Annotated in this window: 49 protein-coding genes (2 of these 49 running past the window's edge); 22 read left to right on the top strand and 27 right to left on the bottom strand. The window is 72.2% G+C overall.

The genetic code is table 11. From position 1 onward, the window contains the following. The 5 genes from P1V51_06690 to P1V51_06670 form a co-directional block, all read left to right on the top strand. A protein-coding gene (locus tag P1V51_06690; protein MDF1562711.1) for a hypothetical protein crosses the window boundary here: on the top strand, positions 1–480 show its 3' portion. The gene continues 249 nt to the left of window position 1, outside the view; 480 of the gene's 729 nt are visible here — the last part of the coding sequence; the start codon falls outside the window, past its left edge; the stop codon is at positions 478–480. 22 nt (positions 481–502) lie between these two features. Continuing rightward, positions 503–2,176, top strand: coding sequence for a caspase family protein (locus P1V51_06685; protein MDF1562710.1), 1,674 nt, complete (start codon positions 503–505; stop codon positions 2,174–2,176). After that, on the top strand, positions 2,177–3,157 hold the full coding sequence (locus tag P1V51_06680; protein ID MDF1562709.1) for a carboxypeptidase-like regulatory domain-containing protein: 981 nt from the start codon (positions 2,177–2,179) through the stop codon (positions 3,155–3,157). Positions 3,158–3,287: 130 nt separating this feature from the next. After that, positions 3,288–5,438: a hypothetical protein gene (locus P1V51_06675; protein MDF1562708.1), complete on the top strand. Its 2,151-nt coding sequence runs from the start codon at positions 3,288–3,290 to the stop codon at positions 5,436–5,438. Positions 5,439–5,500: 62 nt separating this feature from the next. Next, entirely contained in the window at positions 5,501–6,427 is a 927-nt protein-coding gene (locus tag P1V51_06670; protein ID MDF1562707.1) for a hypothetical protein, read from the top strand. Positions 6,428–6,434: 7 nt separating this feature from the next. Here the strand turns inward: P1V51_06670 and P1V51_06665 are convergent, their stop codons facing one another. From P1V51_06665 to P1V51_06655, 3 genes are read right to left on the bottom strand one after another with little or no spacing between them, the layout of a single operon-like run. After that, complete coding sequence (locus P1V51_06665; GenBank protein MDF1562706.1) at positions 6,435–6,914, bottom strand: EVE domain-containing protein; 480 nt, start codon at positions 6,912–6,914, stop codon at positions 6,435–6,437. Positions 6,915–6,943: 29 nt separating this feature from the next. Next, entirely contained in the window at positions 6,944–8,398 is a 1,455-nt protein-coding gene (locus P1V51_06660) for a DNA polymerase Y family protein (GenBank protein MDF1562705.1), read from the bottom strand. Further along, positions 8,379–9,035, bottom strand: a complete 657-nt coding sequence (locus P1V51_06655; protein ID MDF1562704.1) for a recombinase A — start codon at positions 9,033–9,035, stop codon at positions 8,379–8,381. The genes P1V51_06660 and P1V51_06655 overlap by 20 nt, the downstream gene beginning before the upstream one ends. Before the next feature lie 64 nt (positions 9,036–9,099). Here P1V51_06655 and P1V51_06650 point away from each other — a divergent pair, with 64 nt between their 5' ends. Next, entirely contained in the window at positions 9,100–11,754 is a 2,655-nt protein-coding gene (locus P1V51_06650; protein MDF1562703.1) for a DUF5916 domain-containing protein, read from the top strand. Here the strand turns inward: P1V51_06650 and lexA are convergent. Next, a complete protein-coding gene (gene lexA, locus P1V51_06645) occupies positions 11,751–12,365 on the bottom strand; it encodes a transcriptional repressor LexA (protein ID MDF1562702.1) in 615 nt (204 codons plus the stop codon). The two genes, P1V51_06650 and lexA, sit on opposite strands and share 4 nt — an antisense overlap. A gap of 147 nt (positions 12,366–12,512) precedes the next feature. Between lexA and P1V51_06640 the strand changes: the two genes are divergently transcribed. Continuing rightward, the gene (locus P1V51_06640; GenBank protein ID MDF1562701.1) at positions 12,513–13,382 is read left to right on the top strand and encodes a YceI family protein; all 870 of its coding nucleotides are present in this window, start codon (positions 12,513–12,515) and stop codon (positions 13,380–13,382) included. On the opposite strand, the gene P1V51_06635 is transcribed toward P1V51_06640, so the two are convergent. Together P1V51_06635 and P1V51_06630 are read right to left on the bottom strand one after the other, a co-directional pair. Next, on the bottom strand, positions 13,359–14,399 hold the full coding sequence (locus tag P1V51_06635; protein ID MDF1562700.1) for an alpha/beta hydrolase: 1,041 nt from the start codon (positions 14,397–14,399) through the stop codon (positions 13,359–13,361). The genes P1V51_06640 and P1V51_06635 overlap by 24 nt on opposite strands. Positions 14,400–14,425: 26 nt before the next feature. Further along, positions 14,426–15,010, bottom strand: coding sequence for an MGMT family protein (locus tag P1V51_06630; protein MDF1562699.1), 585 nt, complete (start codon positions 15,008–15,010; stop codon positions 14,426–14,428). An 89-nt stretch (positions 15,011–15,099) separates the two neighbouring features. On the opposite strand from P1V51_06630, the gene P1V51_06625 reads away from it, so the two are divergent. After that, complete coding sequence (locus tag P1V51_06625) at positions 15,100–18,129, top strand: CehA/McbA family metallohydrolase (protein MDF1562698.1); 3,030 nt, start codon at positions 15,100–15,102, stop codon at positions 18,127–18,129. Positions 18,130–18,476: 347 nt separating this feature from the next. Here P1V51_06625 and P1V51_06620 read toward each other — a convergent pair whose 3' ends face one another. The 7 genes from P1V51_06620 to glyQ all read right to left on the bottom strand — a co-directional run bounded on the left by P1V51_06620 (position 18,477) and on the right by glyQ (position 29,360). Next, positions 18,477–19,646, bottom strand: coding sequence for a CaiB/BaiF CoA-transferase family protein (locus P1V51_06620; GenBank protein ID MDF1562697.1), 1,170 nt, complete (start codon positions 19,644–19,646; stop codon positions 18,477–18,479). Positions 19,647–19,683: 37 nt separating this feature from the next. Further along, positions 19,684–20,010, bottom strand: a complete 327-nt coding sequence (locus P1V51_06615; protein MDF1562696.1) for an SCP2 sterol-binding domain-containing protein — start codon at positions 20,008–20,010, stop codon at positions 19,684–19,686. A 99-nt stretch (positions 20,011–20,109) separates the two neighbouring features. After that, positions 20,110–22,116, bottom strand: a complete 2,007-nt coding sequence (locus tag P1V51_06610) for a hypothetical protein (protein ID MDF1562695.1) — start codon at positions 22,114–22,116, stop codon at positions 20,110–20,112. After that, a complete protein-coding gene (locus P1V51_06605; GenBank protein MDF1562694.1) occupies positions 22,116–23,522 on the bottom strand; it encodes a hypothetical protein in 1,407 nt (468 codons plus the stop codon). Before P1V51_06605 ends, P1V51_06610 begins: the two co-directional genes overlap by 1 nt. After that, the gene (gene ppdK, locus P1V51_06600; GenBank protein MDF1562693.1) at positions 23,519–26,305 is read right to left on the bottom strand and encodes a pyruvate, phosphate dikinase; all 2,787 of its coding nucleotides are present in this window, start codon (positions 26,303–26,305) and stop codon (positions 23,519–23,521) included. Before ppdK ends, P1V51_06605 begins: the two co-directional genes overlap by 4 nt. A gap of 69 nt (positions 26,306–26,374) precedes the next feature. Next, positions 26,375–28,462 carry a glycine--tRNA ligase subunit beta gene (gene glyS / locus P1V51_06595; protein ID MDF1562692.1) on the bottom strand — a complete coding sequence of 696 codons (2,088 nt, stop codon included), beginning with the start codon at positions 28,460–28,462 and terminating at the stop codon, positions 26,375–26,377. Continuing rightward, complete coding sequence (glyQ, locus tag P1V51_06590) at positions 28,455–29,360, bottom strand: glycine--tRNA ligase subunit alpha (GenBank protein ID MDF1562691.1); 906 nt, start codon at positions 29,358–29,360, stop codon at positions 28,455–28,457. The genes glyS and glyQ overlap by 8 nt, the downstream gene beginning before the upstream one ends. Positions 29,361–29,549: 189 nt before the next feature. Here glyQ and P1V51_06585 point away from each other — a divergent pair, with 189 nt between their 5' ends. Then, entirely contained in the window at positions 29,550–32,780 is a 3,231-nt protein-coding gene (locus P1V51_06585) for a carboxypeptidase regulatory-like domain-containing protein (GenBank protein MDF1562690.1), read from the top strand. 82 nt (positions 32,781–32,862) lie between these two features. Here P1V51_06585 and recO read toward each other — a convergent pair whose 3' ends face one another. The 6 genes from recO to P1V51_06555 form a co-directional block, all read right to left on the bottom strand. Beyond that, entirely contained in the window at positions 32,863–33,654 is a 792-nt protein-coding gene (gene recO, locus P1V51_06580) for a DNA repair protein RecO (protein ID MDF1562689.1), read from the bottom strand. Between the two features lie 5 nt (positions 33,655–33,659). After that, positions 33,660–34,016: a helix-turn-helix domain-containing protein gene (locus P1V51_06575; GenBank protein MDF1562688.1), complete on the bottom strand. Its 357-nt coding sequence runs from the start codon at positions 34,014–34,016 to the stop codon at positions 33,660–33,662. 2 nt (positions 34,017–34,018) lie between these two features. Continuing rightward, complete coding sequence (locus tag P1V51_06570; GenBank protein ID MDF1562687.1) at positions 34,019–34,795, bottom strand: tetratricopeptide repeat protein; 777 nt, start codon at positions 34,793–34,795, stop codon at positions 34,019–34,021. 36 nt (positions 34,796–34,831) lie between these two features. Further along, the gene (locus P1V51_06565; GenBank protein ID MDF1562686.1) at positions 34,832–35,428 is read right to left on the bottom strand and encodes a hypothetical protein; all 597 of its coding nucleotides are present in this window, start codon (positions 35,426–35,428) and stop codon (positions 34,832–34,834) included. Next, positions 35,429–36,049, bottom strand: coding sequence for a hypothetical protein (locus tag P1V51_06560; GenBank protein ID MDF1562685.1), 621 nt, complete (start codon positions 36,047–36,049; stop codon positions 35,429–35,431). A gap of 211 nt (positions 36,050–36,260) precedes the next feature. After that, positions 36,261–36,749, bottom strand: coding sequence for a hypothetical protein (locus P1V51_06555; protein ID MDF1562684.1), 489 nt, complete (start codon positions 36,747–36,749; stop codon positions 36,261–36,263). Between the two features lie 177 nt (positions 36,750–36,926). Between P1V51_06555 and P1V51_06550 the strand changes: the two genes are divergently transcribed. After that, positions 36,927–39,164 carry a hypothetical protein gene (locus P1V51_06550; protein ID MDF1562683.1) on the top strand — a complete coding sequence of 746 codons (2,238 nt, stop codon included), beginning with the start codon at positions 36,927–36,929 and terminating at the stop codon, positions 39,162–39,164. A gap of 145 nt (positions 39,165–39,309) precedes the next feature. On the opposite strand, the gene P1V51_06545 is transcribed toward P1V51_06550, so the two are convergent. From P1V51_06545 to P1V51_06530, 4 genes are read right to left on the bottom strand one after another with little or no spacing between them, the layout of a single operon-like run. After that, on the bottom strand, positions 39,310–40,242 hold the full coding sequence (locus tag P1V51_06545) for a dihydroorotate dehydrogenase (GenBank protein ID MDF1562682.1): 933 nt from the start codon (positions 40,240–40,242) through the stop codon (positions 39,310–39,312). Next, complete coding sequence (locus P1V51_06540) at positions 40,239–41,033, bottom strand: dihydroorotate dehydrogenase electron transfer subunit (GenBank protein MDF1562681.1); 795 nt, start codon at positions 41,031–41,033, stop codon at positions 40,239–40,241. The genes P1V51_06545 and P1V51_06540 overlap by 4 nt, the downstream gene beginning before the upstream one ends. Continuing rightward, entirely contained in the window at positions 41,030–41,476 is a 447-nt protein-coding gene (gene rimI, locus P1V51_06535; protein MDF1562680.1) for a ribosomal protein S18-alanine N-acetyltransferase, read from the bottom strand. The genes P1V51_06540 and rimI overlap by 4 nt, the downstream gene beginning before the upstream one ends. After that, positions 41,473–42,246, bottom strand: coding sequence for a hypothetical protein (locus P1V51_06530; GenBank protein MDF1562679.1), 774 nt, complete (start codon positions 42,244–42,246; stop codon positions 41,473–41,475). The genes rimI and P1V51_06530 overlap by 4 nt, the downstream gene beginning before the upstream one ends. Positions 42,247–42,342: 96 nt before the next feature. Here P1V51_06530 and P1V51_06525 point away from each other — a divergent pair, with 96 nt between their 5' ends. Further along, complete coding sequence (locus P1V51_06525; GenBank protein ID MDF1562678.1) at positions 42,343–43,383, top strand: J domain-containing protein; 1,041 nt, start codon at positions 42,343–42,345, stop codon at positions 43,381–43,383. A gap of 2 nt (positions 43,384–43,385) precedes the next feature. Here P1V51_06525 and P1V51_06520 read toward each other — a convergent pair whose 3' ends face one another. After that, positions 43,386–44,141, bottom strand: a complete 756-nt coding sequence (locus tag P1V51_06520; GenBank protein ID MDF1562677.1) for a hypothetical protein — start codon at positions 44,139–44,141, stop codon at positions 43,386–43,388. 5 nt (positions 44,142–44,146) lie between these two features. Continuing rightward, complete coding sequence (locus P1V51_06515) at positions 44,147–45,016, bottom strand: HAD family hydrolase (GenBank protein MDF1562676.1); 870 nt, start codon at positions 45,014–45,016, stop codon at positions 44,147–44,149. Between the two features lie 86 nt (positions 45,017–45,102). Between P1V51_06515 and P1V51_06510 the strand changes: the two genes are divergently transcribed. Then, on the top strand, positions 45,103–46,347 hold the full coding sequence (locus P1V51_06510; GenBank protein MDF1562675.1) for a phospholipase D-like domain-containing protein: 1,245 nt from the start codon (positions 45,103–45,105) through the stop codon (positions 46,345–46,347). A 10-nt stretch (positions 46,348–46,357) separates the two neighbouring features. On the opposite strand, the gene P1V51_06505 is transcribed toward P1V51_06510, so the two are convergent. Beyond that, complete coding sequence (locus P1V51_06505; GenBank protein MDF1562674.1) at positions 46,358–47,044, bottom strand: Crp/Fnr family transcriptional regulator; 687 nt, start codon at positions 47,042–47,044, stop codon at positions 46,358–46,360. Between the two features lie 154 nt (positions 47,045–47,198). On the opposite strand from P1V51_06505, the gene P1V51_06500 reads away from it, so the two are divergent. From P1V51_06500 to P1V51_06455, 10 genes are read left to right on the top strand one after another with little or no spacing between them, the layout of a single operon-like run. After that, positions 47,199–48,524 (top strand): aminopeptidase P N-terminal domain-containing protein, encoded by a 1,326-nt coding sequence (locus P1V51_06500; protein ID MDF1562673.1) that lies wholly within the window; start codon positions 47,199–47,201, stop codon positions 48,522–48,524. An 11-nt stretch (positions 48,525–48,535) separates the two neighbouring features. After that, positions 48,536–48,736 (top strand): sulfur carrier protein ThiS, encoded by a 201-nt coding sequence (gene thiS / locus P1V51_06495; protein ID MDF1562672.1) that lies wholly within the window; start codon positions 48,536–48,538, stop codon positions 48,734–48,736. Between the two features lie 5 nt (positions 48,737–48,741). Continuing rightward, positions 48,742–49,512, top strand: a complete 771-nt coding sequence (locus P1V51_06490) for a thiazole synthase (GenBank protein MDF1562671.1) — start codon at positions 48,742–48,744, stop codon at positions 49,510–49,512. Further along, entirely contained in the window at positions 49,509–50,141 is a 633-nt protein-coding gene (locus P1V51_06485; GenBank protein MDF1562670.1) for a thiamine phosphate synthase, read from the top strand. Before P1V51_06490 ends, P1V51_06485 begins: the two co-directional genes overlap by 4 nt. Positions 50,142–50,151: 10 nt before the next feature. Then, positions 50,152–51,228 carry a hypothetical protein gene (locus P1V51_06480; GenBank protein ID MDF1562669.1) on the top strand — a complete coding sequence of 359 codons (1,077 nt, stop codon included), beginning with the start codon at positions 50,152–50,154 and terminating at the stop codon, positions 51,226–51,228. Further along, positions 51,225–51,932, top strand: coding sequence for a DUF4129 domain-containing protein (locus P1V51_06475; GenBank protein MDF1562668.1), 708 nt, complete (start codon positions 51,225–51,227; stop codon positions 51,930–51,932). The genes P1V51_06480 and P1V51_06475 overlap by 4 nt, the downstream gene beginning before the upstream one ends. Continuing rightward, the gene (locus P1V51_06470; protein MDF1562667.1) at positions 51,932–53,110 is read left to right on the top strand and encodes a DUF4350 domain-containing protein; all 1,179 of its coding nucleotides are present in this window, start codon (positions 51,932–51,934) and stop codon (positions 53,108–53,110) included. Before P1V51_06475 ends, P1V51_06470 begins: the two co-directional genes overlap by 1 nt. A 32-nt stretch (positions 53,111–53,142) precedes the next feature. Beyond that, positions 53,143–54,093, top strand: a complete 951-nt coding sequence (locus P1V51_06465; GenBank protein ID MDF1562666.1) for a MoxR family ATPase — start codon at positions 53,143–53,145, stop codon at positions 54,091–54,093. Between the two features lie 21 nt (positions 54,094–54,114). Further along, a complete protein-coding gene (locus P1V51_06460) occupies positions 54,115–55,422 on the top strand; it encodes a DUF58 domain-containing protein (GenBank protein MDF1562665.1) in 1,308 nt (435 codons plus the stop codon). A gap of 37 nt (positions 55,423–55,459) precedes the next feature. Continuing rightward, entirely contained in the window at positions 55,460–57,226 is a 1,767-nt protein-coding gene (locus P1V51_06455; protein ID MDF1562664.1) for an APC family permease, read from the top strand. Positions 57,227–57,241: 15 nt separating this feature from the next. Here P1V51_06455 and P1V51_06450 read toward each other — a convergent pair whose 3' ends face one another. Further along, on the bottom strand, positions 57,242–57,671 hold the end of the coding sequence (locus tag P1V51_06450; protein ID MDF1562663.1) for a diacylglycerol kinase family lipid kinase. Its footprint extends 503 nt past the window's final position; only the last 430 of its 933 coding nucleotides appear in the window; its start codon lies off the right edge, out of view — the gene reads right to left on this strand; its stop codon occupies positions 57,242–57,244.

Genomic DNA, 57,671 nt, shown 5'->3' with positions numbered 1-57,671 from the left:
CTGCGGCGGCCCCCCCGGCGCCTCCTCTGGGTCGCCTCCAGCGCCGTGGCCGCCGCCGCGGCCCTCTTCCTCCTCGTCTCCGGCCCCTCGACGGGGCCCGGGGCGGGCGAGGGGGTGCGCCTGAAGGGCGGCGACGAGCGCGCGCTCCCCCGGCTGGAGCTCGCCCTCGCCGGCGAGGAGGGCGCCCTGCGGGCCCTGGCCGGCGACGCCCTCGTGGCCCGGGAGGGGCACCTGCTGCTGCGCTTCGACGCCCCGGAGGAGGGCCTCTGCGGCGCTCTGCGGGTGGAGAGCGGCGGCGCCCTGCTGCTGGAGAGGGAGGCGCTCTGCCCCGCCAGGGGGAGCTCGACCCTCGCGGACGGGGAGGCCGTCGTGGCCATCGCCCTGGACGATCCCGGGCTGGGCGAGACCATCGAGGTGACCTTCGAGCGGGAGGGGGGAGGCTCGGCCCGGGTTGCGGTGCGCCTGAACGGGACCAGATGATCTAGGCTGAAGACGAGAGGCCTTGAAGCTGCGACCCCAGACGAGCCCCGCGCTCACCCTCGCCGCCCTCCTCGGCGGCGCCCTGCTGCTCCTCTCCTGCGGCCACGCCGGCGTGCGGGAGAAGGGCGGCAAGGGGGCGGTGGTCCACCTGGCCGGCCTCTCCCCCGAGGTCGTGGACCGACAGCTCGCCCCCCGGAAGGTCGCCCTCCTGGTCGGCATCGACACCTACTCCGATCCCTTCTGGACGCCCCTGCGCTACGCCGCGAAGGACGCCCGGGACCTCGGCGCGGTCCTCTCCGATCCCGCCCGGGGAGGCTTCGACGAGGTCCGGGTCCTCACCGGCCCCGAGGAGACGAGCCGCGCCGCCCTGCTCGAGGCCGTGCGCTCGCTGGCCGCGCTCGCCCCCCGCCCGACCGACACGGTGGTGGTCTACCTCTCGGGGCACGGCACGCTGGCCCCCTCCCCCACCGGCGCCCTCGACCGGGTGCTGGTCACCACCACCACCGACCCCCAGGACCTGCGCGGGACGGGGCTGCTGGTGGACGACCTCCTCGCGGCCTACGAGGGGCTGCCCTCCCGGCGCAAGGCGCTGATCCTGGCCACCTGCCACAGCGGCGGCGGAAAGAGCCTGCTCACGCCGCAGATGGAGGCCACCCTGGCCCGCCTCAAGGGCCCCTCCGCCCTCGAGACGGTCAGCCGGGCCTCCCTCGTGCTCTCGGCCGCCGACCTCGGTCAGCCCGCCCGCGAGGACGACGGCCTGCAGCACGACGTCTACACCCACTTCCTGATCGAGGCGCTGACCGCCGGCGCCGACGCCAACGGAGACGGCGCCGTCAGCGCCACCGAGGCCCACGATCACGCTCGCCGCCAGACCTACGACTACACGCAGGGCAAGCAGATCCCCTCGGTGGAGAGCACGATCATCGGCGCCGATCCGGTGCTCCTCGCCGGTCACCTCACGGGCCCCGGCCTGCCGGTGGTCTACTCCTATGCCCCGGGCCTCTCGGGCTACTCGCTCAAGGTGAACGGCCGGACGAAGGGCACCCTGCCCGGCCAGGTCGTCCTCGGCGAGGGCGCCCACGCCCTCGAGCTCACCCGCGAGGGCCAGCCCACCCTCGACCTGGGCAGGGTCCGGCTGGGGCCGGGCGATCGCCTGGCCGCCGATCAGCTCCTCCTGGCCCGCGAGCCCGGCTGGCGCACGGGGCTCGGCGCCGGAGCCACCGCCCTCACCGGGCGGGACCTGGCCCGGGAGACCCTCCGCCCGGTGCCGCGCCTGGGGCTCTTCCTCGAGCGCAGGCGCTTCCTCTCGCCCTCGCTCGCCCTGCGCCTGGACCTCGCGGTCGGCTACACCGAGCAGACCGCCTTCCCGGCGGGGGTCGAGCAGCGCCAGACGGTGCGCTTCCTGACCGCCGGCGGCGCCCTGCTCTGGAGCCTCGAGCGCGGCCCGCTGCGCCTCCAGCTCGGACCGCACCTCAACCTGGCCAGCCTGAGCCGCACCTTCTACCTCTCGGACCTGGTGGAGCGGCAGAGCCTCACCACCCTGCTCCCCGGCGGCCACGCCGGGGTCGTGCTGCGCCTGCGCGGCTGGGAGGTGGGCCTCGAGGGCCAGCTCCACTACCTGCCCTTCGTCCTCGACGGCGAGGTCCACAGCACCTCGATGGGTGTGGCCGCTCTCACTCTCGGGAGGTCCTTCTAGATGAAGATGCGCTGGACGATCCCGACCCTCTGCCTGGCCCTCCTGCTGCCCGCCTGCGGCGAGTGGCGGACCGACCTCTTCGAGGACGGTGAGGCCGACGTTCGCGGCTGGCTGGTCGGCTCCTACCGCGCCGAGTCGGCCTGGGTGGGAGTGATGGGCGCCCCCGAGACCTTCGTCCGGGTCGAGGCGGACGGCTCCTTCGCGCTGGAGGACCTGCCCACCGGCACCTTCGATCTCGTGGCCTCCGATGGCGAGGGCTCTGCGGCGGTGCTCGAGGGCTTCGAGCTCTACAACCGCCGGGACCGCGAGGACGTCGAGGTCCCGATGGAGGCCGGCGTCCGCGTCGACGGCCAGGTGCTGCTCTCGGACGGCAACGTCCTCTGGGCGCAGATCCGCCTCCCGGGCTTCCCCGCGGAGATGATCTTCGGCGAGGCCGAGGTGACCGAGGAGGACGGGCGCTTCGAGCTGCGGGGGCTGCCCTGGCTGCCCCTCGACGTGGAGCTCTCCCACCCGGGCTATGGCAGCAGCCGCCACCGGATCACCGGTGAGGGCCCCGGTGATCGGCTGAGCCTGACGGTCACCCTCGGGCCGGCCCCCACCGGCACGGGCGCCTCCTGCGAGCCCTGCCAGGATGCCTCGGACTGTGCCTCGGGCCTCTGCATCGAGGGGGAGAGCGGTGGTGGCAGCGGCGGTGGTGGCACCTGCGCCCTCCTCTGCTTCGACGACCTCGACTGCCCCGGCGCCTACACCTGCTCGAGCCTCGAGGGGAGCCTGGCCCGGATCTGTCGGCCCAAGGACGCCTCCTGCCCGGCGCTGCGCGCCACCGTCGAGCACCGCAACTGCGGCAGCGACGAGGCCTGCGGTGAGGGCGGCCTCTGCCTCGACGGGTTCTGCACCCTCGAGTGCTCCGACGACCTCGACTGCCCGGGGGGCGGCAGCTGCCGCCCCCACAGCAGCGAGCCCGTCGATATCTGCGAGTAGAGCCCCGTTTTCCCCCGGATCTCCTCCGGGCCGAAAAAAGGTGTGGCCGCTCCGCAGCGACGCCGGGTCCAGAGAGGTACCAGGTCGGCATCGAATGCCCGAGGAACCCGCGCCGGCCGGAGGGAAGACCATGAGAGAGAGCAAGATCGTCCTCTTCACCGCCCTGCTCGCCTTCACCGTCGCCTGCGGCGACAAGGGAGGCGGCGACCTCCAGGATGGAGGCAGCGGCAGCGACGGTGGAGGCGGTGGCCTGATCGAGGTCACCATCGACCGCCCGGCCACGGGAAGCAGCTTCGCGCCCGGCGACACCATCACCTTCATCGGCTCGGGCCTCGACACCCGCACCAGCACGGCGGTCCCCAACGCCAACCTGGTCTGGAGCTCGGACCTCGCCGGCCAGATCGGCATCGGCCCCCAGGTGCGCACCGCGCTGCCCGAGGGCGCCCACGTCATCACCCTGACCGCCAGCGCCGACGACGGCACCAGCGGCTCCGCCACCATCGACGTCTCCGTGGCCGTACCACCCCTCGAGGTGACGATCCGCAACCCCAACGACCGGGACATCTTCCCCTCGGGTCAGACCATCGACTTCGACTGCCGGGTGCGCCTCGGTGGCAACCTCCTGGCCACCGCCGAGGTCACCTGGAGCAGTGACGTGTCCGGGCAGATCGGCATCGGCCCGCAGATCACCACCGCCGTCGTGGACGGTACGCACCTGATCTCCTGCAACGCCACCGACCCCGCCACCGGTGACACCGGCAGCGACTCCATCCGGATCACGGTCGGCGAGCCGGCCATCCGGATCAACAACCCGGGCAACGGCTCGACCCACACCTTCGGCGACACCATCACCTTCGACGCCAACACGATCACCAGCGATCCGGCGGCCACCGTCACCTGGACCAGCGACGTCGACGGCCAGATCGGCGTCGGGCCCACGGTGACCACCCAGCTGGCGACCGCGGGCACCCACGTCATCCGGGCAACCCTGAGCGCCCTGGTGGGCGGCCTCCCGGCGACCGCGACGGACCAGATCACCCTCGACTACGTGCGCGCCAACCAGCCCCCGAACGTGACCATCACCGATCCGGCGGCGGACGGTACGACCATCAGCGCCGGCACCGACCTCACCTTCACCGGCACGGCCATCGATCCCGAGGACGGCGACATCACGGCCACGGCCACCTGGACCGACGTCGCCACCGGCCAGACCGGCAGCGGCGGGTCCTTCACCCTCACCGGGGTCAGCGCCGGCAAGATCGAGGTCGAGCTCGTCGCCTTCGACGCCAACGGCGCCCGGGGACGGGACACGCGGGTCGTCTACGTGGATCCCGCGGGCGGCGGCCCGCTGATCACGACCTCGCAGCCGACCGGCGGCCCGGTGAACGACGCGACCACCGATCCGGCCGGCCGGGGCGACTGGGCGGTGACGGATCAGACCCTCACCTTCACCGCCACCGACGGCACGGTGACCACCTACAACCGCGCCGATCTCGGCCTGGCCACCGGCGGCGGCGGGGGCGGCCCGCTCAACGCCATCGCCACCGCCAGCGGCACCACCAACGGCACCCTCATCGTGATCGGCTCCGACTCCGGGCTCTCCATCTGCTCCGGGCCGGCCGACGCCCTGACCTGCACTGCCTACGACACTCAGATCAGCCAGGACCTCGGCACGAACAACGTCGACGCCGTCGCCATCGAGGGCGACATCGTCGTGGCCGCCACCAACAACGGCATCTTCGTGGTGGACACCGCCACCGGGAACACGAGCACCTTCGACGGCGGGGACTGGAACGGCAGCGACAACGTCAACGACGTCGCGGCCGAGGCCGGCGCCGGCTTCTGGCTGGCCACCGACAGCGGCCTGGTCTTCTATGACCACGTCAACGGCACCTTCGACCGCATCCCCAACGACGGCCTGCCCGAGACCCAGCTCGACGCCGTGACCATCGGCCCCGACGGCTCCCTCTGGGTGGCCTTCGACGGTGGGATCGCCCGCCTCGACGGCAGCCCCGGGACCTACCAGTGGACCGCCTTCGGCGAGGCCGAGGGGCTCACCGAGCCCGCGGTGAACGACATCGTGGTCGACGCCAACGGCGTGGTCTGGGGCGCGACGGATGGCGGCGGCGCGTTCCGCTTCGACCCGGCGGTCGGCACCTTCCTGATGATCACCACCGCCGACGGCCTGCCCTCGAACGTCGTGAACTCCGTGACCATCGCACCCGGCGGAGAGAAGGTGTTCGGCACCGACCAGGGTGTGGCAGTCTGGTACGGCGAGTGATCTTTTCATCGAGGACCGGGCCCGCGAGGGCCCGGTCCCGCACTCGAAGTGAGGGGAATTCCATGCATCGTCTCTACTCGTTTCTGACCATCGTCGCCGGGCTGGCGCTCTTCGGCCTGGCCTCCACCACCAGCGGTTGTTCCTGTTCCGGAAAGGCCGGCGGCCGCCTCGTCGGCTACGGCGCTCAGTGCGACACCGTCACCGACTGCGGCGGCGAGACTCCGATCTGCGGTGATCGCGGCTTCTGCGTCGAGTGCCAGACCGAGGCCGACTGCAACAACCAGCAGGTCTGCTCCCGGGACGGCTTCTGTGGCGAGTGCGCCACGGACGAGGACTGCCCCACCATCGAGCCCTTCTGCGACGCCGAGCGGCGCCGCTGCATGGAGTGCCAGGCCGACCGGGACTGCGGGACGGCGGAGCCGGTCTGCGACCCCCGCGGCGAGTGCGTGCCGGCCTGCGAGGGCAACGCCGTCTGCGAGACCGGCGACATCTGCATCCTCGACCAGGGCTTCTGCGCCGAGTGCGCGCGGGATCCCGACTGCCCGGCCGGCCGGCCCCTCTGCGACCCCGACACCTTCCGCTGCGAGGAGTGCCTGGGCAACGACGACTGCGCCACTGCCTCGCCCTACTGCATCAACGGCCGCTGCGAGGAGTGCATCCAGAACCTCGACTGCGGAGCGGCGGGGGTCTGTGACGCCGACCTCGAGTGCGTCACCGGCTGTCAGACCGACGCCGACTGCACGGACGGTGGGCTGCCCTTCTGCGACACCGACCGGCGGATCTGCGCCGAGTGCATCACCGACCTGAACTGCGGTGGCGGTGATCCGGCCTGCGTGAACTTCCGCTGCGAGGAGTGTGCGGTGGACTCCCACTGCGACTTCGACCCGGCCCTGCCGGTCTGCATCGGGGTGCAGTGTGAGGAGTGCCGCACCGACAGCGACTGCGCCACCGGGCAGACCTGCAACAACAACAACGAGTGCCGCGGGTAGGTGTCCGCTAGAGCCGGGTGCTGGCGCCAGCGAGCTTCAGCACCCGGCGAAAGTGCGGCGCCGTCACGGGCTGGATCGAGAGGCGCTGGCCGCGCTGGACGACCAGCATCTCGGCCAGCTTCGGGTCGTCCTTGAGGGCCTCGAGGGGGAGGACCTCGTCGAAGCGCTCGACGAAGCCCAGGTCGACCTGCACCCAGCGGGGATCGTCCGCGGTGGCCTTCGGATCGAAGTACTCGCTCTTCCGATCGAGGGCCGCCGCGTCGGGGTAGGCCTCCCGCACCACCTTCGCCAGGCCCGCGACGCCGCTGGGCTTGCTGTTGGAGTGGTAGAAGAGGACCAGGTCGCCCAGCTTCATCTCGTCCCGCATGAAGTTGCGGGCCTGGTAGTTGCGCACGCCCTCCCAGCCGGCCTGCCCATCTCTCTCGAGATCGGCGATGCCGTAGACCGAGGGCTCGCTCTTCATCAGCCAGTACTTGCAGGGGCTCATGGGGGGCGAAGGTAGATCCGGCGCGGCCGCTAATCCACCCTCCCCTGCAGACGCCAGCGGCGGCGGATCCCGTCGTAGTAGATCCAGAGCAGCGCCCCCTCGCGGCTCTCGACGAAGTGGTAGTGGCGCTCGACCTCGCGCCGCCACCAGCCCCCCGAGACGAGGTAGGGGCCGCCGGCCAGGCGGACGCCGGGCTGGAGAGGCGCGCAGCGCCCGGGGAGAGGGCGGGACCGGGCGTGGAAGCGCCGCACCAGGCGCGGTCGATCCGGTGGCAGGGGGCGCGCCTCGGGCAGCTCGCCCCCCTCCACCCAGCGCACCTGCCCCTCCGGGAGGTGCGCCGAGGCCAGGGCGGGGAAGACCACCGCCTCGTCCCCCAGCTCGGCCCGCAGGCGGAAGAGGGCCCGGGTGGCGGCCTCCCGGTCGCGCCGCTCCCGGCGCGCGAAGAGCAGGGGCTGGCGGATCGTGGGGCGGACGCTCGCTGCCTCGAGCCGGGCCTCGACGATGGCCGGCGCCAGGCTCGCCCGCTCGAGGCGCAGCCGGAGCAGGTCGGCCAGCTGAGGGCCGTCGAGGGTGGGCGCCGCCGGCCGGATCGTCAGCCGGCTCACCTGCCCGTCCTCGTGTCCGAGCTCGACCCGCAGCAGGACGAGGGCCTCCCGGCGATCGTCGAGCGCCTTCAACAGGAGATCGAGGCGCCCCTTCAGCGCGAAGAGGAGGCGGTGCCGGTCGGCCTCTCCGTGCTCGAGCGCGAGCTCGGCGCGCACCGGCTCCACCGGCCGGTGCGGCGTCAGCGGCAGCTGCAGCTCCTCGCTGGCCAGGCGATGGAGGCGGTGGGCCCGCTCACCGAAGCGCCCCCGCAGGCCGCCCCCCGGCAGCGCCACCAGCTCGCCCAGGGTGGTGACGCCCAGGCGCGCGAGGGCGTCGCGCAGCTTCGGCTCGATCCCCAGGCGGTGGAGGGGCACGGCCTGCATCCGGCGGCGCTCCTCCTCCGGGCCGGAGAGGATCCGCAGGGTGGGCGCCCCCGAGCGCACCAGGGCGTAGCTCCCCATCCGGCCGAAGCCCACCACCACCCGGGCCGAGAAGCCCGCCCGGGCGACGCCGGCGAGGAGGGCCCGGCCCCAGTCCCCCAGGCTCGGGTAGAGGGGCAGGAGGCCGGAGGCGTCCAGCCAGAAGATCCCGGGCTCGTCCCCGGAGGGCTCCACCGAGGGTGAGAGGGCCTGCAGCTGCCCGGCGAGGGCCAGCACCGCCTCGCGCACCCGCGAAGGCGAGACGACCCCGGCCTCGAGGCCGGCGCAGAGGGAGAGGGCCGCGGCGTAGCGCATCCCCGGGAGGACGCCCTTGCGCCGGGCCTCCTCGCTCACGAAGCTCACCTTCGCCGAGGCCCGGTCCGCCTCGAGGACCACCGCCGGCCGCTCTCGCCAGCCGGGGTGCTCGCGGTAGAGCAGCTGCAGGGGAAGCTCGGGGACCTCAACGCAGGCCAGGCGCACCCGTCACCTCGAGCTCCCGGGACCAGCCCGGCCCCAGCCGCTTGTCCTTGAGGGCCTCGGCCCGGCAGAGGAAGCGCCCCCCGTCGCGCCGCCAGCGGCAGGAGAGGCGCAGGGAGAGGAGCGATCCGAGGGACTCGTCCTCGGGGCCGCGATCGGTGAGGAAGATCACGACGCACTCGTGCCTCTGGGCCAGGCCCGAGAGGCGGGTCTGGGCCGCCAGGGGCAGCTCCCCCGGCCCCGCGAGATCGATCACCAGGAGCCCGAAGGCGCCGCTGCGCAGGAGCTTGTCGGCCGCGGCGAAGGGCGCCCCCTTCGCCCGCACCACCGGCAGGGCCGAGAGATCGATCCCCCAGGCCAGGAGATCGGCGGGGAAGAAGATCGAGGGCTCGCCCTCCCCCGCCGCGCCGCCCTGGATCCAGGCCACCGGCTCGCCGGCCCCCTGCGCCTCGCGCAGGTAGGCGGCCGCGAGGGTGAGGGCCGCGCCGGCGCCGACGCCCCCGTCGAGCTGCACCAGCCGCCCCCGCAGGCTCTCCAGGCTGCCCCGGGGGGCCTCGGCCTCCGGAGCCGGGGCCGGGAGGCGGCCTCGCCGCAGGTCGAATCGCCGGGCCCGCAGGGCCTCCTCGAGTGCCAACGCCATGCCTCGACGAAAGCAGACTTTTGTCTCCATTGTCAACCCGAGAGATCTGCTACCTTGCGGCCCGATGCCGCTGGCACGATCCACCCTCCTCGGCCTCGCCCTCCTCCTGCTCGGCGGCCTCCCCTCCCTCCCGGCCCGGGCCGGCGCGGAGCCCGCCCCCCGGGTGCGCAAGCAGCTCCCGGCCCGGCGCCTCGCGCCCGGGGCGCGCAGCAAGATCGACGGCCGCCTCGACGAGGCGCACTGGCAGGCGGCCACCTTCGTCGACGACTTCCTCCAGAAGGAGCCCGAAGAGGGCGCCCCCCCCAGCGATCGCACCGAGGTCGCGCTCCTCTACGACGATCAGGCCCTCTACATCGGCGCCCGCCTCCACGCCTCCGATCCGGCGGCCACCCGCGCCCTCCTCACCCGCCGGGACGACACCAGCGGCGCCGAGCGCTTCATCGTCTCCCTCGACACCTTCCTCAACCGCCGCACCGCCTACAGCTTCGCGGTCACCGCCGCCGGCGTGCGGGCCGACTGGATCCACACCGAGGACAGCGAGTGGGCCCGGGACGCCTCCTACGATCCGGTCTGGGAGGCCGACGCGGTCCTCACCGACTGGGGCTGGAGCTGCGAGATGCGGATCCCCTTCTCGCAGCTGCGCTTCAACCAGAACGGAGGCGGCGAGGCCCTGACCTTCGGGGTGAACTTCAACCGCTACCTCCCCAACACCAACGAGGACGTCTTCTGGATCCCGGTCCCGAAGAAGGCGAAGGGCTGGTCCTCCTACTTCGGCGACCTCACCGGCCTCGCGGAGGTGAAGACCCCGCGGCACATCGAGCTCCTGCCCTATCTCGCCGCCGACCTGCGGCACCTCACCCCCGCGGCCCGCGATCCCCTCGATCCCTTCGGCCAGGCCAACCTCCCCGGCGGCCGGCTGGGCCTCGACGCGAAGATCGGCCTGGGGCCGGATCTGACCCTCGACGCCACGGTGCTCCCCGACTTCGGGCAGGTCGAGGCCGATCCCGCCGAGGTGAACCTCTCGGACTTCGAGACCTTCTTCTCCGAGAAGCGCCCCTTCTTCGTCGAGGGCAACGGCCTGCTCTCGGGCAACGGCCCGCAGTACTTCTACTCCCGCCGCATCGGGGCGCCGCCCTCGGTCTACCCCGACGCCGACTACGTCGACCTGCCCCGGGCCAGCCGGATCCTCGGCGCGGCCAAGGTGACCGGCCGCACCGAGGGTGGCCTCTCGGGGGGCCTCCTCCTGGCCAGCACCGCCCGGGAGCACGCCGACACCCACGACCTCGCCACCGGCCAGGGCGGCCGGGAGGCGGTCGAGCCCTTCACCGGCTTCGGAGTGCTGCGGTTGCAGCAGCAGGTGGGCGAGGACGACTCCACGGTGGGCGTCTCCCTCACCGGCCTGCAGCGCGCCCTGCGGCCGGGCGAGGCGCTGGCCGAGCAGCTCCCCGATCGAGCCTTCACCGGCGGCGGTGACTTCTCCCTGCGCCTCGGCGGGGGCGACTACGAGCTCTCGGGCCACGCCGGCGGCAGCCACGTCCACGGCTCGGAGGCCGCCATCCGGGACCTGCAGCGCTCCAGCGCCCGCTACTACCAGCGCCCGGACCAGGGCCACGTCTCGGTCGATCCCGGCCGGCGCTCCCTCGAGGGCTACGCGCTGGCCTCCTCGCTGGAGAAGGTCGAGGGCGAGCACTGGCTCTGGAGCGCCGATCTCGCCGCCACCTCCCCGGGCTTCGAGCTCAACGACCTGGGCTTCCTCTCCCGGGCGGACGAGGTGCGCGCCAGCGCCTGGGTCCAGCGCCGGGACCTCGAGCCCGGCGGCCCCGTCCACCGCTGGAACCTCAACGCCTGGAGCATGGCCCGCTGGAACTACGGTGGGGTCCTCACCGGCGCCCAGGGGGAGATCTTCGGCAGCCTCACCCTGAAGAGCTACTGGGGCGCGAACTTCTTCGTCTCCGGCTGGCTCCCGGCCCAGGACGACCGGGCCACCCGGGGCGGCCCGCTCCTGCGCACCTCCGAGGGCTTCAGCGCCGGCGGCGGCGTCTACAGCCCGGGCACCCGCAAGCAGACCGCGAACCTCTTCGTCCACACCGGCGCCACCGCGGAGGGCGGCCGCTGGTTCGGCAGCGACCTCTCGCTCTCCGCCCAGCTGGGCAGCCGGGTGCGCCTCTCCTTCACCCCGAGGTTCAACCGCTCCTACGTCACGTGGCAGTACGTCGACACCCTCGACGGCGGGCCCGGGGGCGCGCTGGACACCTACGGCCGGCGCTACTTCTTCGCCCGGGGCCTGCGCTCGACCCTCGCCTTCCCCCTGCGCCTGCAGATCGGCCTGACCCCCGACCTCCACCTCGAGCTCTACGCCGAGCTCTACACGACCAGCGGCCGCTACGACGACTACGGCCGGCTCCTCGACGGCCACACCGGCGAGGTGCGCTGGAGCGGGGGTGAGCAGCTCGCCCGCGAGGACGGCTACGTCGGCCTCGAGGACGAGGGCGAGCGGGTCTGGCTCTCCGACTACGACTTCCACTACAGCTCCCTGCGCTCGAACCTGGTCCTGCGCTGGGAGTTCCTCCCCGGCAGCACCCTCTACCTGGTGTGGCAGCAGGATCGCAGCTGGAGCGACGCCCTGCCCCGGCCCCTCCTCCAGGGCGTCGCCGAGGGCTTCACCGGCGCGGGCCAGCACGTCCTGGCGATGAAGCTCGCCTACTGGTTCGCGCCTTAGAGCTGGCGGCGCAGCTCGACCACGACGCCGAGGATCTCGAGCGCCTCCGGGTCGGGGACGATGTCAGCCACCCTCGGGTTCTCGGCCAGCAGCTCGACCCGGCGGCCGCGGCGGCGCAGGCGCTTCACCGTCGCCTCCTCACCGACCCGGGCGACCACGATGGCGCCGCTGGGCGCCTCGCTCTGGCGGCGCACGATGACCACGTCGCCCGGCAGGATGCCCGCGTCGATCATGCTCTCGCCCTGCACCCGCAGCGCGAAGTGCTCGCCGGCGGCGCCGCTCATCGAGAACGCCACGTAGCCCTCGGGCACCTCGATGGCCGCCTCGAGGGGACCCGCCGCGACCTGGCCGATCAGCGGCACCTGCCGCACCGGGACGGCGTCGTCCCCCTCCTCTCCCGGCGGCAGGCGATAGCCCCGGGCGCGGCCGCTGGCCTTCTCGAGGCGCCCCTCGGCGACCAGGCGCTCCAGCTGCCGGCGGGCGCTCTCCACCGCGGCGAAGCCCATGGCCTGCTGCACCTCTCGCAGGCTGGGTGAGTCGCCGGCCAGCAGCCGCTCCCGCATGAAGCGGTAGACCCTCTCGCGGGTCCGTCCTGGGGGGGTACGCGCCACGATCGCTGGGATCACGAAAGCAGACAGATGTCCCGGATGTCAACGCCGCCGACCTTGCCTCCCGCCGCCGCCGGGCGGACAACAGGTGGCGCTGCGGTCCGGGATCTCCCGGATCGAACGCTCCAACCGGACTCGAGGGAGGCGACCATGACGATCTGGAAGTGGACGACGCTGGCGGGCTCGACCCTGCTGATGGCGGGGCTCATCACCGGCTGCCCCGAGAAGAAGGCTGCGCCGGCCCCCGAGGCGGCGCCCGGGGAGAAGGCCGAGGAGAAGGTCGCGGCCAAGGAGGAGGAGAAGCCGGCCCCGCCCGCCATCCCCGAGGGCGTCGAGCACCTGAAGAACGAGAAGTGGGTGGACGGCCCGGATCCGGAGGGCGTCCCCGCGGTGGATCCGAAGGCCGCCAACGAGGCCTACGGCAAGGTCGCCGGCCCCGGCGAGGCGGCCCTGGCCGCGGCCTGCGCCGCGGACGCCACGAAGGTCTACAAGCTGGACCCCGCGGTCTCGCGGGTGGGCTTCGTCTCCTACAAGAACGAGACGGTGCTGGTGCCCGGCAAGTTCGGCGACATCCATGGCTTCGCCGTGCTCGGGGAGAAGCCCGCGCTCTCCTTCTGGGCCAACGCCCTGACCGTGAACACCGGCAACGAGGGCCGGGACAAGCGCGTCGCCAAGCTCTTCTTCGAGGTCGAGCAGGGTGAGAACGCGGCGATGACCTTCACCGCCAGCGAGATCACCGGCCTGCCCGCCGCGCTCCCCAGCGAGGAGGGCGCCGCGGTCGAGCTCACGGTGAAGGGCGACCTGCTGATGCACGGCAAGACGCAGGGCCTGGAGGTGCCAATGACGCTGAAGCGCGAGGGCGACGCCTGGACGGTGGAGCAGCGGGACCTGACCCTCATCCCCTTCGAGCCCTTCGGCCTGAAGGGTCCGCTGGCCACCCTGATGGAGGCCTGCAACCACAAGTCGATCGGCACCTCGGTGCGCCTGAAGCTGAAGCTACGGGTCGTTCCGGGCTGCTGAGCTGCCGCCGCCCTCCTCCTGGAGGGCGGGCACCGAGTCCAGGAAGCGGAAGGTCCGCCGCCAGGCCTCCCGGGCGGCGCGCCGCCACAGGAAGGTGTGGAAGACGTGCGCCTCGCCGGGGTAGACGGCGAGCTCCGAGCGGACCCGCCGCCTCTCGAGCGCGGCGTGCAGCCGCCGGCTGTCGTCGAGGAGCGGGTCCCGGGTGCCGCAGAGGGTGAAGAAGGGAGGCAGCCGCCGATCGAGGGCCACGCCCGACTCGAGGACGCAGAGCGGATCGGCGAGCTCGAGCCCCCCGGCGCGCTCCTCGTCGACGTCCCGCAGGTAGCAGTCGCGGACCTCCTCCAGGCGATCCAGGAGCAGGCGCGGGATCGGGCGGCGCCGGCCGAAGCGCTCGGGGTCGCTGACCTGCAGCATCCCGCAGGCCGGCAGCGTCGCCTGGATCCGGGGGGCGTGCTCGAAGACCCCCCGGGCGAAGAACTCGGGACGCCGCTGGGTCGCGGCGAGGGTCAGGGCCAGGGCGAGGTTGCCGCCCGCCGACTCCCCGGCGACGACCACCCGCCCCGGATCGCCGCCCCAGGCCTCGAGGTTCCGGCCCACCCACTGGTAGGCGAGGCAGACGTCCTCGATGGCCGCCGGGAAGGGGTGCGCTGGCGCCAGCCGGTAGCTCACGTTGAAGGTGAGGTAGCCGCGGCGCGCGAAGAGCAGCCCCATCAGCCAGTGGCTGTCCTTGGAGAGCATCCGGAAGCCGCCGCCGTGGACGTAGAAGACGACCGGGTGTGGGCCCGCGACCCGCGGGCGGTAGATGTCGAGCCGGAACTCGGGCCGGTTCTCCTGGCGATAGGCCACGTCCGTGACCCGGCCGAGCCCGTGCCACTCGGGGCGCGCCATGGGCAGGCGCCCGGAGAGGTGGGCCAGGGAGCGGAAGCCGCTGTCGGCGACGAAGGCGCCGAGGTTGCGGCGCCAGCGCTCGGCGCGCGGGCGGTCCTCGGGGTGGTGATAGGGGAAGAGCGCCTTCACGAGGGCTTCGAGCCTAGCAGACTCGACTAGCCGAGGAGATCGACCCCCTCGATCTCCAGGAGCGCCAGCTTGCGGCTCACCCCTCCCGGGCCGGTCCACCCCCCGGGCCGCCGCCCGGCGCCGATCACCCGGTGGGCCGGCACGAGCAGGGGGAAGGGGGTCTCCTTCATGGCCGTGCCCACGGCCCGGGCTGCCCCCGGCCGCCCCACCTCCTCGGCCAGCTCCCCGTAGGAGAGCACGAGCCCGGGGGGGACCCGCCGGGCCGCCTCCCAGACCGCCAGGCGGAAGCGCGTGGCCTTCTCCGGGTAGATCAGCTCGAGGTCGAGGAAGTCGTCCAGCTCGCCCTCGAGGTGGCCGGCGATCCGATCGGCGATCGCGCGGGCGATCGCCCCGGCCCGCCGGCGGCTGACGATCGGCGGCCGGTGGCGGGCGCCGGCCTCGTCGGCGATCGTCCGGGGCTGCCTCGCCGGTGCCTGCCGCCGCCGCCGCGAGGCGAGCGGATCGGGCAGGTAGAGCTCGTGGATCCCCGCCGGGCTCCACACCAGGAGGGCTTCCCCCCAGCGGCAGTCGAAGGGCAGGGCCAGGGGGCCCTCTGGGACGGCGGCGGGCATCGTTTCGAAGAGGCTTAGCACGGGTGGAACTTCGATCTCTGCCCCGATAGAGTGACGCACCGAATTTTGCGCGCCCCGGAGGGAAACAAATGCGCCGCCACCTTCAGCTCCTGATCGCCGCAATCGTCATCACCCCGCTCGCCCTCGTCGCGAGCTGCCCCAAGAAGGGCGGCGGCGGCGGTGACGATCCCTGCGAGAACTTCACCGGCGTCTGCCTCGACATCACCGCCCACGTCACCGAGGCCGGCACCGGCGCCTCGGCGAAGCAGGCCACCGAGGCCGACCTCATCGGCGGCGTCGCCGCCCAGGGTCGGGCCGGTGACTACATCCTCCAGAACGACAAGATCCGGGTCGTGGTCCAGGGCGCCAACCGCTCGGCCGGCATCTCCCCCTGGGGCGGGAACATCCTCGACGCCGACATCGTCCGGGGCGCCGGAGAAGAGGACGCCGACGGCTTCGACGAGCTCTTCTTCCTCATCAACTTCGGGCGGACCCTGAAGGTCAACGAGGTGAAGGTCTTCCGCGACGGCAGCGAGGGCGGCAGCGCCGTGCTCGCCGTGGCCGGCACCGACACCCTCAACGACATCCTCAACGTCCCCTACCTGCTCGAGAACGCGCTGGGGGCCCTGGGCAAGGTCTGGGTCGATCCCGACCTCGACATGGACCTGAACATCACCACCTTCTACATCCTCGATCCCGGGGCCACGAAGGTGCGGATGGTCACGGTCTTCCGCAACGACAGCGCGGCGGCCTACCCCCTCTTCGTCGTCGAGCAGTTCGCGCGGGGCGGCTACGCCACCCTCTTCAACCCCGCCCGCAACAGCGGCGGCCGCTTCGGCTACCCGGACCTGGTCCCCGAGGCCGCCGACCTCTACCTGGCCCACGTCACCCCCGAGACGGCCTACGGCTGGCTCCCGGTCGATGTCTTCGGTGAGCGCGGCCTGCCCAACATGGCGATGACCATCTCGGGCACGACCAGCGTGCTCCTCGGCGGCGAGAGCCTCTTCGACTTCACCGGCACCGAGCGCCCGGCCACCCTCCCCTCCGGCGCCGTCGAGCTCCAGCCGGGTGAGCAGGACGTGATCATCCGCGACTTCGTCGTCGCCCGCGACCTCGCCGGCGTCACCGCCGAGTACGAGGCGAACCTCGGCTCGAGCCTGGGCCAGGTGAACGGCACCGTCACCATCCCCGGCGGCATCCCCGCCAACACCCGGGTCTCCGTCCTGGACGGCAGCCTCCCGGTCTCCGGCTTCATGGTCGAGAGCGACGGCACATTCTCGGGCCGGCTCGCCGCGGGCAGCTACACCCTGCAGGTCGACGCCCCGGGCTTCCCCTACTCCAACACCGTCGATCTCACGGTGGCCGGCGGTGACACCCTCACGCCCGCCCTCACCGTCGCCGAGACCGCGACGGTCACCGTCAACGCGAGGGATCGGGCCGGCAACCTCATGCCCGGCAAGGTGACCCTCATTTGCCCCGCCGCCTGCCCCAAGCCCCTGCGCTCCACCGGGCGCCGCTTCCGGGACGTCGACTACGACGGCTGGCCCCTGAACGTGCAGCACATCGGCTGGATCCCCGCCACCGGCACCCTCACCTTCCAGGTGCCTCCGGGTGACTACCAGGTGGTGGTCAGCCGCGGCATCGAGTACTCGACCTTCCCGGCCGACTGGCCCACCGGCCAGCACACCATCACCGCCGCGGTCGGCACCCCGGTCACCGTCGAGGCCGAGCTCGACCGGGTCATCGACACCACCGGCTGGATCAGCTCCGATCTCCACGTCCACGGCGTGAACAGCCCCGACGCCCCCATCCTCCACCTCGACCGCGTCGCCTCGATGGTCGCCGAGAACGTCGAGATCATGGTCGCCACCGACCACGACTTCATCACCGACTGGGCGCCCTACGTCACCCAGGCCGGCGCCGACGGCGTGATGAAGACGATCGTCGGCCAGGAGATGACCACCTTCGACTGGGGTCACGTGAACGCCTTCCCCCTCTTCGAGGATCCCGCCGAGGTGCAGGGCGGCGCCCTCGACTGGGGCAACGGCGAGGCCGAGACCCACTCGCCGGGCACCGTCTTCCAGCTCCTCAAGGACATGCCCGGCCCCACCGAGAAGGTCGTCCAGCTCAACCACCCCCGCGGCGGCCTGGGCTACTTCACCTCCATCGGCATGGACTTCGCCACCGGCAAGACCGCCACCGATCCGGCCTACCTCCACATGTCCACGAGCATCGTGAACGGGGACGACACCGGCCTCTTCGACGACGGCTTCACCGCCATGGAGATCCTCAACGGCCGCAGCTTCGGCGACTTCGCGCCGCGCTTCGCCGACTGGATCGCGCTGCACCAGCGGGGCCTCGCCCGCACCGCCACCGCCGTGAGCGACACCCACAAGGCCTACGCCGGCGACATGGGCAACCCCCTGACCTACGTCGCCGTGACGCCCGCCACCGAGACCCCGCAGACCTTCGACGAGGCCGAGTTCATCGCGAACCTCAACGCCGGCCGGGCCATCGGCACCACCGGCCCCTTCGTCGGCCTCACGGCCAGCAACCCCGCGGGCGACACCACCGGCGTCGGCGGCACCCTCACCCTGGCCGCCCCCGGTGACGCGGTGACCCTGAGCGTCGAGGTGCAGATCCCGACCTGGATGACCTTCGACGCCATCGAGGTCTACTCCAACATCGACGGCTTCGACGCGGTGCCCTACGCCCAGATGGCCGACCTGCCCACCCCGACCTTCACCGCCACCGTCGATCTCTCGACGGAGACCCCGGTCCTCGGCGCGGGCATCAGTGATCCGGCCGCGCCCCACCGGCGCTACGTGATCAGCCGGACCTTCACCGCGAACCCCACCGCCGACGCCTGGTACGTGGTCGTGGTCCGCGGCGCCGCCGCCACCGGCTTCCCGGTCATCCTCGACGAGAGCCCGCCCATCGCCTTCACCAACGCCCTCTTCGTCGACGCCGACGGCGGCGGCTACACCGCCCCGAAGACCTTCGAGAGCGGCCCCCGGCGCCCCGGCGCGCGCCACCTGCCCCCCTGGCAGCTCACGGGCAAGGAGCCCAGCGAGGCCGAGAAGATCGAGCGGCTGCGCCACTTCGCCCACACCCACTGACACCCACCCACATATCGGGCGAAGGGTAAAAAAAGTGACAGGCGCCGTTACGGCGGTAGGCTTCGGATCGGGAAGGAAGCCCACCGCCCCGGCACGATGCCTGAACCCGCGTCGTCCGGGGTGACTTCCTTTAAAAGGGGGGAGCGTCTCGCTCCCCCCGCGCCCCCCTGCTCGAGCCCGAGGGACCCCTCCCCGCTGCCCGCCGCCAGCGCCCGGCCAGCTGGCCGGGATAGCGCTGCCGGCGGTCGACTCCTTCCGCGGGATTCCGGGTCTCGATCTCGGAGCTCCCGCTAGCATCGGGGTGCCTGCACGTCCACGTGCACGTGCACGGCTTCTCCCGCGATTCCCTAGGCGCCCCCGATGACCCCTTCGGTCGCCAGAGCTTCGATTCGGTCCGCATCGTAGCCAAGGGATCGCAAGACCTCCCCGGTGTGCTCCCCCAACCCCGGCACCTCGGTCGGCGCCGTGGCCGGATCGGCCAGCGGCGTGGGGAGCACCTCCAGCGCCTCCTCCTCCCCCGGCAGGCGGGCGGAGACCATCCGCTCGCGCAACCCCAGATACGGATCGTCCAGCGCCTCCAACCCCTCCCGCACCGGCTCGACACAGCAGTCGTGCTCCCGGAAGAAGGCCTCCCACTCGGCCTGGGGCTTCGTGGCGAAGCGGGCCTCCAGGGTCGCGCGGACCTCGGCCCCGGCCTCCCCCCGATCGAGGCCGCGCCCCGAGAGCTCGGGCAGCTCCAGCGCGGCGCAGAAGCGCTCCCAGAACTGGGGCTCGAGGGCGGCCACGGCCAGCTGCTTGCCGTCCGCGCAGGCGTAGAAGCCATAGCAGGGCGCCCCACCCCCCAGGACCAGTTCCCCCCGGGCCAGGGGCTCTCCCCCGCCGGTGGCGCCGGCGAAGCCCGCGGTGAGCAGCGAGGCGGCGGCGTGGGTCATGGAGATCTGGAGGTGCGCCCCCTCCCCCGTCTGCTCCCGCTGCAGCGCGGCGGCGAGGATGCCACACGCCGCCGGGTAGGCGCCGCCGGCCAGATCGGCGATCTGCACGCCGGGGACCACGGGGGCCTCACCGGCGCGGCCCAGGAGGTGCGCGACGCCCGCCCGGGAGATGTAGCCCAGATCGTGGCCCGCCCGCGGCGCGTCCTCGCCCTCGGCGCCGAAGCCGCTGATCGAGCAGAGGATGAGCCCGGGCGCGGCTGCGCGCAGCAGGGCCTCGGAGAGGCCGAGGCGGTCCATCACCCCGGGCCGGAAGGACTCGAGGACGATGTCCCAGCCCTGGCGCAGCAGGTCGAGGAAGACCTCCCTTCCCGCCTCGCTCTTCAACGAGAGGGCCAGGGAGCGCTTCCCGCGGTTCAGCGCCGCGAAGAGCACCGAGGTCGAGCCCTTCAGGGGTGGCATCCACCGCAGGTAGTCACCGCCGAGGGGGTCCTCGACCTTGAGGACCTCGGCCCCCAGATCCGCGAGGATCTGGGAGGCGAAGGGACCCGGCAGCAGGCGCGAGAGGTCCAGCACCTTGAGCTTCATGGTCGGACCTCCCGGCGTGCTCACCGAGAAAACGGACTCAGGCCTTGAGGACCTCGCCGAGCTTCATGGCCAGGGAGAGGTCCCCGCCGATCTTCAGCTTGCCGCTCATGAAGGCCATCTGGGCGTTGAGGGATCCATCGATCACCTTGAGGAAGTCGGCGTCGGCCACGGTCACCGTGCACTTGGCGTCGGCGTCGTCACCCTCGCGCACCTCGTTCTTGACGAGGTCCACGGTCCAGTCGCCGCCACCCTCACCGGTGATCTTGAACTGGTAGATCGCGCCGACCTTCTCGGCCAGCTCGGGGTGGGCGGAGAGCTTCGCGGGGAGAATCTCGTCGAAGTACTGCTTGCAGGAGTCGGCCATGGTTGGCTCCTCTTTTCAGCCGGTTAGGAAATGATTGATTGCTCAATCAAGATTGCGGCCGAACGATAGATCCACCCTCCGGGGCTGTCAACGAGGCTCCTAGCGGATGGCGGTCTTGCCGGCCCCGGTGAAGAGGTCGAAGGCGAAGACGGCGTGGCTGCCCGGGAAGGGCAGGTAGGCCCGGGCCGACTCCGGCGCCCCCTCTCGGCCGGCGAAGACCGCCGGCGTTCCGGGGAAGCGCGCCGTGGAGCCCAGGATGTTCCCGGGGTCGATCCGCCAGGGATCGGCGCCGCCGAGCACCTCGATGAGGCGGGTGGCCCCGTCCTCGAGGTCGCTCTGCCCCGCCTCGAGCTCGACCGCGAAGGCTGGCCCGGCCGGGGCCGTGGCCAGGTAGGGCTCGCCGGCGTAGGTGAAGGTCTCGCCGGGCGAGGCGCGGAAGGTCTCGGAGAGGCCCGAGGCGGTGATCAGGAACTCGGCGCTCCGGATCCGGTAGCGCAGGGGGCTCAAAACGCAGGCGGCGTCCGGCAGCGAGGCGCTCCCCTTGGGGCGGAGGCCCAGGGCGTCGGCCGCGACGGTGTCCACCAGGAAGAGCCGCCCGGTCAGGGAGGTGCAGCCCTCGGGCACCTCGAGCTGGGTGAGGATCTCGACCTGGTCTCCCACCCGCGCGTCGGCGAGGAGATCGACCGAGGGGTCGGTGGGCACGAGCTCGACGGCCGCGCCGCTCTCCCGCAGGAGGCCCAGGAGCCCGTTCTGGGCCGGCACCAGGCCCCGCCAGGCGAGGGTCCAGTTGCGCGAGCGGGTCACGCCCGCCGTGAGCGTGATGTTCGGGATCCGGGCGGCGGAGGAGGGATTGGCCGGGTCGTGGTCCGGGTTGTCGATCTCCACGATCCGGGGCGCGGAAGAGTCGTCGGCCCCGGGACGCAGGGCCTGGACCACGGGGGTCACGCTCTGGTCGCCATCGGCGTCGATGGTGCGCCCGGAGAGGCCGTCGACCAGGAGGGCGTCGCCGTTGACCATCGAGAGGACCAGGAGCCAGGGCAGCTCGACGACCTCACCCTCCTCCTCCGCCGTCTTCCGGGGCAGGGTCAGGCTGACGTCGGCCGCGACGGTGAGATCCGAGACGGTCCCCGCGATGGGCACCGGGAAGACCTGACCGCCGCTCGAGAGCTCGGCCACCACCGCGCCGCTGCCGCCCTCGAAGAAGAGGAGCGAGCGGCCGTCGGCCGTGAGGCCGAAGAGACGCTCCCCCGCGGTGGCGAAGCCCGGATCGAAGCTGGCCGGGGGCGAGGCCCGCAGGAGCGCGAGCTCGCCGGGGATGGAGAGGCGCTGCTGCCGGCCGTCGGCCGGGAAGAGCTGGACGAGCTCGGCACCTTCCGCGCTGGCCCCCCAGAGGGTGGTCTCGCCGCCGGCCTCGCTCACCGCCAGGTCGAGGCCCCGCAGGGGCAGGGGCCAGAGGTCGGCGACCACCGCCGGTGCCCGGCCGAAGGTCTCGCCGGGGGTGCGGAGGCCCGCCTCGGGTGCGAGGCGCGCCACCGCCGAGGGGGCGGTCACGCCGCCGCCCAGCTCGGGCCCGTCGAGGAGGGCATAGATCTCCCCGGTGACCTCGGAGGAGGCCAGGGCCACGGCCCGGCCCGCCAGCGGCACCGGCAGGCCCAGGGGCAGGAGGGCCTCGACGTCCGCGTCGATGAAGCGCAGCTGGGCGTCGGTCTCGCTGCTCACCACGAGGAGGGAGCGCTCGCCCGCCGCGCCGGGCAGGGAGAGGAGCCGCCCGGGCGCCCGCAGGGCGGGGATGATGAGGGAGAAGAGAGGATCCGGCGCGCGCAGGACCTCCTCCACGGCGCGGATGCACTGGTTCGCCTCGCAGTACTGCCCTCCCCCGCAGTCGGAGTCCTCGCTGCAGCCCTCGGAGGCCACCGAGCCGGCGGCCATCATCACCCGCAGCCCGTCGTCCACCGGCGAGGTGACGAAGACGCGGTCTCCGACGGCGGCCACGGCGGTGGGGCCGGCGAGGTCCCCGGGAGGCGGAGGCGGCTCCTCCTTCTTGCAGGCGCCGGTGAGGAGCAGCAGCGGGAGGAGCAGGACGAGGGCCTTCTTCCGGGCGGGCATCACTCTGCCTCCTCCACGGGGGTGGCGATCTCGGCCACCACGGTCAGCTCCCACGGCCGGGCCGGGTCGCGAAGATCGATGGCCAGCAGGCCTCCGGCCTCGGTCGAGGCCAGCCCGAAGGTCGAGACCCAGAGGCGGTAGCCGGAAGCCTGAGGGACGGCCAGCACCCCGAAGGGCCGCTCGCCGGGATCCCGTACGGCGGCCCGCTCCCCTGCCCTGCGGCTGCCCTGCGGGCAGACCCCGGAGGCGTCGCAGTGGGTGCCGTCGAGGAGGCCGACGATCTCCTGGAGCTGGGGATCGATGACGACCAGGGCGTCGGGGTCGTTGCCGGTGACGACCACCAGGTCCCCGAGGGGCGCGGGGCGCGAGAGGCGCTCGAGGGCGGCCGGCGAGCTCGGCAGCGAGACCGAGCCGCGCAGGGTCAGGGACTCCGTGCCGAAGGAGCCGCTCCGGCCGAAGATCAGCAGGCGGTCCGGCCGCCGGGTGATGACGTAGAGGAACTCGCCGTCGGTGGAGAAGCGCAGGCCGCGGGCCTCCCCTCCGCCGGCCGCGCCGGCGATGGAGAAGTTCCTCGCGCCCTCCAGCCCCAGCGCGAAGCTCGCCGGGTCGTAGACCCGCAGCTCGGCCATGGCGGAGCTCCCGGAGACGGCCTGACCGACGGCCCAGATCCGGCCGTACTGATCGAGGCGCAGCTCGCGAGGCATCATCCGGTTGGCGGAGAGGATCGTCGGCTCCACCGGGGCGTCCACCCCGAGGCGCGCGAAGTAGGAGGCCACCTCCCCCTCCGGATCCTCGGGATCGACGAACTGCGAGGTGAGGCTGCTCACCCAGAGGTGCTCACCGGCGGCGACCGCCCCGTAGGGATCGTCGACGAGGTTCCCGTTCGGGAGCTCGAGGGCGACCTCGACGCGGTCGCAGGCCGCGCCGATCTCGCCGGCGCTGGTCCCCTCGGGGAGGACGCAGCGCAGGGCGCCGGTGGTGGCGTCGACGTCCACCGCCGCGACCGTGCCCGTCCCCCGCAGGGGGACGAAGAGGCGCTCACCGCCGCTGGCGTTCGTGCCCCGGGCCAGCTGGCCCCCGAAGGAGCCGATCTGGACCTCGCCGACGATCGCGTCGGCGGGATCGATGGAGACCGGCCAGATCGCGGCGCCGTTGATCGCGGTGTCGCAGAACTCCAGGTCGTAGGCCTGGAGGGCGCCGGTGCCGTACTGGGCGTCGAAGTTGGTCCCCACCACGTAGAGCAGGCGCCCGTCGCCGGAGGTCCCCAGCGCACCCGGGAGCCGCAGCGTCCCGTCGGGTTGAGGGTCCCGGGGGCGGTCGAAGGCGCAGCCGCTCGCCCCTCCGGAGATCAGGATCCCCAGGAGGAGGAGCAGCAGTCCACCGGCGACAGAGCGCGGCTTCTTCACGCACGGGCCTCCGCACGCTTGCCGTTGCCGGCCTTCTTGGCCTTGCCCTTCTTCACGCCGTTCCTGGCCGCGGCCTTCTCGGCGAGGTTGGCCTGCGCCGCCGCCAGCCGCGCCACCGGGATCCGGAAGGGCGAGCAGGAGACGTAGTTCAGGCCGATGGAGTGGCAGAAGGCGACGCTGCGCGGCTCACCGCCGTGCTCGCCGCAGATGCCGCACTTCATGTTGGGGCGGGTGCCGCGGCCCTTGGCCACGGCCATCTTCATGAGCTGGCCCACGCCCTCGACGTCCACCGAGACGAAGGGGTCGCGCGGCAGGATGCCCTTCTCCACGTAGGCGGAGAGGAACTTGCCGGCGTCGTCGCGGCTGAAGCCGAAGGTCATCTGGGTCAGGTCGTTGGTCCCGAAGCTGAAGAACTCGGCCTCCTTGGCGACCTCGTCCGCCAGCAGGGCGCCGCGGGGCACCTCGATCATGGTCCCGACCTGGTAGGCGAGCTTCACCTTCTTCTTGGCCAGCACCTCCTGGGCGACCCGGACGACGATGGCCCGCTGGTGGGCGAGCTCGCGGGCCTCACCGACGAGGGGGATCATCACCTCGGGCTTCACGTCGATGCCCTTCTGCTTCACCTGCACCGCGGCCTCGAAGATGGCCCGCGCCTGCATCTCGATGATCTCGGGCACCAGCAGGCCGAGGCGGCAGCCGCGCCAGCCCAGCATGGGGTTGAACTCGGAGAGCTCCTCGACCCGCTCGAGCAGGGCCTCGAGCTCGGCCAGGGGCACGCCGTCCTTGTTCTTCTTCTTCTTGGTCGCCTTCATCACGGCGATCTCGACCTTCAGCTCGTCGTGCCGGGGCAGGAACTCGTGCAGCGGCGGGTCGAGGAGGCGGATGGTCACCGGACGCCCGCCCATCTCCTTGAAGATGGCCGTGAAGTCCTTGCGCTGCATCGGCAGGATCTTCTTGAGGCAGGCGGCCCGCTCCTTGTCCGACTCGGAGAGGATCATCTTCTTCATCCAAGGGAGGCGGTCCTCCTCGAAGAACATGTGCTCCGTGCGGCAGAGGCCGATGCCCTCGGCGCCGAAGCCCACGGCCCGCCGCGCGTCGACGCCGCTGTCGGCGTTCGCCCGGACCTTCAGCTTGCGGTACTCGTCCGCCCAGCTCATCAGCTTGTCGTAGACCTTGAAGAGGGGCTTCTTCCGGGCGGCCTTGTTGCCCTGGATGGCCTGCACCACCTCGGAGGGCGTGGTGGGCAGCGCGGCGCAGATCACCTCGCCGGTGGTGCCGTCGATGGAGATGGGGTCGCCCTGGCGCAGGGTCTTGCCGCCGATGCGCAGGGTGCCCTTCGCCATGTCGATCCGGAGGGCGTCGCAGCCCACGACCGAGGGCTTGCCCATCTGGCGGCCGACGACGGCGGCGTGGGAGGTCATGCCGCCGGCGGCGGTGAGCACGCCCTTGGCGACGGCCATGCCGTGGATGTCCTCGGGGCTGGTCTCCTGGCGCACCAGGACGACGGCCTTGCCCTTCTCGGTGCGGGCCACGGCCTCGTCGGCGGTGAAGACCACCTCACCGGAGGCGGCGCCGGGAGAGGCGTTCAGCCCCTTGGCGTCGACGCCGTACTTCTTGCGGGCGGCCGGATCGAAGACCGGGTGGAGGAGCTGGAGGAGCTGAGTCGGCTCGACCCGCTGCACCGCCATCTTCTTGGTGATCAGGCCCTCGTCCACCATCTCGGTGGCGATGCGCACCGAGGCGAGGCCGGTGCGCTTGCCCGAGCGGGTCTGCAGCATGAAGAGCTCACCGTCCTCGATGGTGAACTCGAAGTCCTGCATGTCCTTGTAGTAGCGCTCGAGGTTCTCGGCGATCTCGGCCAGCTGCTTGAAGGCCTTGGGCATCACCTGCTTGAGGTGGAGCAGGGGCTGCGGGGTGCGGATGCCCGCGACCACGTCCTCGCCCTGGGCGTTCATCAGGAACTCGCCGTAGAGGTAGCGCTCACCGGTGGCCGGGTCGCGGGTGAAGCCCACGCCGGTGCCCGAGGTGTCGCCCCGGTTCCCGAAGACCATCGCCTGCACGTTGCAGGCGGTGCCGATGTCGTGCGGGATCTCGTTGAGCCGCCGGTAGGTGATGGCCCGCGGGTTGCTCCAGCTGCCGAAGACGGCCTCGATGGACTGGAAGAGCTGGGTCTTGGGGTCCTGCGAGAAGCTCTTGCCGGTCGTCTTCCAGATGAGCTTCTTGTAGGTCTCGACCAGCTCCCGCAGCGCCTTCTCGGAGAGGTCCGCGTCGGTCTTGGCCTTGTACTTCTTCCGGGACTTGGCCAGCTCGTGCTCGAAGTCGTGGTGCTCCACGCCGAGGACCACGTCACCGAACATCTGCAGGAAGCGGCGGTAGGAGTCGTAGGCGAAGCGCGGGTTGTTGGTCTTCGCGGCGAGGGCCTCGACGGTCTCGTCGGTGAGGCCGAGGTTCAGGATGGTGTCCATCATGCCCGGCATGGAGACCTTCGCGCCGGAGCGAACGGAGACCAGCAGCGGGTTCTTGCCGCCGCCGAACTCCTTGCCGGTGCGCTTCTCCAGCGAGGCCACCGCCTCGAGGATCTCCTTCTTCACGGCCGGCGAGAGGGTCTTGGTCCGGTCGAACTCGAGGCAGGTGCCGGTGGTGATGGTGAAGCCCGGCGGGACCGGGATCTTCGCCTTGGCCATCTCGGCCAGGCCGGCGCCCTTGCCACCGAGGATGTCCTTCATCGTGCCGTTGCCCTCGGTCTTACCGCCACCGAACGAATAGACGTGCTTCTGAGCCATGAGTTGCCTCTGCAGGTTGTGCCGGCCAGCAAGACATGCGAGCGGCCAGCTTGGAGATGGTGTGGGAGATCAGGAGTTGGTCTGGATCTGGGAGAAGTCGGCCACGCCGTCGAAGAGCAGCGCGATGCCGGTGAGGAGGAGGAGGCGGTTGTCTCGCACCCGGGCGTCCTCCGCCATGACGAGCACCTTCTCGAAGAAGGCGTCGACGGGATCCCGCAGGGTGACCATCTCCTGGAAGGCCGACCGGTAGTCGTGGCGGGCGTAGGCCGCCTCCACCTTCTCGCGGACGGCCATGCCCTGCTTCCAGAGCCGGGCCTCGGAGTCGTCCTCGAAGAGGCTGGTGTCCACCTCGGGGGCGTCGATGGTCGGCGCCTTCGCGACGATGTTGGCGGCCCGGGTGAAGGCGACGGCCAGGGCGTCGAACTCCGGGCGCTCCTTGATGCCGGTGAGGGCCTCGACCCGCTCCCGGGCGGAGAGGATGTCGCCGAAGCCGGCCGAGAGCACGGCCTCGACCACGTCCACCGGATACTCCTGGGCCCAGGCGTGGCGCAGCCGGCCGCGGAAGAAGTCGAGGATCCCCGCCTTCAGCTCGTCGAGGGGCACCGTGAGGGTGTCCTTGTGCAGCTTGGCCGCCTCCTCGATGCAGGCCCCGAGATCGATCCGGTAGCCCCGGTCGAGGACCACGTTGACGATGGCCAGGCAGGCGCGGCGCAGGCCGAAGGGATCGGCGGTGCCGGTGGGCGGCTTGCCGATCCCGAAGAGCCCGACCAGGCTGTCGAAGCGGTCGGCGAGGCCGACCAGGGCGCCCGCCGACTCGGTGGGCAGGCGGTCGCCCGCGTGCCGGGGCAGGTAGTGCTCCTCGATCGCGAGGGCCACGGCCTCGCTCTCACCGCCGAGGGTCGCGTAGTGGCGGCCCATGATGCCCTGCAGCTCGGGGAACTCGCCCACCATGCCGGTGACGAGGTCCACCTTGGCCAGGGTCGCGGCGCGGTCCACCACCGGCTGGACCGACTCGAGGCCGAGCTTGGAGGCGAGCCAGACCGCCAGGGCGCGGATCCGCTCGGCCTTCTGGGCCACGGTCCCCAGCTTCTTCTGGAAGACGACCCGCTCCAGGGAGGACATCCTCGACTCGAGGGTGTTCTTGCGGTCGGTGTCGAAGAAGTGCCGCGCGTCGGCGAGGCGGGCGGAGAGCACCCGCTCGTAGCCCTTGCGCGCCACCGCGGGATCCCGCACCTCGGTGTTGGAGACCGCCACGAAGGAGGGGACGAGGGCGCCGTCGCTCACGCGCTCGACGGCGAAGTACTTCTGGTGCTCGCGCATCTCCGAGATCAGCACCTCGCGGGGCAGATCGAGGTGCGCCTCGTCGAAGTGCCCGACGATGGCCACCGGCCACTCCACCAGGTGGGTGACCTCCCGGCGCAGCGCCGCGTCCTCCCGGACCCGGTGCGCGGGGTCGGCCGCCTTCACCGCTGCCTCGACCGCGGCCTGCACGGCCGCCTCGCGCTCGTCGGGATCGGCGAGGACCTTCGCCTCCCGAAGCTTGTCGAGGTAGCCCTTCGCGGAGCGCAGGGTGATGGCCGCGGGCGCATGGAAGCGGTGACCGTAGGTCTTCGAGCCGCTCTCCACGTCGGCGAAGGAGAACTTCACGTTCTTCCCGCCGAAGCGGGCGCAGATCCAGTGCACCGGCCGGGCGAAGCTCTGCTCGCCCTCGCCCCAGCGCATGGACTTCTTGAAGGGCAGGCCCGCGACGACGCCCTGGAGGAGGCCGGGCAGCACCTCGTCGGCGGCGACGCCGACGGACTCGACCTTGGCGGCGACGTAGCGCCCCTTCGGCGTGTCGACGATCTCGAGGCTCTCGACCTCGACGCCCTGCCCCTTGGCGAAGCCGACGGCGGCCTTCGTGGGCTTGCCCTCGGCGTCGAAGGAGGCCCGCTCCGGCGGCCCGGTCACGACCTTGGACTCGTCGGGCTGCCGGTCGGCGACCTCGGCGACGATCGCGGTCAGGCGCCGGGGCGTGCCGTGGACGACCACCTCGGAGTGGGCGAGGCGCGCCTCGTCGAGGGCGCGATCGATGGAAGCGCGGAGGGCCTCGAGGGCCGGATCGACGAAGGCGGCGGGGAGCTCCTCGCTCCCGATCTCCAGCAGCAGGCTAGGCATGGTCGGCCTCCTCGCTCCCGGCGGCGGCGCCGGCGTGCAGCAGCGGGAAGCCGAGTGACTCGCGCACCTCGAGCCAGACCTTGGCCGAGCCGCGCGCCACGCCGCGCACGCGCTGGATGTAGCCCGCGCGCTCGGTCACCGAGATGGCGCCGCGCGCGTCGAGCATGTTGAAGAGGTGCGAGCACTTCAGCGCGTGGTCGTAGGCCGGGATGGGCAGCTCGACCTCGAGCAGCCGCCGGGCCTCCTTCTCGCTGGCCTCGAAGCTCTGGAAGAGCAGGTCGGTGTCCGCCTCGTCGAAGGCGTAGCGGGTCTGCTCCACCTCGTTGCGGTGGAAGATCTCCCCGTAGGTCACGCCCTTCGCGTACTCGATGTCGAAGACGTTCTTCTTCTCCTGCAGGTACATGCAGATCCGCTCGAGGCCGTAGGTCAGCTCCACGGCCACCGGCTTGCAGTCGTAGCCGCCGGCCTGCTGGAAGTAGGTGAACTGCGTGATCTCCATCCCGTCGCACCAGACCTCCCAGCCGAGGCCCCAGGCGCCGAGGGTGGGCGACTCCCAGTCGTCGTGGACGAAGCGCAGGTCGTGCTCCTCGGGGACGATGCCGATCGCCGCCAGCGAGTCGAGGTAGAGCTGCTGGACGTTCTTGGGGCTCGGCTTGAGGATCACCTGGAGCTGGTGGTGCTGGTAGAGCCGGTTGGGGTTCTCGCCGTAGCGGCCGTCGGCGGGCCGGCGGGAGGGCTCGACGTAGACCACGTTCCAGGGCTCGGGACCGAGGACCCGGAGGAAGGTCGCGGGGTTCATCGTCCCGGCGCCGACCTCCACGTCATAGGGCTGCATCAGGAGGCAGCCGTGGTCCAGCCAGGCGCGGGTCAGAGAAGTGATAAGGTCTTGAAAATACATGGATTCCCTCGGGCGCCGGAACCTACCCTCGGCCCGAGGGATCGTCAAGCGACTCACGGCGGTCCGCCGCGAAACACGGACTCGCCCCGGAGAGCCCGATCCTGGCCTCTGCGGGGCCCTTCCCGGCGCCCGGCGCCGGTCCACTCCCGACCTCCCGATTGGGGTAGAGTCAGCCCTGCGATGACGAGCGTGAGAAGGGGGATCCACCTGCACCGAAGTCTCCTGCCGGCCCTGGGCCTGCTCTGCCTGCTGCCCGGCCCCCTGCTGGCCCAGGATCACCGCCTGATCGGGGACACCCCGGAGCTCGGAGCCTGGGTCGAGGCCGCGGCGATCCCCCTGGTGGACGACGGCACCGGCGCCGACGCGGTGGCGGGGGACGGCGTCTTCACCGCCTCGGTCTCCTTCGCGGCCGCGGCCCTGCCCGGCCCCCGCACCCTGCGCTGGCTGGTGCTCCCCGAGGGCGCCACCCTCGCCGCGGGCGCCGTGGGCCAGGCCGACGGCTCGCCGATGCGCGTCGACCTGCCCGACGAGCAGGCCCGCACCCTCGAGTTCCGCTTCACCCCGACCGCGCCCGCGGGCTTCGGGCCGGAGCCCGGGCTGGCCGACTCCTTCACCAGCGGGCTGGCCACCGACCCCACCCTGCGCCGCCCCGTCGCCTTCCTCGCCCAGGGTGGCTTCCAGCGGCACCTCGGCGGGATCCCCTGGAACCCGGCCGGCCCCGGGACCCGCCTGCTCGACGACGGCCAGGCCCCCGACGCCCTGGCGGGGGATGGGCTGGACACCACCAGCATCACCCTCCCCCTCCCCCTCGATCCCACCGACGAGCTGGAGTGGAGCGTCGGCGCGGCGGGCAGCAACGCCATCGACCGGAGCCTGGAGCTGGGCGCGGATGGCTGGGGTTTCGCCGCCGACGGCGTCTCCCCCGCCCCCTTCACCCTCACCCTGGAGCCCTGGCAGCCCGGGCGCTTCGAGCTCGACCGGCTCCGGGGCATGGCCCGGGTGGTCGTCGACGAGGCCGCCTTCGAGGCTCCCCAGCTCTCCGAGGTCGCGGACGCCGCGGTGAGCCTCTCCTGGGTGGAGCTCCACAACCCCGGCACCTCGACCCTCGCCCTCGACGGACTCTTCCTCACCGACGATCCGCTCTTCGCCCTGCTCCCCTCCGGCGCGCCGCCCGCGGCCGGGGCCGGTGACGCCACCGCCGCCTTCCCGCCGGGCGCCCACCTGCCGGCGGGCGGCTACCTGGTGATCGCCTGGCCCTCGCCCGGCGACTTCCACACCACCTTCGGGCGCTTCCCCGACCTCGAGCTCCTGCCCGACGTGCCCGCGGTGCCCGAGATGGTGCCCACCCACGCCGGCGCCATCGACGCGGCGGCCTCCCTCGATCCCGCCGGCGAGTTCCTGCTCCTCGGACGCCACGCCGCCACCGACGCCCTGGTCGAGGACGTGGACCTCGTGACCTGGGGAGCCCCGGCGGCCGGCGAGCTCTTCGACGACCGGGTCGACACCACGCCCAGCGGTGCGGCGCCCGCCTACGGGCTCGAGGCCGGCACCTTCCGCGGCGAGGCCGCCCCCGGGGTCGGGCTCCACGCCCGCAAGGAGCTCGGCGAGGGCGCCGAGGCCCGGACCCCCTGCGTCCGGCCCTGCCCGGTCGACGGCAGCGCGGCGGCGAGGCCCAGCGGGCTCTACGACGGCGCGGCCGGAGCGCGCCACGACGAGACCAGCGAGCCGCTGGCCACCACCTGGGCCCTCGCCCGGCGAGCCACCCCGGGCGAGGCGAACGCGGTGGCGCGCTTCGTCAGCGGCCGGGTGGAGGACGGCGCGGGCGGCGGCGTGCTCCACGCCGACGTCGAGGCGGTCCGCGGCGCCGCGCGGGTGGCCGCCCTGAGCGACGCCGCGGGTGACTTCCGCCTCGGCCCCCTCGAGCAGGGGACCTGGAGCGTCCAGGCCCGCCAGGCGGCCGGCGGCGTCTCCCAGGTGGAGACGATCCGGGTGGAGGGCGACCTCGCCCTCCCCTCCCCCCTGGTCCTCGACGGGAGCCCCCTCTTCTTCACCCTCGACGGCGTCGTCCTCGACGCGGGCAGCGGCGCCGGCCTGGCCGGCGCGACCCTCACCGCCGTGCCCGGGCAGGGGAGCGCGATCGCCGGCGCCGGGGGCAGCTACAGCCTCGGGCTCCCGGCCGGCGCCTACACCCTCGTCGCCTCGGCCCCCGGCTACGCGGCGGCGGACCTCGGCCTGATCCTCGGCAGCGACCAGACCCGCAACTTCTCCCTCTCGCCGGGATCCCCGGCGGTGCAGGTCGCCGGCGTCGTGAGCGAGAGCGGCGGCCCGGCTCTCGCCGGAGCCCGCCTGAGCCTCCAGGCCAGCGGCCGCGCCACCCAGGTCGTGGCCAGCGCCGGCGACGGCAGCTTCCTCTTCCCGGCGGTGCTGCCCGCCACCACCTACCGCCTCCAGGCCAGCGCGCCCGGCCACCGCCCGCTGGGGATGGACCTGATCGTCGCCGACCTGGACCTCGGAGGCCTCGCCCTCGAGCTCGAGGCGCTGCCGGCCACCCGGACGATCTCCGGGACCGTCCTCGACGCCCGGGACGACACGCCCCTCGAGGGCGCGACCGTGATCCTCGAGGGCGCCGGCGGCACCCTCACCGACGCCGCCGGCGTCTTCGCCCTCGACGGGCTGGTGGACGGCCCGGTGATCCTCCTCGCCAGCCTGGAGGGCTTCCTCACGACCCGCCAGCCCCTCACCCTGGCCGGCGCGGATCTCCCGGACCAGACCCTGCGGCTGATGACCGACCACCGCCTGCTGCTCGAGGGCCGGGTGATCGACGCGAGCGACGGCACGCCGCTGGCCGGCGCCACCCTCGAGCTGACCCCCGCCGCCGGCGGCGCCACGCAGAGCGTGATCACCGACGACGCCGGCCGCTTCTCCTGGGTCCAGCTGCGGGAGGGCGACTACACGCTGACGACCTCGGCCACCGACCACCTGCCCGACACCCGCACCCTCTCCCTGGCGGCCGACACGCTGCTCGAGATCCCCCTCTCCCCCGATCCCGATCGCCGGATCTCCCTGGCGGGCGTCGTCGCCCTGGAGGGGCAGCTCGTCGGCGGCTGGGAGGACACCGCCCTCTCCCTGGCGGGCCCGACCCCCGGCACGGCGACGACCGCGGTCGATGGCACCTACCGCTTCGAGGACCTCGTCCCCGGCAGCTACGTCCTCACCGCCAGCCACGCGGGCTTCCTCGAGGTCCAGCTCCCGCTGGAGCTCTCGTGGAGCAGCGAGCAGGATCTCGTGCTCGCCCTCGACGAGCCGGCGAGCTCGCCCGAGCCGGGCTGCAGCTGCAGCAGCCCGCGGGGCGAGCCCGCCAGCCTCTTCGCCCTGGTGCTTCTGGGCTGCATCGGGCTGATCGCCCGGCGTCGTCGCTGAGCGGCCGGGGCCCGTACACGTACACGTCCACGGACGCGTCCCCTGGCACGCCCCCCAGCACGCCCCCCACCCCGCCGCTCCCTCAGCGCAGGGTGGCGTCCAGCAACGCCCGGCTCTTCGGCGCCCTCCCCAGCAAGGCCTCCAGGGTGTCCTCCAGGGCCCTCCTCGCCTCCTCGATCGCCTCGAGGTCGTCGGCCGGCAACCCGGCGGCGCGCGCCAGCAGCTCCGCCGAGACCCCCGCCCCCGCCAGCGCCAGGAGCGCCTGCCGCGTCCGGCGCAGCAGGGTCCGATCGTCCGGGAGCCAGTGGGGCTGGCACTGCTGGCAGCACAGCCCTCCCTCCCGCACCGAGTAGCGGGAGCGCTCGGCCTCGGGCGTCCGCCCGCAGGAGGCGCAGGCCGCCAGGTGGGGCGCGGCCCCGTAGGACTCGAGGATGGCGTGATCCATCGCGATCCGCCCCCAGGGGGAGAGGATCCCCTCCCGCCCCTCCTCCTTCCCGTCGAGGCCGTCGAGGGCGGCCACCAGCAGATCGAAGAGGGCGGCCTGGGGCTGGTCCTCGCGCAGGATCATCCCGGTGAGCTCGACCAGGTAGGTGCCCAGGAAGATCCGCTCGAGGTGCTCGCGCAGCGTCAGGCGCAGGTGGAGGACCCGGGCCTCGTCGAGGGAGGGGAGGTCCCGGCCGGGGCGGCGAGTGAGGACCACCTCGAGGTGGGCCATGGGCTCGAGCGTCCCGCCGTAGCGCTTGCGCGACTTGCGGGCCGCCGGCGCGAAGGCCTTCACCAGGCCCGTCTCCCGGTCGAAGAGGCGCACCAGCCGGTGCCCCTCTCCGTAGTCGGAGAGCCCGAGCACCAGCGCCTCTGACCGGCTGGTGATCATCTCCGTCAGGAGCCGAGGAAGCGCAGGGCGAGGTAGAGCACGCCCCCGGCGACGACCAGCGCCGCCACGACCGGTGCGTGGCCCTTCCAGGCCGGGGCCGGCGGCCGCTCGGAGGGCGCCATCGCCGGGGTCTCGCCGGTCTGCTCCTGGTAGCGCAGGAGGAGCTCCTCGGGATCGAGGCCCACCGCCGAGGCGTAGGCGCGCAGGTAGCCTACGATGTAGGCCCGTCCGGGCAGGCGCACGAGCTCGTCCGCCTCGAGGAGATCGAGGGTCGAGCGGGGGATCCGCGTCACCCGGGAGACCTCCTCCAGCGGCACGCGCCGGAGCTCGCGCTCCTGGCGCAGGTAGGGGCCGAGCGCCAAGGCTACTCTCCGATGAGCCCGGCCGCGCCCGCCGACTCTAGGGCCGCGCGCGAGCGCCGGCACTGCTCCCCGAGGTTGCTCGAGAGCCCCGTGTCGGCCAGGGCCGAGCAGCGCTCGAAGGCCGCCTTGGCGCCGGAGACGTCGCCCGTGCGCAGGCGGGCCTCGCCCAGGAGGTGCTGGGCCGTCGCGTTCTCCGGGCAGTGCTCGGCGAACTTCTCGTAGGCCCCGAGCGCCGCGCCGGCCTGATCGATCTCCTGGTAGATGTTGCCCAGGTTGCGATAGCCCGCGCAGAACTTCGGCTGGGTGATCAGCGCCGCCTTCAGCTCGGTGATGGCGTCCTCCACCCTGCCCTGGTGGAACATCGCCATGGCGAGGTTGCCGCGGGCGAGGTGCGGCGTCGGATAGAGCACGTTCGCGAGCGCCTGGCGGCAGAGGGTCTCGGCCTCACCGTAGCGCTTCAGGTCGAGGAGGAGCGCGCAGTAGTTGTTCGCGGCCTCCGAGTACTCGGGCTTCAGGTCGAGGGCCTTCTGGTACTCCGGCTCGGCCAGATCCGGCCGCGCCAGGGAGACGTGGTAGAGCAGACCGAGCGCGTTGCGCGCGTCGGGGAAGTTGGGATCCTTCTCCACCGACTCCCGCAGCGACTTCACGGCGTCCTGGATCCGGCCCTCGCTGCTGGCCTGGATGCCCAGATCGTAGTGGATCCGCGCTCCAGCGGGGTCTCGCGGACAGCCGGTCAGGAGCAGCGGAAGGGTGAGGAGGACGAACGGGTTGCGCAGCATGATCACTCGCCTTCGATCGGAAGGAAGGTGGGCAATCTAGAACGAAGCGAGCAGACGGGCCATCCTGGCGACCTCGTCGGGCTCGAGCGCCGGGATGTGCTCCTCGGCGACCCCCTCGATCACCAGCTCTCCGACCACGGCTGCCTCGGAGAGATCGAGGATGTCGTCGTCGGGCTCGTCCTCGTCCATCGCCGGTGCGGCGGCGGGCGCGGGCTCGGCGATGAGCCCGTGGCGGGTGGCCCAGGCGCGGGTGTCGGCGTGGAAGCAGGGCAGCCGATCGATCAGCTCGAGTTGCTGCTCTCCGCTCAGATTGCGGTAGTTCGCGTTGTCGACCATGAAGCCCATGCTCTCCATGAACATCAGGGCCTCGGCCTCCACCTCGGGGTAGGCCTGGACGTCGAAGCGCTGCTGGTCGTTCACGTAGATGACGTTGGCGACGGCCGTCTCGAGGTAGAGGGCGATGTAGATCGAGAAGGAGTTGTCGGGGTTGCGGAGCCCGACGACGGTGGCCCGGGTGGCCTGGGGCTCGTGCCCCGGCACGCCGATGTGGGGGTGGTTGATCGACTCGATGATCGAGACGATCGCCTCGCGGCGCACGTCGAGGAAGCCGATGCGGGGGTCGGTCTGGAACATCTAGTTCACCGTCACGGTGTATTCGCGCGAGATGTCCTCCATCTGCGCGGCGTTGACGCTGAAGTCGACCAGGGTGCGCTCGATCATCACGTTGTTGCCCCCCTCTGCACCCTCACCGAGGACGACGCGGAAGGTGTGGCCCGGCGAGCGGCTCTTGAGGCCCTTGGCCAGGTTCTTCTTCGCCATGATCAGGATCTTGTTCTGACCGGGGCGCAGGAAGCGGGTGACGTCGGCCACGACCTGCGACTCCTCGCCCCGCAGCTTCCGGATCCACTTCGCGTTGATGTAGAGGTCGATGTCGTAGCTGGTCGCGCCGACCTCGTTCTGGGAGGAGACGAGGTAGTAGCGCCCACTCATCGCCCGGGAGGTGGTGACCGGCGCGGTGGCGGTCGCGCCGCCGTCGGCCGGCGCGGCGCCCGCCTTGGCGCCGGCGACCGCGTAGCCGGGCGCGTCGATGTGGACGTTGCCGTTGGCGTCGATCCGGACGGTCGCCTTCTCGAAGGTCTGCCCGGTAACGCCGGTGATGTTGACCCCGTTGAGGAAGGTGTCTGCCCGGGCGGGTGAGGCCACCGCCGCCAGCAGGACCAGCGCTCCCCAGACCCTCGTCCTAGCTCTCGTCATCGTGCACGACCTTTCGGATCACTACTTCCAACACTGCGGATTCTTTGTGGGTTTCTCGGGGCCTGTCAAGAACGGGGCCCACTCTCCCCCAGACGAAGAAGGGCCCCTCGATCTTCATCGAGGAGCCCTTGCGGTCCACTCCCCGGGTGCGCGGAGAGTGGCACCTGCGCTCCACCGGGCGAACCGGTGGAGCGCAGGTGGAGACCTGGACCTAGCGGGTGGCCTTCTTGGCCGCCTTCTTGGTCGACTTCCGGGTGGTGGTCTTCTTGGTGCTGGTCGACCGGGTCTTGGTCTCGGGACCCTTGAGCTGCTTGGCGAGGGCGTTCACCTTGCGGGTGAGGCGGTCGATCTCCTTGGAGAGGCGGGTCACCTCGTCGCGGGAGGCCAGGCCGACCAAGCCCAGCGCCTTGTCCTGCAGGTCGTGCAGGCGCTCCTCGAAGTCGTCGGCGATCTCGGTGGCGCGGTCGCGGGTGCGGGTCTCGATGTCGCGCGCCCGATCGACCATGTCGTCGAGGTGGAGCCGGTCACGGACGCTCTCGAGCTCGGTGTTGCCGCGCTCGTAGAACTCCTTGATCAGGCTCTCGGCCTGGCTGCCGAGGTCCTGGACCCGGGCCTTGCCGTTCTCGATGCCGCTGGACACGAACTCGGGCACCGGGATCTGAAGGTTCTGGTTCTTCTGCTGCTTCTGGGTCCTTGCCATCTCACACCTCCAAAAGGTTGGGCATTGGGACGGGTATCTCTTGCTTGACGCACTGCGCAATCTAACGCTCTGCGTCAAAGCGTCAAGTGCCCCCAGGGACTTTTTTTTCGGGTTTTTTTCCTGAATGATGGCAGTAGCTTGGGAGTCGACCCCTCCCCTCGCCCGAAAGGCGCCCTCATGAACCGCACCTCGCTCGCCTCCCTGGCCCTGGCCCCCCTCGCCGCCCTCCTCCTCCTGGGCGGCTGCCCCGGGGGCGCCCCCGAGCCCCAGTGCCGGGTGGACGACGACTGCAGCGGCACCCTACGCTGCGTGAGCGGGAGCTGCGAGGACCTCGGGCCCACCCCCTGCACCTCCGACGGGGAGTGCCCGACCGGCCAGACCTGCCAGGCCGGCTTCTGCGAGGCCGGCTCCAGCCTCTGCGCCTCGGACCTCGACTGCGACGCCGGCCAGACCTGCGACCTCTTCACCGGAGCCTGCGTGGGCAGCGGCGGCTGCCAGAGCGACGCCCAGTGCGCCCCCCCCGGGACCATCTGTCAGGCCAACGCCTGCGTGCCGGGCTGCCAGACCGTCCCCTGCTCCGGGGTGGAGATCTGCAACCAGACCACCGGACGCTGCGAGGCCGATCCCGGCTGCAGCTCGGACAGCCAGTGCGGCGTGCCGGCCATGGTCTGCGAGGGCGGCGCCTGCGTCGCCGGCTGCGGCACCGCGGGCTGCCCGACCGACGCCTACTGCGACTCCACCACCGGCCGCTGCGTCTCCGGCTGCCGCAACGACGGTGACTGCAACCCCCCCGCCCGGGTCTGCCTCTTCGGCGCCTGCGCCGACGGCTGCGGCAGCGCGGGCTGTGGCGGCGTTGAGGTCTGCAACACCGCCACCGGCCGCTGCGAGATCGACACCTCCTGCGCCACCGACGGTGACTGCGCGCCCCCCGACTCGATCTGCGAGGGCACCACCTGCGTCTCGGGCTGCACCCTCGCCGGTGGCTGCGCCCTCGAGACCTACTGCGACTCCGGCAGGGGCCGCTGCGCCCCCGGCTGCCTCACCGACGGCGACTGCGGCGCCCCCGGCCGGGTCTGCGACACCACCGCCGGCTCCTGCGAGGACGGCTGCGCGACCCTCGGCTGCGCCGTGGGCAACACCTGCAACCAGGCCACCGGCCACTGCCAGCCCGGCTGCGCCACCGACGCCGACTGCGCCGTGCCCGACGACGTCTGCGAGGGCAACAGCTGCGTACCGGGCTGCCTCACGGCCGGCTGCACCCTCGGCAACCTCTGCGACGCGACCACCGGCCGCTGCTTCCCCGGCTGCAACGTGGACGTCGACTGCGCCGTGCCCTCCCAGGTCTGCGACACCTCCACCAGCCCGGGCAGCTGCGTGGCCGGCTGCGTCACCGTCGGCTGCAGTGTGGGCAACTACTGCGACACCACGACCGGCCGCTGCGCGGCCGGATGCCTCGCCGACACCGACTGCGACCTGCCGGCGGAGGTCTGCGACGGCTCGACCACCCCGGGCGCCTGCGCGGCGGGCTGCTCGGTGACCGGCTGCCTGGCCGGCGAGCTCTGCGCCGGCGCCACCACCGGCCGTTGCGAGACCCCGGGCTCCCTCTCCCTGGGCCAGCCCTGTACCGAGCACGTGCAGTGCCAGAGCGACTTCTGCCTCGTGCTCACCGCCGGCGGGCTCTGCAGTCAGCCTTGCTCCGACTCGGCCCAGTGCCCGGCCGACTTCTGGTGCCTGGACGGACTGACCGCGCCGGGCTCCTACCTCTGCTGGCACGAGAGCCAGTTCGCGACCGACTTCGGCAACGACCTCGCCGGCGCGGTCTGCAGCAGTACCGTCAACAACTGCAAGAGCGGCTGGTGCAACAACGTCGCCGGCCAGTGCACCGACACCTGCCAGCGCGACGCGGACTGCGCGGCGACCGGCCCGGGCACGACCTGCACCCACCTCACCTACAACAACGACACCATCAGCGATCTCGTCTGCAACACGGCCTACAGCGGCGGCGGCACCGGGGCGATCTGCAACTCGAGCGCCACGCCCGCGAACTCCGGCTGCGCCCGGGGGGCCTGCCTGAGCTACGGCGTGACCTCCATGTGCGCCGATCCCTGCTGCACCAGCAACGACTGCCCCTCGGGCTTCGTCTGCGGCAACGTCGGGGGCCTCGGCGGCACCATCTTCCGGATGTGCGTGCAGGAGCCCACCGCCACCAACACCGGCGCCATCGGCAGCGACTGTGATCCCGCCACCGGCGCGCCCTGCCGCAGCGGTCTCTGCCTCACCGACGCCCTGGGCAACTTCTGCTCGGATACCTGCTGTACCCACGCCGACTGTGGGGCGGACATGAGGTGTGAGGAGATCCCGCTGCCGGACGAGAACAATCCGACGGAGTTGATCCCGTTGTGTATGCGGCGGTGATCTTCACCCGCCCTCGAGGCCGTCCCCGTACACGTACACGTCCACGTACACGGGTTCTTCCGGGGACCCCTCGACGGCGAACTCGATCACGGGAGAGACCGTGAACGTGTACGTGTACGTGTACGTCGACGGGCTACGAGCCCGTTCAGCTCTGCAGCGCCCCCGTCAGCTCCTCCACCCGCCCGATCCCATGCCGCGCGCAGTACTCCCGCAGCCCGGCATTGATCTTCTCCGGCACGGTCGGATCCGCGAAGACCGCCGTCCCCACCTGCACCGCGCTCGCCCCCGCCAGGAGGAAGGCGATCGCGTCCTCGGCGGTGGCGATCCCTCCGATGCCCACCAGGGGAGCGTCGACGGCTTGGTGGACCCGGTGGACCAGGCGCAGGGCGAGGGGCTTGATGGCGGGGCCGGAGAGGCCACCGGTGACGTTGGTCAGGACCGGGCGGCGGCGCTCGACGTCGATGGCCATGCCCGAGATGGTGTTGATGAGGGTCAGGGCGTCAGCCCCTGCCTCGACCACGGCGGCGGCCACCTCGACGATCCGGTCGCCGGCGTTGGGGGAGAGCTTCACCCAGACCGGCTTGCGGGTGGCGGCCCGCACGCCGGCGGTGACCTCGGCGGCGATGCGCGGATCGAGGCCGAGCTCCACCCCACCCGCCTTCACGTTCGGGCAGGAGATGTTCAGCTCGACGGCGTCGATGCGCGCGTGGGGCTCGCAGGCCTCGGCGAGGGCGGCGTAGTGGTCCGGCTCGGTGCCGAAGAGGTTCGCGATCACCCGCGGCGCGATGCCCTCCAGGCCCGGCAGCTTCTCGGCCAGGAAGGCCTCGATGCCGATGTTCTCCAGGCCGATGGCGTTGAGCATCCCGGCCGCGGTCTCGGTGATCCGGGGCGGCGGGTTGCCCGGCCGGGGCGCGAGGGAGAGGCCCTTGGTGCACAGGCCCCCGAGCTGCGAGTAGTCGAGGAGGTCGGCGTACTCCAGGCCGTAGCCGAAGCAGCCGCTGGCGGTGAGCACGGGGCTCGTCAGCGGGAGCGCCCCGACCTTCACCGAGAGATCGACCTGCTCGGGCGCGAGGCTCACGGGCGCACCTCGCCGGCGAAGAAGACCGGACCGTCCTGGCAGACCATCGCGTAGCCCTCGCCCTCGCTCCGGGCGACCGCGCAGCCCCGGCAGATGCCGATGCCGCAGGCCATGTTCGCCTCGAGGGAGAACTGCAGGGGCAGCCCGGCCCCCTCGCAGAGCTCCGCCGCCGCGCGCATCATGGGGGTCGGGCCGCAGGCGTAGACCGCGGGGCCCTCGCCGCCGCCCTGGCCGAGCCAGGCCCGGAAGGCGTCCACGTTGGTGCCCGAGACGCCCGCCGAGCCGTCGTCGGTGCAGGTCACCAGCTCGATCCCGGCGGCCGCGAAGCGCTCGAGGAAGTGCAGGTCGGCCTCGCTGCGGCCGCCGTAGTAGCAGGTCACGGCGTGGTCCCGGGCCAGCTCGGTGCCCAGGTCCAGCAGGGGGGGCATCCCCACGCCGCCCGCGAGGAGGACGACCCGCCTCCGCCCGGGGGGCCGGAAGCCGTGCCCCAGGGGGCCGAGGGTCTGGACCCGGGTGCCGGGGGTCCAGCGGGCCATCTCCCGGGTCCCCCGCCCGACCTCCTTGAAGAAGATCTCCACCTCTCCCCGCCCCGGATCGCGGGAGAGGAAGGAGAAGGGGCGCGGCAGGAGGGGATCCACCGCGGCGGCGTCCACCGCCCGCACCGAGAGCAGCGCGAAGCTGCCGACCTCGCCGGCGGCCAGGTGCGGGGCCTCGAGGATCAGGTGGTGGTAGCCCCCGCCCAGGGCGCGCAGGGCGCTCACCCGGGCCGGCTGGTAGCGCCGCTGGCTCAAAGCTGCCACTCCAGCAGGACCGCGTCCTCGTGATCGGAGTCGTAGTAGCGTGGCCGCTCCCCGACCATGCGAAAGCCCAGGTCACGGTAGAGGCTGCGCGCGCCCTCGTTCGAGCGCCGGACCTCCAGGGTGATCGTCTCCGAGCCCGCGGCCCGGGCGATCTCGGCGCAGTCCTCCAGGAGTGCCCGCCCCACCCCCTTGCGGCGCGCGTCGGGATCGACGGCCACGTCGAGGACGTTGCACTCGTCGGCGACCAGCCAGCAGATCAGGTAGCCCAGGATCACGCCCGCCTCGTCGCGGGCGGCCCGCTGCCGCGACCAGGGGTGCTCGAACTCCTTGGCCAGCATCCGGCGGGACCAGGGGTGCGCGAAGGAGCGCACCTCGATCGCGTGGAGGGCATCGAGGTCCTCCAGGCTCGCGTCGCCGATCGTCACGTTGCTCATCCTGGATCCTCCACCCCGTCCTCGCTCGCGGCCTCCGGGGGCCGCTCCACCGCCGCGAAGCGGGCGGGGGTCTCCAGCTGCTGGACCTCGCCGTGCTTGCGCAGCCGCTCCATCAGGGCCTGTACCGCATCCTTGTAGCGCTGTTCGAAGAGATAGCCACGGATCACCTCGCGGACCCGCTCCAGGGGCTGGCCCCGGAAGCGGGTGGGCTCCTGCTCGTAGAAGGCCCGCACGTCCACGTCGGTGACGTTCACGCTCATCTTCACCCTCGTGTCCAGGTAGCGCTTCACCCGCAGGTTGCGCTCGAGGATCGCCCGCACCCGGTCGAGGCTCACGTCCTGCGACTGCAGGAAGACCTCGAAGCTCTGGCGGGAGGGGAAGCGCTGCCGCAGGAGCTCCAGCTCCCGGGAGACCTCGTCGGGCTCCACCTCGAAGACCCCGAGGCGCTCGACCTCCTGGAGGATGAGCAGCTGGTTGATCAGGTAGGCCTGCACCGAGGCGATCGTCTGGGCGTCCAGCTCGGCGAAGGCCGCGTTCACCCCGCCGCTCGCCACCAGGACCAGCCGGGCCTCGAACTCGAGCTCGGTCCGGGTCACCACCCGCTCCCCCACCGCCAGGACCACCGACTCCGCCAGCTCGCCGAGGCCCTCGACCACCCCCTCCGGGGCCCGGGGCTGGGCGTGGCCGGCCGCCGGGAGGGCCAGGGCCAGCCCGAGGATCAGCCCGGTCCCGGGGAGGCGGGGGGTCGGGTTCCTTCGGGCGCGCGGCATGACGGCCGCATGGTACTCGCGAACGCCGGGGGGCGCACCACCCGGCGCGCACCGGCCGGGCGTTGCCTGGCGCCACAACGTGATTAGATGGTGAGCGTGAGCCCGCGAGATCTCTACGCCGTCCTCGGTGTCCCCCGGACCGCCTCCGCCGACGAGGTGAAGAAGGCCTACCGCAAGCTGGCGAAGGCCAACCACCCCGATCGGAACCCCGGAGACGCGAAGGCCGAGGAGCGCTTCAAGCAGGCCTCGGCGGCCTTCGACGTGCTCGGCGACGCCGAGAAGCGCAAGCTCTACGACGAGTTCGGCGAGGACTCCCTGCGCTCCGGCTTCGATCCCGCGCAGGCCCGCAAGTACCGGGGCTGGCAGCAGGACGCGGCGCGGGCGGCCCGCGCCAGCTACCAGGCCCGGGGCGGCGGCACCGGCCCCGGGGGCATCGACCTCGACGAGCTGCTGCGCAGCTCCGGGCGCGGCGCCGACACCGGGGGCTTCTCCTTCTCCGACCTCGGCGACGCCCTCGGTGACCTCTTCGGCATGGGCGGCGGCGGGCGTGAGCGGAAGCGGCCCGCGGGCCCGACCCGGGGCGAGGACGTCGACACCCAGATCCAGATCGACCTCGAGCGCGCGGTCCTGGGCGGCAAGACCAAGATCCGGGTCGCCCGCCCCGACCGCCCCCGCCCCCAGCAGCTCACCGTCACCATCCCCAGCGGGATCGAGGACGGGAAGAAGATCCGCCTCTCCGGCCAGGGCCAGGCCAGCCCCGACGGCGGCAAGCCCGGCGACCTGCTGATCACGGTGCGGATCCGCCCCCACGAGCACTTCCGGCGCGAGGGGGACGACCTCCTCCTCTCGCTGCCGGTGACCGTGGGGGAGGCCATGCGGGGCGCCACCGTCGAGGTGCCCACCCTCGAGGGCTCGGTGAAGCTCAAGATCCCGGCCGGCTCCCAGAGCGGCAGCCGCCTGCGCCTCAAGGGCAAGGGCGTCCCGACCCGGAAGGATCGGCCCGCCGGCAACCTCACCGTCGAGCTCGTGATCGAGGTGCCCCGGCCGGGGAAGCTCGGCGAGGAGCTCGAGGCCGCCCTCGACACGCTCGAGGCCGCCTACACCCACCGGCCCCGGGCGGGCCTGAAGAAGTCCTGAGGCTAGGAGGCCGCAGCGCCCCGCAGCTTCACCACGCCGTCCGAGGTCAGATAGAAGGGCTCCTCGATCCGCTCCTCGAAGGTGGGGCGGAAGCCCTTCACGTCCCAGGCGCGCCGGGCGAAGACCTCGAGGATCAGCTTCTCGATCCGGGGCTTGTCGGCGGCGTGCTCCTTGAAGAGCTCGAGGAGGCGATCCCGGAACCCGCCCTCGTCGTCCAGGACCTCCAGGGTCTCGATGGCGGCCACCATGGTGTCCTGATCGGGCTCGTCATCGAGGAAGAGCATCAGGGTCTGCTGGATCCGCTCCGACTTCCGGCCGAGCTCGGCCAGGTGCTTGATGAGGGTGACCTTCTTGGTGTGCTCGCGCTGGTACTCTTGGGAGAGCTTGGTCAGCTCGTCGCAGACCATCTCCTCGACCATCGCCGTGCCGGCGATCTCCTGCACCGCCTTCAAGGGCCAGCTCACCGCGGTCTGCCGGCGGAGGAAGTCGCGGATGGGACCGAGGCTGCGCTTGCCGAAGTCGACCAGGATCTCCTTCACCCACTCCTTCTCCTCCTGATCGGTGATGCCCGGCTGGCTGCTCACCGTGAAGCGCATCAGCAGGCCCGCGAGGGCCTCTTCGCTGCCCTCGTCCCGGAGCGTGGCGATGGCCTTCTGGCGGCCCTCCGGCTGACCGTAGACCTCCTTCAGCCGCTTCACGTTCTTGGCGATGGAGGCCTCGCGGCGCTTGTCCTTGTCGAAGATGTCGAGGAGTCCCATGTGCGTCACGCTCCGCGCTCGAGGAGTTCGAGAACCTGCCGGAAGTTACTCAGGGTCGCCCCCGGGCGGTAGGTCTCGTGATCGGTCTCGGCGGCGACGTTCTTCGCCGTCACCGCCGCGGCCGAGAAGGTGTCGAGGCGCTCGCGGTACTCCGGGGAGATGTAGGTGCCGTACTCGGCCCAGGCGGCCTGCACCCCGGCGGCGGCCGCCGCAGCGACGTCCTTCTTCAGGTTGTCGCCGACCATCAGCACTTCCTCCGGCGCCAGGTCGAAGTCCGAGAGGATCCGCTGGATGCCCAGGGGCGAGGGCTTCTCGTGGGTGCGGGGCAGCTCGACCACCAGCCCGAGCGCCGAGCGGTAGTAGCCCTCCTGCTCGCGGATCTTCACCGCCGGATCCACCAGGTCGGGGACGGCGAAGCCCTCCAGGGAGTAGAGGGCGTCGACCAGGCCGTCGAGCTCGAGCTGCTTGAGGCGCCGCTCGGCGGGCGAGCGCGGGGCGTCGGTCAGCGCCACGATCCTCACGCCCCGGGCCCGCAGGGTCCGCAGGGTCGGCAGCACCCCCCGGTAGGGGCGCAGGAAGCGGCGGCGGCAGTCCGAGAAGGCCTTGCGGGCGGGGGTGATCACCAGCGAGTTGAAGGAGTCGAAGTCCTGGGCGTACTCTCGGAAGATCGACGACTCCTGGATCGCGAAGGCGTACTCGTTGGTGTCGTAGCGCTCGTAGACCTCCTTGAGCGACTGCACGATCCGGATCCGCGGCAGGCCGGTGGTCTGCTGCAGGGAGGTCACCATCGCCTCCAGGGCGGGCACGATGTAGTCCACCCAGGAGTAGAGCGTGCCGTCCATGTCCGTGATGACGGCCCGGTAGGACGCCTTCACGTCGCGACCGCTGCTGCTCGTTGGCGTCCCATCTTCGAGTCGGGACTGTAGCGGAACAGCCCCGGAGGGGGCTACCTTGGCCCTCGATGGGTCCTCCCACCACTCCGCCGCCCCGGACGAGGGCGCGCGGCGCCGAGCTGCTCACCCGGCTTCCCCGTCCGAAGCTCCTCGGTCCCGCCCTGCGGGGCCGGGCGCTCCGGGAGAGCCACGCTCAGGACTGGCCCTTCCCCGAGACCTACGTGGCCGGGAACCTGACTCAGGTCTACTTCGAGGGGGGCGCCTGCTTCGACGCCATGGCCGAGGCCATCGCGGCGGCCCGGGAGTACGTCTACCTCGAGACCTACATCCTCCGGGCCGACACCACCGGCTGGCGCATCGCGGACGCGCTCGCCGAGCGGGCCCGGGAGGGCCTGAAGGTCGCCCTCCTCTACGACGCCTTCGGCTCCCTGGGCCTCGACGACGCGCTGCTCGCGGAGCTGCGCGGCGCGGGCGTGGAGGTGAAGGCCTACCACCCCCTCTGGCCCTGGAAGCAGCGCTGGGCCCTCAACCAGCGGGACCACCGCAAGATCCTGGTCTGCGACGGCAGCGTCGGCTTCGTCGGAGGGATGAACCTCTCCGACGCCCACCTCTCGGTGGAGCGTGGGGGCGAGGGCTGGCGCGACACCCACGTCCGCCTGGAGGGCCCGGTGGTGGTGCAGCTCCAGCGCCTCTTCGTCGAGGAGTGGATCCGCCAGGGCGGCGAGGTCCTCCCCGAGGCGCCGATGGCCGCCGCGCGGCCCGCCGGTCTCCACGCCCGGATCGTCGAGAACCGGCAGCGGGCCCGGCGCTCGCTGGTGCGGGGCAGCTACTTCGACGCGCTCTACCACGCCCGGCGGCGGGTCTGGATCACCAACTCCTACTTCGCCCCCGATCGGCGCTTCCTGCGGGCGATGCTCCGGGCGGCCAGCCGGGGGGTCGACGTGCGGGTCATCCTGGCCGGCCAGAGCGACGTCCCACCGGTGACCTGGGCCGGGGAGCACCTCTACGATCGCCTGCTGCGCGGCGGCGTGCGGATCTTCCGCTGGACCCGCACCGTCCTCCACGCCAAGACCGCGCTGGTCGACGAGCGCTGGTGCACCATCGGCACCTACAACCTCGACCAGCGCTCCTACCGCTACAACCTCGAGGTCAACGCCACCCTCCTCGGAGAGGAGGTGGTGGGGCTGCTGGCCCGCGCCTTCCGCCTCGACACGGCGGTCTGCGAGGAGGTGGAGCTGGAGCACTGGCGCAAGCGCGGCCTGTGGCGGCGGCTGCGGGCCTTCATCGCGTACCGGCTGCGGCGGTGGCTCTGAAGCGAGCTCCCTAGCGGCTGATCTGGCCGCCGTGGAGGAAGTGGGCCCGCAAGAGGATGCTCTTGCCGCTCATCTCCACGAAGCCGCGCTTGGCGAAGTCCGAGAGGGCGCGGGAGACGGTCTCCCGGCTGGTCCCGATCATCGCCGCGATGTCCTGCTGGGTCGGGCGCTCGGCGATCATCATCCCCTCGTCGACCTCCTCGCCGTCGCGATCGGCCAGCTCGCGCAGGAGGCGGGCGACCCGGCCGTAGACGTCGAGGAGGGCCAGGGAGCCGATGATCTCGTCGGCCCGGCGCAGGCGGGCGCTCATCTCCCGCAGGATGGAGAGCGCGGTCTTCGGGTACTTCTCGATGTGCCGGTGGAAGGCGTCCCGGCGCAGGGCCAGCACGGTGGTCTCCTCGGAGGCCTGCACCGTGGCCGAGCGCGGCTCGTTGTCGAGGAGCGACATCTCTCCGAAGAAGTCTCCGGGGCGGAAGACGTAGAGGATCATCTCCCGGCCGGACTCACCGAGGAGCATCGCCTTGGCGCGGCCCTCGACGATGATGAAGAGGGAGTCGCCCTCCTCGTCGTGGCCGACGATCAGGGCGTCCTTCCCGTAGGTCTTGGAGACGAAGAGCCCCTCGAGATCGTCCAGCCCGGCCTCGTCCAGGTCGGAGAAGATCGTGACCTTCCTCAGCAGCTCTCGGTATCGGCCCATCCCTTGGTCCTCCTGGCCCTCTGACCTTTCCTGCCGGCCCTCCCACCGGATCCGGCGATCCGGGTCGAGAGGCTATCGGTGGCCTCTACCCCGGTCAAGCGAGGGGCGCAGCCATCCTTGCCCGGTCGAGGCGAGCGGTCTAGCGTGGCGCCGCATGAAGCCCGAGGTCTATCGCAAGAGGCGCGAAGCTCTGATGGCGCAGGTCGGTGAGGATGGCATCGCCCTCCTCCCCTCCAGCCGGGAGTTTCGCAGGAATGGTGACGTCGACTTTCCCTTCCGGCAGGAGTCGCATCTGCTCTACCTGACCGGCTTCGGCGAGCCCCAGTCGATCGCCGTGCTCCGGCCGGGCGACGAGGCCCCCTTCCGGCTCTTCGTCCGCGAGCGCGATCCGGCGCAGGAGCTCTGGCTCGGCACGCGGGCGGGCCTCGAGGGCGCCAAGAGCGACTTCGGCGCCGACGACTCGGCGGCGATCACCGCCTTCGAGGAGAAGCTCCCCGAGCTGCTGCGGGGCCGCAAGCGCCTCTTCCACCGCCCGGGCATCGATCCCGCCTTCGACGCCGTCGTGGAGCGGGTCCTCGGCGAGCTCCGCGCGAAGACCCGGGACGGCGTGCAGGTCCCGGCCCTCACCGAGGATCTCGGCGCGACCGTCGCCGAGATGCGCCTCTTCAAGGACGAGCACGAGCTCGAGGTGATGCGGCGCTCGGCGCAGATCACCGCCGAGGCCCACTGCGCGGCCATGCGCTGCGCCCGGCCGGGCCTCAACGAGGGCGAGCTGCAAGCGGTGGTGGAGTACGTCTTCCGCCGCCGGGGCGCCCAGTCGGTGGGCTACGGCTCCATCGTCGCCGGCGGCAACAACGCCTGCGTCCTGCACTACGTGACCAACGATCAGGTCATCGACGACGGAGCGCTGATCCTCATCGACGCCGGCTGCGAGCTCGACGGCTACAGCGCCGACATCACCCGGACCTTCCCGGCCAGCGGCAAGTTCAGCCCGGAGCAGCGGGATCTCTACCAGGCCGTCCTCGACGCCCAGCTCGCCTCCATCGAGAAGAGCCGGGCGGGCGTCCGCTTCTCGGAGGTCCACGACGTCTCGGTCCGGATCCTCACCGAGCGCCTGATCGAGCTGGGCCTGCTGAAGGGCTCGGTCGACGAGGCCATCGAGACCGAGAGCTACAAGCGCTACTACCCCCACAAGACCGGCCACTGGCTGGGCATGGACGTGCACGACTGCGGGCAGTACTTCGAGTCCGAGGGCGTGACCCGCAAGCTCAGGGCCGGGATGGTCATGACCATCGAGCCCGGCCTCTACGTGCGCGCCGACGACGAGGAGGCGCCCGAGCGCTTCCGGGGCATCGGCATCCGCATCGAGGACGACGTCGTGATCACCGCTGGCGAGCCCGAGATCCTCACCGCGGACGCCCCCAAGGAGATCGCGGCGATCGAGGCCCTCATGGCCGAGGCGGCCGAGCTGCCCCTCTAGGAAGCACTGGCATGAAGCTCCGAGTGAACGGCGAAGAGCGAGAGGTCCCGGAGGACCTCACGATCGAGACCCTCCTGACGCACCTCGAGGTGCGCACGAGCCGGGTCGCCGTCGAGAAGAACCGAACCATCGTCCCCAAGAGCGAGTACGCGGGGACCACGCTTCGCGAGGGCGACGAGCTCGAGATCGTCTCCTTCGTCGGAGGAGGCTGACGACCATGAGCGACACCTTCAAGGTGGGCGAGCACACCCTCAAGAGCCGGCTGATCGTCGGCACCGGCAAGTACGCCGACTTCCCCACCACCAAGGCCGCGATCACCGAGTCGGGCGCCGACGTCGTCACCGTCGCGGTCCGGAGGATCGACCTCTCGGCCACCGGCGAGGAGAGCCTCCTCAACTGGCTGCCCGAGGGCACCGTGCTGCTGCCGAACACCGCCGGCTGCTACACCGCCGAGGACGCCATCCGCACCGCGCGGCTGGCCCGCGAGGCCTCCATGGGCGACCTGCTCAAGCTGGAGGTGATCGGTGACGAGAAGACCCTCTTCCCCGACAACCGGGCGACGATCGAGGCGGCGAAGGTCCTCCTCGACGAGGGCTTCACCATCCTGCCCTACTGCACCGACGACCCGATCGTCTGCAAGGAGCTGCAGGCGATGGGCTGCCACGCCGTGATGCCCCTGGCCGCCCCCATCGGCTCGGGCCTCGGCATCCGCAACCCCTACAACCTGCGGATCATCCTCGAGCAGGCCACCGTGCCCGTGATCGTCGACGCCGGCGTGGGCACGGCCTCGGACGCGGCGCTCGCCATGGAGCTGGGCGTGGACGGCGTGCTGATGAACACTGCCATCGCCGGGGCGAAGGATCCGGTGGGCATGGCCCGGGCGATGCGCCTCGGCGTCGAGGCCGGCCGCGCCGCCTTCCTCGCCGGCCGCATCCCGCGCAAGCTCTACGCCACCGCCTCGAGCCCCCTCGAGGGGATGGTGGATTGAGCCGCGGCCTCCCCTTCCGGCTGCTGATCATCACCGACCGCGGGGCCTGCGGCGACCTCGTCGCGACCCTCGAGCGCGCCCTCCGCGGGGTGCCCGAGGGCGCCGTGGCCCTCATGCTCCGGGAGAAGGACCTGCCCGGGGGGGAGCTCCTCGCCCTGGCCCGCCGCCTGCGCGCCCTCACCCGGGAGCGCGGCAGCCTGCTCCTCGTCAACGAGCGCCTCGACGTCGCGCTGGCCTGCGAGGCCGACGGCCTGCACCTGCCGGCCGCGGGGCTGCCGATCGCGAAGGCCCGCGCGGCCGCGCCCTCCCTGCTCCTCGGTCGCTCGACCCACGCCCCGGAGGAGGCGGCCGCGGCCGAGGCGGCCGGCGCCGACTACCTCACCTTCGGGCCGGTCCACCCCACCCCCTCCAAGGCCGCCTACGGCGCGCCGCCGGGCCTCGCGGGCCTGGCCGCCGCCCGTCGCGCCTGCGCCCTCCCCCTCTACGGCCTCGGGGGGATCGACCTCTCGCGGGCCCCCGGGGTGATCGCCGCCGGCGCCGACGGCGTCGCCGGGATCCGGGTGGTCCTGGAGGCCCCGGATCCCGCCGCCGCCGTGGCCGGGCTGCTCGCAGCCACCGCTTCGCGCTAAGCTCTCGCCCGTGAACGAGGCGACACAGGCCGAGACCGCGCTGCCTCCGGTGCCGCCGGCGGAGCACCTGACGAAGGCCAGCGTGGGCGATCTCATCGATCGGGCGCTGCGCCTCTACCGGGCCAACTTCCGGACCTTCTTCCTGGTGATGCTGGTGGCCCAGCTGCCCATCTACCTGCTGCAGAAGATCTACGAGACGGTCCTGCGCTCGGCGATGCCGGTCGGAGGGCTGCGGCCCGAGCTGGTCACGCCCGAGATCGCCCTCGAGGTCCTCGCGACCCTCGGCGTCGCCTTCCCCCTGACCTTCCTGGGCATGATGTTCCTCCTGGCGGTGGCCTACGGCGCCATCATCCACGGGGGCGACCAGGCCTGGCGCGGCGGGGTGCCCCTCACCTCGGACGTCGCCCGGGGGATCCAGGCGCGCCTGGGGGCGGTGGTCCTCACCTACCTCCTGGTGCAGGTCTTCTTCTTCATCGGGGGGGTGGCGGGGATGGTGCCGGGCCTGGGCCTGGTGGTCGCCGGGGCGCTCTCCGCCTCCTCGGCGATGGCCATCCTCGGTCTGCTGGTCGCCCTCCTCGGGGCCTTCGTGGTCGTCCTGGTCCTCTACCTGCGCTGGTACCTGATCCTGCCGGTGGTGGTCCTCGAGGGCGGCTCGGGCCTCGCGGCCCTCAGGCGCTCCACCGGGCTGATGGCCGGCCGGGTGGACTCGGGGATCCTGGGGCTGGTGAAGATGCGGGCGAGCCTGCTCCTGCTCGTGCTCTTCCTCCTGCTGGCCATCCCGGGGCTGCTCATCGGGGTCCCCCAGTACCTGGTGGCCGCGGCCTACACCCCCGCGGGGATGCCGCCGGACGTCTTCTCGATCCCCTTCGTCGTCCGGCTGCCCTTCGACATCGCCCAGATTTTCCTCTCCTCGGTGCTCACCCCGCTGGGGATCCTGGCCATGGTCTTCTTCTACTTCGACCTGCGGATCCGCCGGGAAGGACTCGACCTGGAGCTGCAGGCCTCCCGCCTCGCGGAGGCGGGCCAGCCCCTGGCGGCCGTGCCGGTCGAACCGGCGGCGCTCACCCCGGAGACCCCCCGAGGGTGAGCCCGCTCCTCGCCGCCGCCAGCGAGGCCGCCCTGCAGGCCGCCGAGCCGGACCGGGAGCTGCTCACGCGGATCCTGGAGGAGCCCGAGCTCTCGGGCGCCAGCCAGGCCGGCTCGGCCATCGCCTCGATCATCGAGGCCCTCCAGACCCTCCTGGGCACCCTCCTGGGCAGCGAGGGCGCGGTGGGGGCCGCCGAGGTGACCCGGCTGATCTTCTTCGTCCTCACCGCGATCGTCGTCGTCTGGTTGATCCGGAAGCTCCTCCAGCGCCTCTCCCCGCCCCCCGCGCGCGCGCAGCTCGACCCCCTCTCCCCCTTGCGCCTCGAGTCGCCCGAGCACCACGAGGCGCTGGCGGAGGCCGCGGTGGCGGCGGGCCGGCCGCGGGAGGCGCTGCGCCACCTGCTGCTCTCCGCCCTCGCGGCGCTCGAGCGCAGCCGCTGGGCCTCCTACGGCCGGCACAAGACGAACCGCGAGTACCTTCGCTCGATCGAGCGCCGGGGCGCGCCCGCCGCGCTCTGCGAGGCCTTCGGCGAGCTGGTGCGCACCTACGACCCCCTCTGGTACGGCCAGGAGGAGGTCGGCCCGCCCCAGCTGGAGGCCATCGGCCGGCTGGCGGCCGCCGCTCGCGATGCCGCCGCGCGGAGCCCCCGGGAGGGCGCCGCCTCGCCGGCGCCTGCCCTCTCCTCCGCGGGGGAGGCCGGTTGATGGCCTCCCGCGTCTCCACCGGGTTGATGATCGGCGCGGTGATCGCCACCGCGGCCGCCGCGGCCCTGATCGAGCGCGCGGGCGGCCAGACCGAGCGAGAGCAGCGCCCGCTGGCCTCCAGCGGCGACGCCCGGGGGGTGCTGGCGGCCCGCCGCTACCTGGAGGAGCGGGGCACGAGCGTGGAGGTCCTCCTCGCGGACTCGGCGCGCCGGGCCCGCGACGCCGGGGTCACCCTGATCCTGGGACCCGAGCAGCGGGTCCTCTCGCGGGCCGAGGTCGGCCGGCTGATGCAGGCCGCGCGGCGCGGGGCATCGGTGGTGGTCTTCGCCCCGGACACCGAGCCCCTGGAGCAGCTCCAGCCCGCCCTCGCCCGCAAGTGGAAGGTGGAGACCGTCCGCCGCCGGGGGGAGGTGCCGGTGGAGGTCGTCCCGGGCCGCGACCCCTCGGAGCTGGTCGTCCCCTGGCTGGCCGATCCCCTCTTCGGCGGGGGGCAGCGCTTCCACGCCCGGGTGCGGCGCGGGATCGCCGCCGAGGCCTTCCAGCCCATCGCCGGCACCGGGGAGACCCCGGTCGTGCTGCGCCGGCCCTACCACGAGGGCTGGCTCTACCTCGTCTCCACCCCGAGCCTGCTCGAGAACCACCGCATCGATCTGGGCGACAACCTCCACCTGCTGGAGGGGTTGGCTGCCATCGCCGGCGGCCGCCCGGTCCACTTCGACGACGAGCACCACCAGCCCCCGGTGATCACGACCGGCTCCCTCCTGCGCCACCCGGCGGTCCTGGGCGCCGCGCTCCAGGGGCTCACGGCGGTGATCCTCCTCCTCCTGGCCCTGGGCCGGCGCTTCGGTCCGGTGCGCCCCCTGGTGGCCGACGCCCGCCGCAGCGCGCTGGAGTACGTGGAGAGCCTGGCCGCGCTCTACCGGCGCTCGCACCAGGAGCAGGCGCTCTGCGAGGCGACCTACCGCGAGCTGCGGCAGACCCTCTGGCGGCGCCACGGGATCAGCGCCGGCCTGCCCCTGGCCGAGGCTGCCGAGCGCTTCCAGCAGCGCACCGGCCTGCCGCCCGAGGTCTTCCTCGAGGCCGCCGGCGCCTGCCTGCACCCGCGGCCCGATCTCCTGCAGGCGGTGCGGGCCGTGGCGACGCTCGAGGCTCGCCTCCATACCCGATCGATGGCATGACGAACTCGAGGACTCGAGGGGAGGAGACCGCGGTGACAGCGAAGAACGCAGCAGGGCTGCACGAGGATCTGGCGGGGGCGCTCGCGCCCATCATCGTCGGCCAGGCCGAGGCCCTCGAGGAGCTGACGGTGGCCCTGCTGGCCGGCGGCCACGTCCTCTTCGAGGGGGTGCCGGGGGTGGCCAAGACCCTCCTGGCCAAGAGCTTCGCGAAGGCCCTGGCCCTCGACTACGGCCGGGTGCAGTTCACCCCGGACCTGATGCCCTCGGACATCACCGGCACGCCGGTCTACCTGCCCCAGGAGGGGCGCTTCGTCCTGACCAAGGGCCCGGTCTTCACCGAGCTGCTCCTGGCCGACGAGATCAACCGCACGCCCCCCAAGACCCAGGCGGCGCTCCTCGAGGCGATGGAGGAGCACCAGGTGACCATCGGCGGGGAGACCCACCAGCTCGGCGACACCTTCTTCGTGGTCGCCACCCAGAACCCCCTCGAGTACGAGGGCACCTACCCCCTGCCCGAGGCGCAGACCGACCGCTTCCTGCTGAAGATCCTGGTCGACTACCCGAGCACCGAGGAGAACGACCGGATCCTGCGGCGCCACCACGAGGGCTTCGACCCTCACGACCTCTCCCGCGTCGAGGTGGTGGCCGACCGTGCGCGCCTCGCCGCGGCCCGCGCCGACGCCGACGCGGTGAAGGTGGACGACACCCTCTTCGGCTACCTCTCCCAGCTGGTGGAGGCCAGCCGCACCTCTCCGCGGGTTCGCCTGGGCGCCTCCCCTCGCGGGGGCGTGGCCCTCCTGCGCGCCGCCAAGGCCCGGGCCGCCCTGATGGGCTCGGACTTCCTCACGCCCGACGAGGTGAAGAGCACCGCCCGGCCGGTCCTCCGCCACCGCCTCCTCCTCGAGCCCGAGGCCGAGATCGAGGGCCTCTCGGTCGACGACGTCATCGGGGAGATCCTCGACGAGGTCGACGTCCCCCGCTGATCGCGCGAGGCGAGCCTCCCCTTGATTCCCTCCCGCCGCTTCGTCCTCCTGGTCGCCCTGGGGATCGTGCCCGCGCTCTTCGGCATGGCCTGGCAGGGCATGGCCGTGGTCGCGGCGATCTGGGACGTGAGCCTGGTCGTGCTCCTGGGCGTCGACCTCTTCCTGCGGCCGCGGCCCGAAGCCCTGGAGATCCGGCGGCAGGTCGAGGACATCCTCTCCCTCGCCCGCCCGACCGAGGTCCAGCTGCGGCTGCGGTGGCACGGGCGCCGCACCCTGCGCCTGGCCCTGGTGGACGCCCCGCCGGAGCGGATGGAGGTGAGCGGCGCGCGCCAGCGCTTCGACCTCCCCGCGGGCGGGGTCGTGGACACCCACTACCGCCTGCGGCCCCTCCAGCGCGGTGAGGGGAGCTTCGGTGACCTCCACCTGCGCCTGCGCGGTCCGCTGGGCCTCTGCTGGATCCTCCACCAGCGGCGCGCGCCGCAGCGGGTGAAGGTCTACCCCGATCTCGCCACCCTCACCGACGGCCTCGACGCCCTCATCCGGCGGCCGGACGCCGGCGACCTCCGCGCCCGGCGCCGCCCCACCGAGGGGAGGGAGTTCGACTCCCTGCGGGACTACGTCCCGGGGGACGACATCCGCCGCATCGACTGGAAGGCGACCGCCCGGCGGGGGCTGCCGATCACCCGGCAGTACCGCCCGGACCAGCACCAGGACATCATCCTGATGCTCGACTGCGGACGCCAGATGCGCCCCCGGGTCGGCAACCACCGCAAGCTCGACCACGCCGTGAACGCGGCCCTCTCCCTGGCGCACGTCGCGCTCGAGCAGCGGGACAAGGTCGGGCTGATCGTCTTCCACCACGAGGTCGTGGGCTTCGTGCCCCCGCACGGCGGGCGTGAGCAGCGGATGCGCCTCACCGAGCAGCTCTTCCACGTCGAGCCCACCCTCACCGAGTCGAGCTACCCGGCGGCCTTCGACGCCCTCGCCCGCCTCACCCACCGGCGGGCGCTACTGGTGCTCTTCACCGACCTGCCCGACGAGGCGAGCGCCCGCCCCCTCCTCGACCGCCTCTCCCTGCTGCGGGGGCGGCACCTGCCGCTGGTCGTCTGCCAGCGCGACACGGAGCTGGAGCAGGCCGCCACCAGCGTCCCCCGGAGCGAGCGCGAGGCCTACCGCCGGGTCGCCGCGGGCAAGCTCTCCCGGGAGCGGGAGGGGCTGCGGCACCACCTCCTCTCCGGCGGCGCCCAGGTCATCGAGGCCCCGGCGCCGGAGTTGACGCTCTGCACCGTCGAGCGCTACCTCCAGATCAAGGGCCGCGGAATGCTCTGATGGCCAGAACGCCAACGCCAGGAAGACCCACCGAATCATGAGCGAGACCGCCACCCCCACCCGGACCCCTCCCGCGCACCCCAGCCTGGGGGAGCTCCCGGCGACCGCCATCTGCGGCAACGACATCACCTCCTCCTGTCTCTACGTCTCCGCCCTCGCCATCGTGGCCGCGGGCTGGTGGGCCTGGGTCTCGCTGGCCATCGTGGCGGCGGTCCTCTTCCTCTTCCGCAAGATCTACGGGGAGGTGGTCGGCGCGCTGCCCCTGAACGGCGGCGCCTACAACGCCCTGCTCAACACCACCTCCAAGGGCTTCGCCTCGATGGCGGCCACCCTCACCCTCCTCTCCTACATGGCGACGGCGGTGATCTCGGCGATCGAGTCGATGCACTACGTGCACAACCTCTGGCACGGGTGGCCCGTGATGATCGCCACGGTGGTGCTGCTGGCGATCTTCATGGTGCTGACCATCATCGGCATCGGCGAGTCCTCGATGGTCGCCATCGCGATCTTCCTCTTCCACATGGTCACCCTCACCGTGCTCCTGGTCGCCGGGGGCTACTACGTCCTCACCCACGGCCTGGGCACCTTCGGAGAGAACTTCGCCCGGCCGGTCGAGGGCGGGCTGGGCAAGGCGCTGGTCTTCGGCTTCGCCGCCGCCATGCTGGGCATCTCGGGCTTCGAGTCCTCCTCGAACTTCGTCGAGGAGCAGGCGCCGGGGGTCTTCCCCAAGACCCTGCGCAACATGTGGGTCGCGGTGACGGTCTTCAACCCGGCGATGGCCCTCCTCGCCGTGGCGCTGATCCCCATCCCCGAGGTGGCCGAGCACCAGGAGGCCCTGCTGGCCCACCTCGGCGACGTCGCCGCCGGCGGCTGGCTCTCGGTGGTGATCTCCATCGACGCCGCCCTCGTCCTCTCCGGCGCCGTGCTCACCTCCTTCGTCGGCGTCACCGGGCTGGTCAAGCGGATGACCCTCGACCGGATCCTCCCCCAGTTCCTCCTCCAGACGAACCGCCGGGGGACGACCCACCGCATCGTCATCGCCTTCTTCCTGCTCGCGGTCTCGGTGCTCTACCTCACCGGCGGCAACCTCGAGGCGCTGGCGGGCGTCTACACCATCTCCTTCCTCTGCGTGATGGCGCTCTTCGCCATCGGCAACATCCTGCTGAAGGTGAGGCGGGCGCGGCTGCCGCGGCCCGAGAAGGCCTCCTGGCTGGCCATCATGATCGCCCTGCCGGCGGTGATCGTCGGCATCGCGGGCAACGTCATCAAGCACCCGGACTACTTCCAGATGTTCCTGATCTACTTCATCCCGACGGTGATCTTCGTCGGGGTGATGCTCGGGCGGATCGGCCTCCTGAAGGCGGCCCTCTTCGCCGTGCGGGGCGTGTCCGACGCGGTGGGGCGGGTGACGGGCCAGTGGTCCTCGGGCATCCGCGCCAAGATCGAGGAGATCAACAGCCAGCAGGTCGTCTTCTTCACCCGGGGCGACTCGCGCGCGAACCTCAACGAGGCGATGCTCTACGTCCGCAAGAACGAGCACACCAACCGCCTGAAGGTGGCGCACGTCGTGAAGAAGGGAGAGGAGCCCCCCGAGGCCCTCGCGCCCGACCTGAAGTTCCTCGACGAGGTCTACCCGGACATCCAGGTCGACTTCGTGGTCGTGGAGGGCGTCTTCGGCCCCGAGCTGATCGGCGAGCTCTCCGAGCAGTGGAAGATCCCGCGCAACTTCATGTTCATCGGCTCGCCCGGCGATCACTTCCCCTTCGGGCTCGCGGAGCTCGGCGGGGTGCGGCTGATCATCTAGACACCAGCTGACAGCTCAGATCTTCAGGTTGATCGCCCCGGGCAGGATCCGGAAGGTCGCCGGCAGCACTCCGGGCTGCTCGCCGTCCACGTCGATCAGCACCTTCTCGTCGGACTCGGCCCGCAGCTCCTTGCAGCGCAGCGCGCGGGTGCGCGGGTCGGAGAGGTGGGTGCCCTTGTAGAGCATCGCCTTCTTGAAGGCGAAGTCCTTCAGGGCGAAGTCCCGCCAGATGGTCACGTCGAAGAGGCCGTCGTCCAGCTCGGCGCGCGGGGCGACCATCATCCCGCCGCCGAAGAAGCGCCCGTTGCAGACGGCCACCGTGGTCATCGCGATCGGCTCCTCGGCCTCGCCGTCGACGATCAGGCGCACCCGCTGGTCCCGGTAGTGCCAGAGCGCCCGGGCCGAGCCGATCATGAACGAGAGCTTGCCCCCGAGGGCCTTGGAG

The sequence above is a fragment of the Deltaproteobacteria bacterium genome (assembly GCA_029210625.1).
Classification (GTDB): Bacteria; Myxococcota; Myxococcia; order SLRQ01; family SLRQ01; genus JARGFU01.
Note: the sequence above shows the minus strand (reverse complement) of the source record. Positions and strands in the feature narration are given on the sequence as shown.

Bases quoted from the DNA above. Each gene is read 5' to 3' on its own strand.
- P1V51_06680 (MDF1562709.1), top strand. From the start codon at position 2,177: ATGAAGATGCGCTGGACGATCCCGACCCTCTGCCTGGCCCTCCTGCTG.
- P1V51_06675 (MDF1562708.1), top strand. From the start codon at position 3,288: ATGAGAGAGAGCAAGATCGTCCTCTTCACCGCCCTGCTCGCCTTCACC.
- P1V51_06670 (MDF1562707.1), top strand. From the start codon at position 5,501: ATGCATCGTCTCTACTCGTTTCTGACCATCGTCGCCGGGCTGGCGCTC.
- P1V51_06665 (MDF1562706.1), bottom strand. From the start codon at position 6,914: ATGAGCCCCTGCAAGTACTGGCTGATGAAGAGCGAGCCCTCGGTCTAC.
- P1V51_06655 (MDF1562704.1), bottom strand. From the start codon at position 9,035: ATGGCGTTGGCACTCGAGGAGGCCCTGCGGGCCCGGCGATTCGACCTG.
- P1V51_06650 (MDF1562703.1), top strand. From the start codon at position 9,100: ATGCCGCTGGCACGATCCACCCTCCTCGGCCTCGCCCTCCTCCTGCTC.
- P1V51_06640 (MDF1562701.1), top strand. From the start codon at position 12,513: ATGACGATCTGGAAGTGGACGACGCTGGCGGGCTCGACCCTGCTGATG.
- P1V51_06630 (MDF1562699.1), bottom strand. From the start codon at position 15,010: ATGCCCGCCGCCGTCCCAGAGGGCCCCCTGGCCCTGCCCTTCGACTGC.
- P1V51_06625 (MDF1562698.1), top strand. From the start codon at position 15,100: ATGCGCCGCCACCTTCAGCTCCTGATCGCCGCAATCGTCATCACCCCG.
- P1V51_06620 (MDF1562697.1), bottom strand. From the start codon at position 19,646: ATGAAGCTCAAGGTGCTGGACCTCTCGCGCCTGCTGCCGGGTCCCTTC.
- P1V51_06615 (MDF1562696.1), bottom strand. From the start codon at position 20,010: ATGGCCGACTCCTGCAAGCAGTACTTCGACGAGATTCTCCCCGCGAAG.
- P1V51_06610 (MDF1562695.1), bottom strand. From the start codon at position 22,116: ATGCCCGCCCGGAAGAAGGCCCTCGTCCTGCTCCTCCCGCTGCTGCTC.
- ppdK (MDF1562693.1), bottom strand. From the start codon at position 26,305: ATGGCTCAGAAGCACGTCTATTCGTTCGGTGGCGGTAAGACCGAGGGC.
- glyS (MDF1562692.1), bottom strand. From the start codon at position 28,462: ATGCCTAGCCTGCTGCTGGAGATCGGGAGCGAGGAGCTCCCCGCCGCC.
- glyQ (MDF1562691.1), bottom strand. From the start codon at position 29,360: ATGTATTTTCAAGACCTTATCACTTCTCTGACCCGCGCCTGGCTGGAC.
- recO (MDF1562689.1), bottom strand. From the start codon at position 33,654: ATGATCACCAGCCGGTCAGAGGCGCTGGTGCTCGGGCTCTCCGACTAC.
- P1V51_06570 (MDF1562687.1), bottom strand. From the start codon at position 34,795: ATGCTGCGCAACCCGTTCGTCCTCCTCACCCTTCCGCTGCTCCTGACC.
- P1V51_06565 (MDF1562686.1), bottom strand. From the start codon at position 35,428: ATGTTCCAGACCGACCCCCGCATCGGCTTCCTCGACGTGCGCCGCGAG.
- P1V51_06560 (MDF1562685.1), bottom strand. From the start codon at position 36,049: ATGACGAGAGCTAGGACGAGGGTCTGGGGAGCGCTGGTCCTGCTGGCG.
- P1V51_06555 (MDF1562684.1), bottom strand. From the start codon at position 36,749: ATGGCAAGGACCCAGAAGCAGCAGAAGAACCAGAACCTTCAGATCCCG.
- P1V51_06550 (MDF1562683.1), top strand. From the start codon at position 36,927: ATGAACCGCACCTCGCTCGCCTCCCTGGCCCTGGCCCCCCTCGCCGCC.
- rimI (MDF1562680.1), bottom strand. From the start codon at position 41,476: ATGAGCAACGTGACGATCGGCGACGCGAGCCTGGAGGACCTCGATGCC.
- P1V51_06530 (MDF1562679.1), bottom strand. From the start codon at position 42,246: ATGCCGCGCGCCCGAAGGAACCCGACCCCCCGCCTCCCCGGGACCGGG.
- P1V51_06520 (MDF1562677.1), bottom strand. From the start codon at position 44,141: ATGGGACTCCTCGACATCTTCGACAAGGACAAGCGCCGCGAGGCCTCC.
- P1V51_06510 (MDF1562675.1), top strand. From the start codon at position 45,103: ATGGGTCCTCCCACCACTCCGCCGCCCCGGACGAGGGCGCGCGGCGCC.
- P1V51_06505 (MDF1562674.1), bottom strand. From the start codon at position 47,044: ATGGGCCGATACCGAGAGCTGCTGAGGAAGGTCACGATCTTCTCCGAC.
- P1V51_06500 (MDF1562673.1), top strand. From the start codon at position 47,199: ATGAAGCCCGAGGTCTATCGCAAGAGGCGCGAAGCTCTGATGGCGCAG.
- thiS (MDF1562672.1), top strand. From the start codon at position 48,536: ATGAAGCTCCGAGTGAACGGCGAAGAGCGAGAGGTCCCGGAGGACCTC.
- P1V51_06490 (MDF1562671.1), top strand. From the start codon at position 48,742: ATGAGCGACACCTTCAAGGTGGGCGAGCACACCCTCAAGAGCCGGCTG.
- P1V51_06470 (MDF1562667.1), top strand. From the start codon at position 51,932: ATGGCCTCCCGCGTCTCCACCGGGTTGATGATCGGCGCGGTGATCGCC.
- P1V51_06455 (MDF1562664.1), top strand. From the start codon at position 55,460: ATGAGCGAGACCGCCACCCCCACCCGGACCCCTCCCGCGCACCCCAGC.